General features: G+C 70.0%; 48 protein-coding genes, 2 tRNA genes and 2 pseudogenes (2 of these 52 running past the window's edge). 25 read left to right on the forward strand and 27 right to left on the reverse strand.

Going from position 1 to position 57032, the window contains the following annotated elements:
- A pseudogene (locus FHX80_RS04000) lies at positions 1–468 on the forward strand (carbohydrate kinase family protein); it begins 440 nt to the left of the window's first position.
- Positions 469–503: 35 nt separating this feature from the next.
- On the opposite strand, the gene FHX80_RS04005 reads toward FHX80_RS04000, so the two are convergent.
- On the reverse strand, positions 504–1151 hold the full coding sequence (locus FHX80_RS04005) for a nucleoside/nucleotide kinase family protein (protein ID WP_145762848.1): 648 nt from the start codon (positions 1149–1151) through the stop codon (positions 504–506).
- A 68-nt stretch (positions 1152–1219) separates the two neighbouring features.
- Here FHX80_RS04005 and FHX80_RS04010 point away from each other — a divergent pair, with 68 nt between their 5' ends.
- Entirely contained in the window at positions 1220–1489 is a 270-nt protein-coding gene (locus FHX80_RS04010) for a nuclear transport factor 2 family protein (protein WP_244318126.1), read from the forward strand.
- A gap of 61 nt (positions 1490–1550) precedes the next feature.
- Here the strand turns inward: FHX80_RS04010 and FHX80_RS04015 are convergent, their stop codons facing one another.
- The gene (locus FHX80_RS04015; RefSeq protein WP_145767058.1) at positions 1551–2036 is read right to left on the reverse strand and encodes a cupin domain-containing protein; all 486 of its coding nucleotides are present in this window, start codon (positions 2034–2036) and stop codon (positions 1551–1553) included.
- 137 nt (positions 2037–2173) lie between these two features.
- Positions 2174–2851 carry a winged helix-turn-helix transcriptional regulator gene (locus FHX80_RS04020; RefSeq protein ID WP_145762849.1) on the reverse strand — a complete coding sequence of 226 codons (678 nt, stop codon included), beginning with the start codon at positions 2849–2851 and terminating at the stop codon, positions 2174–2176.
- An 88-nt stretch (positions 2852–2939) separates the two neighbouring features.
- On the opposite strand from FHX80_RS04020, the gene FHX80_RS04025 reads away from it, so the two are divergent.
- Together FHX80_RS04025 and FHX80_RS04030 are read left to right on the forward strand one after the other, a co-directional pair.
- Positions 2940–4151: a pyridoxal phosphate-dependent aminotransferase gene (locus FHX80_RS04025; protein WP_145762850.1), complete on the forward strand. Its 1212-nt coding sequence runs from the start codon at positions 2940–2942 to the stop codon at positions 4149–4151.
- Between the two features lie 56 nt (positions 4152–4207).
- Complete coding sequence (locus FHX80_RS04030) at positions 4208–4852, forward strand: cysteine peptidase family C39 domain-containing protein (protein WP_145762851.1); 645 nt, start codon at positions 4208–4210, stop codon at positions 4850–4852.
- A 320-nt stretch (positions 4853–5172) separates the two neighbouring features.
- Here FHX80_RS04030 and FHX80_RS34590 read toward each other — a convergent pair.
- A tRNA-OTHER gene (locus FHX80_RS34590) sits at positions 5173–5259 on the reverse strand.
- A gap of 33 nt (positions 5260–5292) precedes the next feature.
- Positions 5293–6024 (reverse strand): DUF7873 family protein, encoded by a 732-nt coding sequence (locus FHX80_RS04040; RefSeq protein ID WP_145762853.1) that lies wholly within the window; start codon positions 6022–6024, stop codon positions 5293–5295.
- A gap of 231 nt (positions 6025–6255) precedes the next feature.
- Between FHX80_RS04040 and FHX80_RS04045 the strand changes: the two genes are divergently transcribed.
- From FHX80_RS04045 to FHX80_RS35445, 3 genes are all read left to right on the forward strand, one after another.
- On the forward strand, positions 6256–6825 hold the full coding sequence (locus FHX80_RS04045) for a DUF3574 domain-containing protein (RefSeq protein ID WP_145762854.1): 570 nt from the start codon (positions 6256–6258) through the stop codon (positions 6823–6825).
- 135 nt (positions 6826–6960) lie between these two features.
- Positions 6961–7110, forward strand: a complete 150-nt coding sequence (locus tag FHX80_RS35440) for a hypothetical protein (protein WP_244318127.1) — start codon at positions 6961–6963, stop codon at positions 7108–7110.
- 13 nt (positions 7111–7123) lie between these two features.
- Positions 7124–7270: a hypothetical protein gene (locus FHX80_RS35445; RefSeq protein WP_244318128.1), complete on the forward strand. Its 147-nt coding sequence runs from the start codon at positions 7124–7126 to the stop codon at positions 7268–7270.
- Between the two features lie 25 nt (positions 7271–7295).
- On the opposite strand, the gene FHX80_RS04055 is transcribed toward FHX80_RS35445, so the two are convergent.
- From FHX80_RS04055 to FHX80_RS04065, 3 genes are all read right to left on the reverse strand, one after another.
- Positions 7296–8609: an SWIM zinc finger family protein gene (locus FHX80_RS04055; RefSeq protein WP_145762855.1), complete on the reverse strand. Its 1314-nt coding sequence runs from the start codon at positions 8607–8609 to the stop codon at positions 7296–7298.
- Complete coding sequence (locus FHX80_RS04060) at positions 8606–11581, reverse strand: DEAD/DEAH box helicase (protein ID WP_145762856.1); 2976 nt, start codon at positions 11579–11581, stop codon at positions 8606–8608. The genes FHX80_RS04055 and FHX80_RS04060 overlap by 4 nt, the downstream gene beginning before the upstream one ends.
- Positions 11582–11765: 184 nt before the next feature.
- A complete protein-coding gene (locus FHX80_RS04065) occupies positions 11766–12842 on the reverse strand; it encodes a slipin family protein (protein WP_145762857.1) in 1077 nt (358 codons plus the stop codon).
- Between the two features lie 269 nt (positions 12843–13111).
- Here FHX80_RS04065 and FHX80_RS04070 point away from each other — a divergent pair, with 269 nt between their 5' ends.
- A complete protein-coding gene (locus FHX80_RS04070; protein ID WP_145767059.1) occupies positions 13112–13459 on the forward strand; it encodes a hypothetical protein in 348 nt (115 codons plus the stop codon).
- 149 nt (positions 13460–13608) lie between these two features.
- Here the strand turns inward: FHX80_RS04070 and FHX80_RS04075 are convergent.
- Positions 13609–14019, reverse strand: a pseudogene (locus tag FHX80_RS04075) (ADP-ribosylglycohydrolase family protein); the annotation flags it as partial.
- A gap of 124 nt (positions 14020–14143) precedes the next feature.
- Here FHX80_RS04075 and FHX80_RS04080 point away from each other — a divergent pair.
- Positions 14144–14377, forward strand: a complete 234-nt coding sequence (locus FHX80_RS04080; RefSeq protein ID WP_375884326.1) for a DUF6343 family protein — start codon at positions 14144–14146, stop codon at positions 14375–14377.
- A gap of 101 nt (positions 14378–14478) precedes the next feature.
- On the opposite strand, the gene FHX80_RS04085 is transcribed toward FHX80_RS04080, so the two are convergent.
- The 4 genes from FHX80_RS04085 to FHX80_RS04100 all read right to left on the reverse strand — a co-directional run bounded on the left by FHX80_RS04085 (position 14479) and on the right by FHX80_RS04100 (position 16932).
- The gene (locus FHX80_RS04085) at positions 14479–14847 is read right to left on the reverse strand and encodes a tetratricopeptide repeat protein (RefSeq protein ID WP_123469365.1); all 369 of its coding nucleotides are present in this window, start codon (positions 14845–14847) and stop codon (positions 14479–14481) included.
- A 78-nt stretch (positions 14848–14925) separates the two neighbouring features.
- A complete protein-coding gene (coaE, locus tag FHX80_RS04090; protein WP_145762859.1) occupies positions 14926–15528 on the reverse strand; it encodes a dephospho-CoA kinase in 603 nt (200 codons plus the stop codon).
- 96 nt (positions 15529–15624) lie between these two features.
- Entirely contained in the window at positions 15625–16563 is a 939-nt protein-coding gene (locus tag FHX80_RS04095) for a PAC2 family protein (RefSeq protein WP_208764576.1), read from the reverse strand.
- A 174-nt stretch (positions 16564–16737) separates the two neighbouring features.
- The gene (locus FHX80_RS04100) at positions 16738–16932 is read right to left on the reverse strand and encodes a hypothetical protein (protein WP_145762860.1); all 195 of its coding nucleotides are present in this window, start codon (positions 16930–16932) and stop codon (positions 16738–16740) included.
- 299 nt (positions 16933–17231) lie between these two features.
- Here FHX80_RS04100 and FHX80_RS04105 point away from each other — a divergent pair, with 299 nt between their 5' ends.
- Complete coding sequence (locus FHX80_RS04105) at positions 17232–18194, forward strand: right-handed parallel beta-helix repeat-containing protein (RefSeq protein ID WP_145762861.1); 963 nt, start codon at positions 17232–17234, stop codon at positions 18192–18194.
- 94 nt (positions 18195–18288) lie between these two features.
- Here FHX80_RS04105 and rpsA read toward each other — a convergent pair whose 3' ends face one another.
- On the reverse strand, positions 18289–19809 hold the full coding sequence (gene rpsA, locus FHX80_RS04110) for a 30S ribosomal protein S1 (protein WP_145762862.1): 1521 nt from the start codon (positions 19807–19809) through the stop codon (positions 18289–18291).
- 397 nt (positions 19810–20206) lie between these two features.
- On the opposite strand from rpsA, the gene FHX80_RS04115 reads away from it, so the two are divergent.
- Both FHX80_RS04115 and hrpB read left to right on the forward strand, forming a co-directional pair.
- Entirely contained in the window at positions 20207–21034 is an 828-nt protein-coding gene (locus tag FHX80_RS04115; protein ID WP_145762863.1) for a class I SAM-dependent methyltransferase, read from the forward strand.
- A gap of 84 nt (positions 21035–21118) precedes the next feature.
- Positions 21119–23620, forward strand: coding sequence for an ATP-dependent helicase HrpB (hrpB, locus tag FHX80_RS04120; protein ID WP_145762864.1), 2502 nt, complete (start codon positions 21119–21121; stop codon positions 23618–23620).
- Here the strand turns inward: hrpB and pgfA are convergent.
- From pgfA to FHX80_RS04135, 3 genes are all read right to left on the reverse strand, one after another.
- Positions 23607–24614, reverse strand: a complete 1008-nt coding sequence (gene pgfA / locus FHX80_RS04125) for a cell envelope lipid trafficking protein PgfA (RefSeq protein ID WP_145762865.1) — start codon at positions 24612–24614, stop codon at positions 23607–23609. The genes hrpB and pgfA overlap by 14 nt on opposite strands.
- 55 nt (positions 24615–24669) lie before the next feature.
- A complete protein-coding gene (locus FHX80_RS04130) occupies positions 24670–24807 on the reverse strand; it encodes an SPW_0924 family protein (RefSeq protein ID WP_123469382.1) in 138 nt (45 codons plus the stop codon).
- Positions 24808–24967: 160 nt separating this feature from the next.
- Positions 24968–26665, reverse strand: a complete 1698-nt coding sequence (locus FHX80_RS04135; RefSeq protein WP_145762867.1) for a lytic transglycosylase domain-containing protein — start codon at positions 26663–26665, stop codon at positions 24968–24970.
- 186 nt (positions 26666–26851) lie between these two features.
- Here FHX80_RS04135 and FHX80_RS04140 point away from each other — a divergent pair, with 186 nt between their 5' ends.
- Positions 26852–27739: a DUF4184 family protein gene (locus tag FHX80_RS04140; protein WP_145762869.1), complete on the forward strand. Its 888-nt coding sequence runs from the start codon at positions 26852–26854 to the stop codon at positions 27737–27739.
- Positions 27740–27766: 27 nt separating this feature from the next.
- On the opposite strand, the gene polA is transcribed toward FHX80_RS04140, so the two are convergent.
- Entirely contained in the window at positions 27767–30478 is a 2712-nt protein-coding gene (gene polA, locus FHX80_RS04145) for a DNA polymerase I (protein ID WP_145762871.1), read from the reverse strand.
- 154 nt (positions 30479–30632) lie between these two features.
- Between polA and FHX80_RS04150 the strand changes: the two genes are divergently transcribed.
- The 7 genes from FHX80_RS04150 (at position 30633) to FHX80_RS04180 (ending at position 39823) form a co-directional block, all read left to right on the forward strand.
- Positions 30633–32906 carry an FdhF/YdeP family oxidoreductase gene (locus FHX80_RS04150; RefSeq protein ID WP_145762873.1) on the forward strand — a complete coding sequence of 758 codons (2274 nt, stop codon included), beginning with the start codon at positions 30633–30635 and terminating at the stop codon, positions 32904–32906.
- Positions 32907–33022: 116 nt separating this feature from the next.
- Positions 33023–33493, forward strand: coding sequence for a PaaI family thioesterase (locus FHX80_RS04155; protein ID WP_145762875.1), 471 nt, complete (start codon positions 33023–33025; stop codon positions 33491–33493).
- A 647-nt stretch (positions 33494–34140) separates the two neighbouring features.
- Entirely contained in the window at positions 34141–35349 is a 1209-nt protein-coding gene (locus FHX80_RS04160) for a branched-chain amino acid ABC transporter substrate-binding protein (RefSeq protein WP_145767061.1), read from the forward strand.
- A 100-nt stretch (positions 35350–35449) separates the two neighbouring features.
- Entirely contained in the window at positions 35450–36379 is a 930-nt protein-coding gene (locus FHX80_RS04165) for a branched-chain amino acid ABC transporter permease (RefSeq protein WP_145762877.1), read from the forward strand.
- Positions 36380–36384: 5 nt separating this feature from the next.
- The gene (locus FHX80_RS04170; RefSeq protein WP_145762879.1) at positions 36385–38184 is read left to right on the forward strand and encodes a branched-chain amino acid ABC transporter permease; all 1800 of its coding nucleotides are present in this window, start codon (positions 36385–36387) and stop codon (positions 38182–38184) included.
- Between the two features lie 5 nt (positions 38185–38189).
- On the forward strand, positions 38190–39110 hold the full coding sequence (locus FHX80_RS04175; protein ID WP_145767062.1) for an ABC transporter ATP-binding protein: 921 nt from the start codon (positions 38190–38192) through the stop codon (positions 39108–39110).
- A complete protein-coding gene (locus FHX80_RS04180; protein WP_145762880.1) occupies positions 39107–39823 on the forward strand; it encodes an ABC transporter ATP-binding protein in 717 nt (238 codons plus the stop codon). Before FHX80_RS04175 ends, FHX80_RS04180 begins: the two co-directional genes overlap by 4 nt.
- Positions 39824–39891: 68 nt before the next feature.
- Here the strand turns inward: FHX80_RS04180 and FHX80_RS04185 are convergent, their stop codons facing one another.
- The gene (locus tag FHX80_RS04185) at positions 39892–40548 is read right to left on the reverse strand and encodes an ANTAR domain-containing response regulator (RefSeq protein ID WP_145762882.1); all 657 of its coding nucleotides are present in this window, start codon (positions 40546–40548) and stop codon (positions 39892–39894) included.
- A gap of 95 nt (positions 40549–40643) precedes the next feature.
- On the opposite strand from FHX80_RS04185, the gene FHX80_RS04190 reads away from it, so the two are divergent.
- Positions 40644–40718: transfer RNA gene (locus FHX80_RS04190), tRNA-Leu, on the forward strand.
- A gap of 109 nt (positions 40719–40827) precedes the next feature.
- A complete protein-coding gene (locus tag FHX80_RS04195; RefSeq protein ID WP_208764577.1) occupies positions 40828–41592 on the forward strand; it encodes a transcriptional regulator in 765 nt (254 codons plus the stop codon).
- Between the two features lie 6 nt (positions 41593–41598).
- On the opposite strand, the gene pyk is transcribed toward FHX80_RS04195, so the two are convergent.
- Both pyk and FHX80_RS04205 read right to left on the reverse strand, forming a co-directional pair.
- Positions 41599–43032, reverse strand: a complete 1434-nt coding sequence (gene pyk / locus FHX80_RS04200) for a pyruvate kinase (RefSeq protein ID WP_145762886.1) — start codon at positions 43030–43032, stop codon at positions 41599–41601.
- A 125-nt stretch (positions 43033–43157) separates the two neighbouring features.
- On the reverse strand, positions 43158–43856 hold the full coding sequence (locus FHX80_RS04205; protein ID WP_145762888.1) for an SIMPL domain-containing protein: 699 nt from the start codon (positions 43854–43856) through the stop codon (positions 43158–43160).
- Between the two features lie 165 nt (positions 43857–44021).
- Between FHX80_RS04205 and FHX80_RS04210 the strand changes: the two genes are divergently transcribed.
- On the forward strand, positions 44022–45833 hold the full coding sequence (locus FHX80_RS04210) for a bifunctional metallophosphatase/5'-nucleotidase (RefSeq protein WP_145767063.1): 1812 nt from the start codon (positions 44022–44024) through the stop codon (positions 45831–45833).
- Between the two features lie 79 nt (positions 45834–45912).
- On the opposite strand, the gene FHX80_RS04215 is transcribed toward FHX80_RS04210, so the two are convergent.
- From FHX80_RS04215 to FHX80_RS04225, 3 genes are all read right to left on the reverse strand, one after another.
- Positions 45913–47340, reverse strand: a complete 1428-nt coding sequence (locus FHX80_RS04215; protein ID WP_145762891.1) for a lysine N(6)-hydroxylase/L-ornithine N(5)-oxygenase family protein — start codon at positions 47338–47340, stop codon at positions 45913–45915.
- Positions 47337–48734 carry a pyridoxal phosphate-dependent decarboxylase family protein gene (locus FHX80_RS04220; protein WP_145762893.1) on the reverse strand — a complete coding sequence of 466 codons (1398 nt, stop codon included), beginning with the start codon at positions 48732–48734 and terminating at the stop codon, positions 47337–47339. The genes FHX80_RS04215 and FHX80_RS04220 overlap by 4 nt, the downstream gene beginning before the upstream one ends.
- 322 nt (positions 48735–49056) lie before the next feature.
- Positions 49057–50175, reverse strand: coding sequence for a serine hydrolase domain-containing protein (locus FHX80_RS04225; protein ID WP_145762895.1), 1119 nt, complete (start codon positions 50173–50175; stop codon positions 49057–49059).
- Between the two features lie 187 nt (positions 50176–50362).
- On the opposite strand from FHX80_RS04225, the gene FHX80_RS04230 reads away from it, so the two are divergent.
- On the forward strand, positions 50363–51022 hold the full coding sequence (locus tag FHX80_RS04230; RefSeq protein WP_145762897.1) for a TetR/AcrR family transcriptional regulator: 660 nt from the start codon (positions 50363–50365) through the stop codon (positions 51020–51022).
- A gap of 175 nt (positions 51023–51197) precedes the next feature.
- Here the strand turns inward: FHX80_RS04230 and pepN are convergent, their stop codons facing one another.
- From pepN to FHX80_RS04245, 3 genes are all read right to left on the reverse strand, one after another.
- Complete coding sequence (pepN, locus tag FHX80_RS04235; RefSeq protein ID WP_145762899.1) at positions 51198–53702, reverse strand: aminopeptidase N; 2505 nt, start codon at positions 53700–53702, stop codon at positions 51198–51200.
- Between the two features lie 289 nt (positions 53703–53991).
- On the reverse strand, positions 53992–54327 hold the full coding sequence (locus FHX80_RS04240; protein WP_145762901.1) for a chorismate mutase: 336 nt from the start codon (positions 54325–54327) through the stop codon (positions 53992–53994).
- A 25-nt stretch (positions 54328–54352) separates the two neighbouring features.
- Positions 54353–55231, reverse strand: coding sequence for a helix-turn-helix domain-containing protein (locus FHX80_RS04245; protein ID WP_145762903.1), 879 nt, complete (start codon positions 55229–55231; stop codon positions 54353–54355).
- Between the two features lie 221 nt (positions 55232–55452).
- Here FHX80_RS04245 and FHX80_RS04250 point away from each other — a divergent pair, with 221 nt between their 5' ends.
- On the forward strand, positions 55453–57032 hold the 5' portion of the coding sequence (locus tag FHX80_RS04250) for a glycoside hydrolase family 35 protein (protein ID WP_145762904.1). 235 nt of this gene lie beyond the right edge of the window; the window shows 1580 of its 1815 coding nt (coding positions 1–1580); its start codon is at positions 55453–55455; its stop codon lies beyond the right edge, outside the window.

Below are 57032 nucleotides of genomic sequence, written 5' to 3' on the forward strand. Positions count from 1 at the left end.
GCCCTGCTCGCGCTGCGGGAGGCCGAGCGGCGGAACATCCCGGTGAGCGTCGACCCGGCTTCGGTGGGGTTCCTGGCCGAGCTGGGCGTCGACCGGTTCCTGGCCCTGGTCGAGGGCGTGGATCTGCTGCTGCCCAATGCGGACGAGGCCCGTCTGCTGACCGGCCTCCCCGAACCCGCGGACGCCGCGGCCAAGTTGAGCCTGCTGGTCGGCCAGGTCGTCGTCACCCTGGGCCGGGACGGCGTCCTGCTGGCCACGGGGGGCGCGGTGACCGGCCGCGTTCCGGCCGAACCGGTGCGGGACCCGGTGGACTCCACGGGGGCGGGCGACGCGTTCACCGGCGGCTTCCTCGCGGCGCGACTGGCGGGCGGCGACGCCGCGACGGCCGCCGCGGCGGGGTGCCGTTCGGGGGCGCAAGCCGTCATGGCCGTGGGCGGGCGGCCGCCCCTGACCGAGGGCGGACGGTGAGCGCGGCCCACGGGAGCCGAGAACCCCCGCCGCCCCTACCCGTCCCGCCGCAGCCCCGTCCAGGCGGGATGGCGCGGGTCGTCGGCCCGGACGACCGCGTCCGCGCTCCCGGCGGGCGCCACCTCGTCCTCGTACCGCGTGAAGGCGGGCAGCGTCCACTGCTCGTCCTCCTCCGTGCGCCGCCGCAGCGCCCCCGGCGACAGCCGCAGATGAACACTCAGGTCGAACGGGAACCAGTGCCCCAGCAGCAACGGCCCGTGCACCACCAGCACCCCGCCCTCCGGCAGGAGCCGGTAGGGGCTCCGCGTGGCCCGGTCCGTCGCCGGATCCCAGAGATCGGGCAGCACCCGCCCGCTGCCGCCCGGCTCCAGCGGCCCGAACACCTCGCGCCACAGCGCTCCGGTGTCGAACCAGCTGCCGTAGTACGAGTCGGGGTCCCGTTTGCCGTACTCGTACCGCAGGCTGGCCGGCCGCAGGAATCCCGCGGTGGACACCGGGAGCACGGCCCGGCCGCGCAGCCGCAGCGACTGTGCGACCGACTCGGCGAGCGCGCCGGTGCGGGCGGCCGGGGCACCGTCGACGGCGACCTTGAGCCAGGGCCCGCCGTCGGACGGTTTCAGCGCGTCGATGTGTGCGGCGAGCGCGTCCGCCAGCCGTTCCCAGGTGATCGCTTCGAATCGCACGTGTCCATCATCGCCCCGTCGCGGTGAGGGTGTCCGCAGAACGCGTTCTGACGCGCTATCACGACGACGTGACGTTCAGCTCCCCCATGATCGCGCGGTTCACCTGCAACCCCTCCGGCACCGTGCGCGGCAAGAACGAGCTGCGCGCGTACCGCACGCGCGGGCTCGAACTCATCCACGACCTCGAGTTCGAGGTGATGGACGTCCGGGTGAGCGTCGACACGCTGGTGATCGACTACCGCAACCAGATCGGCGGGCGGGTGTCCGAGCTGCTGACCTTCCGGGACGGACTGGTGATCGGCGGCCTCGGCGCGTACGGGGAGACACTCGCCCACTGACGGCCGGCACCCGGCGGCACGGTGGCCGGCCGGGACGGCATGGGCGGGCCTCAGCCCCGCTTCACTTCTTCTTGCCGCAGTCCACGGCGTCGGCGTCGTCGGAGAGTTCGCTGCCCTCGGGCAACAGATAGGTCACCCAGAGGACGACGGGCTCGGTCCCCAGATTGCGCCCGATGTGGCGGTGCTTCGCCCCGGACGGCTCGATGAAGGACGTCCCGGCGGGCGTCACCTCGACCGAGCAGTCGTCCAGCGTGCGCGTCAGCGTCCCCTGCTTGACGACCGCGATCAGCTGACCGCGATGGGTGTGCCAGCCGGTGGAGCCGCCCGGCTCGACGGTGATCGTACGGAAGGTGACATCGGTACGGCCCTTCGGCGTCTTCACCTTCAGCTTGCCCGGCGATGTGCCCTCCGCGACGACGGTGCCGCTCACACCACTGCCGGGGGTGGCGATGGCCGCCGACGGTACGAAGCCGAGCGCTGCCACGCCGCCCCCGATGACAAACGCCTTGCCCAGCCGCCCCCGCAACCCGCGCGCCCCCTGCGACATCTGTCGGCGCCCCGGCTCTTGCCGCCCCTGTTGTCCGCCAAGCCTCATGGGCAACTCCTCTGCATCGGTGTCCCGGACATCCCAAATACCCCGACGCTACCCAGAAGTTGACCGGGCGAACCATCCCGTCCCCGTCGTCATTCGCCACGCAACTCCGCGACCAGCAGCCCCTCGCCGGACACCTCGATCCGCCCGTCCTTCACCGCCTCGGCGAACGTCGTCTCACCGCGTCCCAGCGCGAGGCAGAGCTCGGCGTCGAGCACGATGCGCGCATCGGCGTGAGCGGCGGGACCGTCACCGTAGACCGCGCCCCCGGCCGCCCGCGTCCCCGTACGGACATGGAACACGCCCTCGTCGAGGTGTACGTCGAGCACTCCGTCACCGACCGGCGCCCCGGGTCGGTTCAGCGCGCGCAGCAGCGGGAGCGCGAACCAGTGCGCCCGGACCGCGTCCGTGGGCCGCCGCTCCGCGAGGGCGGGCGCCCCCCATTCGGCGAGTGCGGCGAGGACGGGGAGCAGCCCGTGACCGCGCTCGGTGAGTTCGTAGACCGAGGCGGCGGCGGGCGGCGGCAGTTTGCGGCGGGTGGCCAGTCCGCCCTGCTCCATGTCCTTCAGCCGGGAGGCGAGGACATCGGTACTGACGCCGGGCAGGTCGGCATGCAGATCGGTGTACCGGCGGGGACCGGCCAGCAGTTCACGGACGATCAGCAGGGTCCACCGGTCTCCGACGGCGTCCAGCGCACGGGCGCCGGCACAGAACTGATCGTAACTCCGGCGGCGGGCCGGGCGGGTTGCGGGCTGTTGCTGACGTGGCATGAGACGCAGTCTAGACATGTTGTTGGACTTTCCAAGCTCAAGCTTGGTAAAACCAAGTATCGCAATCGGGTCGGGGAGGCAGCACCGCATGGAATTCCGCCAGTCCAGCAAGCTCAACGAGGTCTGTTACGAGATCCGGGGCCCGGTCATCGAGCACGCCAACGCCCTTGAGGAGGCGGGCCACAGCGTGCTCCGCCTCAACACGGGCAACCCGGCGCTGTTCGGTTTCGAGGCGCCCGAGGAGATCGTCCAGGACATGATCCGGATGCTCCCGCAGGCGCACGGCTACACCGACTCACGTGGCATCCTGTCCGCCCGCCGGGCCGTGGCGCAGCGCTACCAGGCGATGGGGCTCACCGAGGTCGGCGTGGACGACATCTTCCTCGGCAACGGTGTGTCCGAGCTGATCTCCATGGCGGTGCAGGGGCTGCTGGAGGACGGTGACGAGGTGCTGATCCCGTCGCCGGACTACCCGCTGTGGACCGCGGTGACGACACTGGCCGGCGGGAAGGCCGTGCACTACATGTGCGACGAGGCCTCGGACTGGAACCCCGACCTGGCCGACATGGCGTCGAAGATCACCGACCGGACCAGGGCCGTCGTGATCATCAACCCGAACAATCCGACCGGTGCCGTCTACCCGCGCGAGGTCCTCGAGTCCATCCTCGATCTGGCTCGCAGGCACGGTCTGATGGTGTTCGCCGACGAGATCTACGACCAGATCCTCTACGACGACGCCGAGCACCACAGCGTGGCGGTGCTCGCCCCCGACCTGGTCTGTCTCACCTTCAGTGGTCTCTCCAAGACGTACCGCGTGGCCGGCTTCCGTTCGGGCTGGATGGTGGTGTCCGGTCCGAAGCAGCACGCGCGCAGCTATCTGGAGGGGCTGACCATGCTCGCCTCCATGCGGCTGTGTCCCAATGCCCCCGCGCAGTACGCGATCCAGGCCGCGCTCGGCGGCCGGCAGTCGATCCGGGAACTGGTGGTGCCCGGGGGCAGGCTGTACGAGCAGCGCAACCGCGCCTGGGAGAAGCTGAACGAGATCCCCGGGGTGTCGTGCGTGAAGCCCAGGGGCGCGCTGTACGCCTTCCCGCGCATCGACCCGAAGGTGCATCCCCTCGTCGACGACGAGAAGTTCGTCCTGGACCTGCTGTTGCGCGAGAAGATCCAGGTCGTTCAGGGAACCGGTTTCAACTGGCCGCGGCCCGACCACTTCCGGATCCTGACCCTCCCGTACGCTGACGATCTCGACGCGGCGATCAGCCGGATCGGCCGCTTCCTGACCGGGTACCGGCAGTGACCGGATACCGGGTATGAACCAATACCGGGGGATGAACGGATGCCGGGGATGAACGGATGCCGATCGTGAACGGCCCCAGCCGACCCGCCTGCCCCACCTGCCCGGTCCCGGTACACACCCAGTTCGCATCGTTCGAGCTCGTCGGGCCGATCGTCGAGAACGGGCTCGACCCGGCCACCGACCCCGCGTGGGCGGACTCGGGCGCGAAGTCACCCGCGGAGTACGCGCGCTGGGCGGGCCATCTGTGCGGGATGACCTGTCTGCGCATGGCGCTCGGCGCCGACGCCCCGTCCCTCTTCGCGCTGCGCGACGGAGCACTCGGGTACGGCGCGTACACCGAGGACACCGACGGCTCGATCCGGGGCCTGGTCTACGCCCCGTTCGTCGCGTACGTACGCGAGAGGCACGGCCTCGACGCGACCGTCCACCGGCACCTCGCACCGCAGGAGATCCCGGCCCTGCTGGACGAGGGCCGCTCGGTCATGGCGTCCGTGCACTACGCGATCCGTCACCCGCGACGGCCCGCACCGGGAAGGGGCGGGCACCTGGTGCTCCTGACGTCCCGTACGGCCGACGGCACGGGCGTCCACTTCCACAACCCGTCCGGAACGACGGCTGCGACCAGGTCGGCGGAGCTTCCCCTGGCCGAGTTCGAGCGTTTCTTCGCCGGGCGCGGGGTGTCGATGCGCGTGCGGGGATGACACACCTGCCGCCCCGAAACGGGAGCGGGCCCGGGGGCGTAGCCGGCCCCCGAGCCCTGTGATTGCCACCTGTACGGCACGCCGACACTTTTAAGGTCCCGTGTCAGTTTTATGTCGTCGCGTCCTGCCTTTAGACGACCGCAGACCGAAGCTCCGCGGGCCGGAGTCGAACCGGCATCTCGACGCACACGGGCACGGGCCCGGTCGATTCGGCGATAGGTGGCGCATGCTGAGTCTGGAGCAAGAGTCTGAGATTGATCGCGGCCTGCCTCTGCCAGTTGGGCCACCCCGGCCCGCATCCGTACGAAGAAGTACGGAAGTGCCGGGGGGAGGACTCGAACCTCCACCGGAACCGCGTCGTCACGACAAACTTCAGTTTCAGCTTTGCGCTCCTCGCGCACCCCGACGGCTTCGACCGCCGCCGGGGATTCCATGGTCGGTCACCCGAAGAGGTAACCGAAGACCGCATCACCCACCCGCTGGTCCGTGACGTCCACGCCGTTGGCCTCCTCGCGGGCGAACTTGACGGCCTGCTGGAGCTTCTCGACCCGGTCGGCGAGTTCATTGATCCGTCGCGCGGGCAGCGCCCCGGAGAACTTCACGGTCGTCCAGTAACCGATCGGAAGGTCCTCGTAGTACACCTCGACCTGCGCCGGGTGCTTCTCGGTTGCCTCCGCCTTCACATGGTTGCGGGGCACCTTCTTGGTACGCAGGGTCCGCACCGGCTCGGTCTTCCAGGAGTCGGTGGACGGGTCCTGTGCCCAGGCCTCCGAGGCGTCGAGCACCGGCAGCTTCCGGATGAAGGCGGTGATGTCGGTGAGCTGCTTCTCCAGGAAGAGCAGATACGAGACCGGTACGCCGGGCACCAGGACCCGGCCGTCGACCGAGATGTCGGCGCGGGCCGCACAGTTCGCCCAGTCCTTGGTGGCGGTCACGTCGAAGAGCCGGGTGAGGGTCGCCGCCGTGTCGCGCAGCACGTCCTCGGCCTTGATCTGCACCGGTGTCGACTCGGGCGGCAACTGCTCGCCCTCCTCGTCCTTCGGCTGATAGGTCCGGGAGATCCCGGCCAGCAGGCCGGCCTTCTGGAGGCCGTGATGCGCCGCCGTCAGGTCCTGGTGAGCCTTGGACTTGACGCCCTTCTCCACTGCGATGATCTGATTGAGTTTCGCCACGTCGAGGAAGCTAGCAACATCAACACAGCGCGCACCAGCGGTTTTTGCCGCGCCGGATGCACTGGACGCGCCGGGGCGCGCCGGACGCGCTACCTGATGCACCTGTGCGCGGTGGCCCGTTCGGGTGGATCGCCGGCGACGCCCGTGCTCTGCCCCCTTACGGCGAGGGCCAGTTGCCACTGTGAGGCCCGCGCGTCCGCGCCCCCTCCCCCGGAACGAAGGGTCTCCCCCATGCCTTTCCCCACGCCTCGCCGCTCCCGCCTCTCCCGCCTCCACGGCGCGAGGAACCCGGCCGCCCCCAGCGGTACCGGCTCCCCGGAGGTCCGTCAGCGCCCGCGACGGAGTGCCGCGCTCGCCGCCGCGGGCGCCGGGCTTGCCGTCCTGGCCGTGGGCGCGCCCGTCGCGTACGCAACGCTGGGCGCCGGTTCCTCGCCCCAACCGGGTCCGGCGACGTCGACCGCCTCACGGGGCGAGGCCTACATCGAGAGCCGGCTGTTCTTCGGGACCGAACGGCCGGACGGCGGAGCCAATGTGACCGACCGACAGTTTCTCGCCTTCGTCGACAAGGAAGTCACACCGCGCTTCCCGAACGGTCTGACCATCCAGGACGGCCGAGGGCAGTGGCGGGACTCCAACGGGGTGATCGAGCGGGAGCGGAGTTACGAACTGACCCTGCTCTACCCGGCGTCCGAGGCGCGGGTGCGCGATCCGCAGATCGAGCGGATCCGCGACGCCTACGAGAAGGCGTACGCGCAGGATTCGGTGGCGCGGCTGGAGGAGCGTACGACAGCCGACTTCTGAGCCCGAGGCCGACGCGGTGGCAGCCGGAGGGCGAGCGCCCGCACAAGCCCGCCCCGCACCGGCCCTGAACGATTGGGTACTGTGCCGCAGCCTGGTGCCGGAGCACCGGACGTCGATCAGCAGGGGGCACACCGCGTGGGCGCCGCGATACGTCATTTCACTTCCACGACCGAGCAGGGGCAGGTCTTCACGGTCAACGTCGAGCGGGACTTCCGGTACGACCCGTACCGCGACTTCCTGGTCTGCGCACACTGCGGATGGCGTCCGTCGCTCCTGACCACGTGAGCGGATCATCGACATGGCCGGGGAGCACCTGGCCTCCGCGCACGGGGCCGACCGCGGGCCGGAGCAGCGGGAGAACGAGTCGTTCCGCAAGGGCCGGCCGATCGTGCCGCCGATCGTCGCCGTCGTGCTGATCGGTCTGCTGTTCCTCCTGAAGAGCTGAGCGCTCTTCCTGAAGGGCTGAGCGGTCAGCCGCCGCTGAGCTCCAGGAGTGCGCCCACCGGGTCGGAGTCCGGTAGGGCACGCGGCCACCACTCGTCCTGGCCCGGGTCGGACTCGTAGCCGTACCAGCGGCCGTCGTGGCCGAAGCGGAGCTGGAGCGTGCCGCCGGGGTGGGTGAGGTGGTTGTGCCAGGGCTGGAAGCGGGGGAAGCCGGCGGCTGCGAGGGCCGGTCGGGCCCGGTCGAACGGGCCCGCCGGGGGGTCCCACTGCGTTTCCAGGACATCCAGTCCCTCGGCCCCGCCCTGGCGCCAGGCGGCGACGGCGCGGGCCAGGTCGGTGGTGTTGCGGCCGGTGGCGGACGCCAGTTCGCGGTACAGGGCGCGGGTGGTGGCGGTGAGCCCCGCGGTGGGGCGGGCGGCTGCCAGCCGGACCGCGTCCTGCCAGGGGGTGAGCCCGGCGAGCGGGTCGAGGCCGGTGGTGAGCAGGGCGTGGGCGCGGGCGGCGGCGTCCGTGGCGAGCTGGTCGAGAGCGAGCGGATCCCGGCTGCCGGGCAGGCTCGGGTACGAGGGCGGCTGCCCGGGGTGCGGCTCCACCGGGAACGGGGCGGGCAGCGGAGGCAGGAAACGGCCGGCGAGCGCTTCCTCCGCCGTTATGGAGGGGGCTGCGGGGGCCGCGGGCCGCTCCCGTGCGGAGTGCGCGGCGTTGCGGCGGCCCAGGTCCTCCAGGAGTTCGCGCTCGCCCCGGCCGCGCAGCAGCAGCAGGACGAACGGGTCGGCGTCCAGGAGCCGGCCCATCTGGTAGCAGAGCGCCGACACGTGCTTGCAGGGCCAGCCGTGGTCGGGGCAGGAGCAGCTGGGGTCCAGGTCGTTCGCCGCGGGGAGCAGCACGACCCCGGAGGCGGCCGCCGTGTCGACCAGGGAGTGCGGCATCTCCTTGCTGAGCAGCGCGGCAAGGTGGCCGGGGCGGGCGGCGACCGCGTCGAGGAAGGTGTCCCAGTCGGCGTCGGTGAGGGTGCGCAGCCGCAGTTCGGCGCGGTAGGGCCGGGGGCGGCTGCCGTGCACATAGGCGACGACGCGGCCCGGGGTGACGGTGACCGCGGCGACATGCCCGCTGTCCGCGTACGCACGGCCACGGGCGAGTCTCGCCTCGTCCATCGAGAGTGCTTCCAGCGCCGCCACCCAGGCCCGGCCCCACCAGCTGTCCGCGAACGGCTCGTCGTCGCCGGACGTCCGCGCGGGTACCGCCTCGAAGGTCCGGCGGAGGTCGTCGGGGCCGGGCCTGGACCGGGCGACGGGCCGCGGGCCGCGGGTGGACGGGACGGGCTGGGAGCGGGGGCTCATGACGGCCTCCGGAGAGAGACGAGATCGGCCAGGTCGCGGTCGCTGAGCTCGGTCAGCGCGGTCTCCCCGGCGCCGAGCACCGCGTCTGCCAGGGCCCGCTTGGCCAGCAGCATCTCGCCGATCCGGTCCTCGACCGTGCCCTCGGCGATCAGCCGGTGCACCTGGACCGGCTGGGTCTGCCCGATGCGGTAGGCGCGGTCCGTGGCCTGTTCCTCGACGGCCGGGTTCCACCAGCGGTCGTAGTGGATGACATGGGCGGCCCTGGTGAGATTCAGTCCGGTGCCCGCCGCCTTCAGGGAGAGCAGGAACACCGGCACCTCGCCGGACTGGAAACGGTCCACCATGCGTTCCCGCTCGGCCACCGGCGTTCCGCCGTGCAGGAGTTGGGAGGGGATCGCCCGCGAGGTGAGATGCGCGGAGAGCAGCCGGGCCATCGTCACGTACTGGGTGAAGACGAGGACGGAGCCGTCCTCGGCGAGGATCGTGTCGAGGAGTTCGTCGAGCAGGTCGAGCTTCCCGGAGCGGCCGGCGAGCCGGGTCGGCTCCTCCTTCAGATACTGCGCGGGGTGGTTGCAGATCTGCTTGAGCGAGGCCAGCAGCTTCATGATGAGGCCGCGCCGGGCGATGCCCTCCGACGCCTCGATGTACGCCATGGTCTCGCGCACCGTGGCCTCGTAGAGCGTGGCCTGTTCGCGGGTGAGGAAGACGGGGTGGTCGGTCTCCGTCTTGGGCGGCAGCTCGGGGGCGATGCCCGGGTCCGACTTCTTGCGGCGCAGCAGGAAGGGGCGGACCAGCCGGGAGAGCCGCTCGACCGCTTCGTCGTTGCCGATCCCGGCCGCCGTGCCGGTGTTCTCCACGATCCGGGCGTGCCTGGCCCGGAACGCCTTGAGGGGGCCGAGCAGTCCGGGTGTGGTCCAGTCGAGCAGCGCCCAGAGCTCGGAGAGGTTGTTCTCGACCGGGGTGCCGGTCAGGGCGACCCGGGCCGGGGACGCAATGGTGCGCAGTGCCTTCGCCGTCGAGGAGTGCGGGTTCTTCACGTGCTGTGCCTCGTCGGCGACGACCAGTCCCCAGCTGTGCGCGGCCAGTTCGGCCGCGCTGGAGCGCATCGTGCCGTACGTGGTGAGGACGAAGCCGCCGTCGGGTTCGGCGAGGGTGCGGTCGGTGCCGTGGAACCGGCGCACGGGTACGCCGGGGGCGAAGCGGTTGATCTCCCGGTGCCAGTTGCCCAGCAGCGAGGCGGGGCAGATCACCAGGGTGGGCGCGGGATGGGCGCGGTGCAGGTGCAGGGCGATGAGGGTGATCGTCTTGCCGAGTCCCATGTCGTCGGCGAGGCAGCCGCCGAGGCCCAGCGAGGTCATCCGGTCCAGCCAGGCCAGACCGCGCAACTGGTAGTCGCGGAGCGTCGCGTCGAGGCCGGGCGGCGGTGCGATCGTGGTGGTGTCGTCGACGATGCGGGAGCGGAGCGCGGCCAGCGCACCGACCGGCACGGCGTCGACCTGTTCGCCGTCCACCTCGGCGCTTCCGGTCAGGGCGACGGCGAGGGCGTCCACCGGGTCGAGCAGGCCCAGCTCCCGCTTGCGCGCCTTGCGTACGAGCGCGGGGTCGACGACGACCCACTGGTCCCGCAGCCGCACCACGGGCCGGTGGGCCTCGGCGAGCACGTCCATCTCGGCCTCGGTGAGCTGCTGGTCCCCCAGCGAGAGCTGCCAGTTGAAGGCGAAGAGCTGTTCGGCGTCGAAGAAAGCCGTGCCGTCGGTGGCCGTCCCCGGCGCCGGCCGCACCACGGCGGCCGCGGTCAGGGAACGGGCCAGCTCCCGGGGCCAGTGCACGCTCACCCCGGCGGCCGACAGCCGGGCCCCGGCAACGCCCAGCAGCTCGTACAACTCGTCCTCGCTGAGGGCCAGTACGTCGGGGACGGGCTGGTCCAGCAGCCGTTCCAGAGGGGCCCAGACGCGGGCGGCGCGGCGCAGCGCGAGCACGGCGTCGATCCGGGCCCGCGGCCCGAAGGGCTCGCCCGCCCCGCCGTTCCACAGTGCGGCGGCGTCGACGACATAGGTCGGGTCGGCGAGGCTGTGCACCTGGGTGATGGCCGCGGCGGCATGCCGCGAGGCGGCCGGACGGCCGCCGCCACGGATCTCCGCCGTGCCGTCGGACCCGGCCGCCGTGTCGCCGGGCCCGGTCATGTCATCGGACCCGGCCCGCGTGTCGCCGGACCCGGTCGTGTCGAAGAGTTCGTACGCCGAGAGGTCCAGGCGCAGTGACACCCGTACGCCCGCGTCCAGTCCGGCCGCGACCTCCACGGCCCACTCCCGGGCGCCGGGCAGGTGCTGGGCCTCCCGGGCGGCGAAAGGCGCCCCCATGGCGAACGCCGCCGCGGGTGTACGGGGCAGGGTGTCGGCCACCGCGTCGAGGAAGGAGCCGATGAGCGGCTCGGGGTCGGGGACCTGCAGGGGTGTGCGGTCGGGGAACGGCACCGCGTACCCCTCGGGAGGCATGGCCGCGGCGACCGCACGCAGATGGGCGATGTCCTCGGCGGCGCGGGGCCCGGCCCGCCAGGCGTCGTGGTCGTCGGGCGTCAGCCCGGGGAGCATCCGGCCGCGGGCCACCAGATGGAGCGCGTGCAGCGCGGCGGCGCCCCAGCAGCGGGTGGCGGGGTGGGCGGACTGCTGGTGCCGGGCACGGGCCAGCAGGGGTACGGCGTCGGCCACGGGAAGCACGAGGGCCGGCACGGTGTGCGGGTGGACGTCACCCTGACCGCCGGACCGGCGGACGATCGTGATCTCGGAGATCCGCCCGCCGGAGCCGGTCCCTTCGGTGAGGCCGGGGCCGAGGACGGGGTCGGGGAGCGGGGCCCCTTCCGGGTCCCAGAACGCGATGCGGCCCTCCCTCGGCAGCGCCGCGGGAAGGAAGACGGCCGCGCAGCGCAGCAGACGGCCGACGGCCGCGTCCTGCGGCGGCGATGCGATGGCCACCGGCCCCTCCCCTCACGTCCAACGCCCTGGTCACGGGCTCCGAGTCTGCGGTCCCCGGCGCCTGAGCGGCACCGGATCGCTCTGACTCGCGAGTCTAGGCGGGGGGTCTGACATTGGACGACGGGCCCGCCACCGCCCCCTCGGTTCGGACGGGGTACGACGGCGGACCCGTGGGCCGGTCACCTCAGTGCCGGGCGAGCGGCTTCGACCCTTTGGAACGGGGCCGGGGCCTCGCGGCGGACGGGCCGGGCTTGGGTACGGAGGCCGTCCGCCCCCCGGACGGGGACGCGGACGGGGACGCGGACGGGGACGCGGACGGGGCTACCCGCGAAGGCGCGGCCTCCACGGGCTGCGCTCCGGCCGACGAGGACGAGGACGCGTGCGCCGGCTCGGGCGCAGGCTCCGGATCGGGCTCCACCGGCGGCAGCGTTCCGGCCGGGGCCGACGGCGCCTGCGCCCCGGGCTGCGGTGCGGCCTGCACGGGCTGCTGCTGCGGTACCGGCTGCTGTGCCCGCTCCAGGAAGCGGAGCAGCTCCACCGGGAACGGCAGCACCAGTGTGGAGTTCTTCTCCGCGGCCACCGCCACCACGGTCTGGAGCAGCCTCAGCTGCAGTGCCGCAGGCTGGGCGGACATCTCCCCTGCCGCCTGGGCCAGCTTCTTCGACGCCTGGAGCTCCGCGTCCGCGTTGATGACCCGGGCACGCCGCTCACGGTCCGCCTCGGCCTGACGCGCCATGGAGCGCTTCATCGTCTCCGGCAGCGAGACGTCCTTGATCTCCACCCGGTCGATCTGTACGCCCCAGCCGACCGCGGGGCTGTCGATCATCAGCTCCAGGCCCTGGTTCAGCTTCTCCCGGTTGGAGAGCAGATCGTCCAGATCGCTCTTGCCGATGATCGAACGCAACGACGTCTGGGCCATCTGGGAGACGGCGAACCGGTAGTCCTCCACCTGGACGACCGCGCTCGCCGCGTCGACCACCTTGAAGTAGATGACCGCGTCCACCCGCACCGTGACGTTGTCCCGGGTGATCCCGTCCTGGGCGGGCACCGGCATCGTCACGATCTGCATGTTGACCTTGCGGAGCCGTTCCGCACCAGGGATCACCATGGTGAACCCTGGTCCTCGCACGTCGTTCCGGAGCCGGCCGAACCTGAGCACCACTCCCCGCTCGTACTGCTTGATGACCCGGGCGGCGGCAACCGTGTACGTGAGACCCGCCAGGATCACCACAACCAACGCGATCAAGAGCTCTTGGACCATGACGGCCCCCTGCCTGCCGGAAACATCGGAACACTCACTTCACTTCACGCCACATAAGACGCTATTACCACGATATGCCCCCTTTGGGTGACGGTCGAACCTGTGTCCGGGCATTCCACCCGCCCGTCGCCCGCCCGGCCGCCTCCCGGATGCCGGGCCGACCCTGAGCGGGCAAGGTGACCAGCGTCAGCACGTACCTCTGTGGCGTACGAGGACGACGTGACGAAGTGCGTACGGATGAGCCGGACGAGACAGACGAGGACCTGCCCATGCCCGTGATCGACAACCGGCGCCGCCGTCTCGGCATCGCAGCCGGGACCGCGCTCCTGACCCTCACCGTCGCGGGCTGTTCGGGCCTCGGCCGGACCGCGGTCGGCCCGGTCACCTACAAGACCGAGCGGAATGCCGTGATCATGGTGAACAGTCCCTTGGTGCGGGGCTGCCACCGGCTCGCCCCCGCGGGCGCCAAGGAAGTGGCCAACAGCACCCTGATCGACATCATCCTGTACCGCACGCGGGACTGCACCGGACCCGGTACGACCTACCTCGCCACCACGCTCACCGACGTGAGGGCGCCCAGTTCCCTGCCCTGGCGCAGCTTCAGCACGGTCCACTGATCCGGCCGGACCGGCTGACCCGCGCCTCGGTCCGCGTCAGTACCCCGGGTAGCGGCCGGGGGGCCACTCGACCGCGTGCTCGAACTCCAGGGACAGGTCGTCGGCCACCTCCGCGATCACCGCCCGGCCTTCCGTGCGCACCAGCCAGGACGGCGGAAGGCGGGTGGCTGCTGCCTGAGCCGGCCGGTACGGACGGGGTCCTCCCCTCCGCGGGCCGGCGGCGCGGGATGGTTCTGGATGTCCAGCCAGCGCAGATAGGCGCGTCTGATCACCGCGGTCTCGGCGCCGCCGATGCCTTTGGACATGGCCCGGGAGTGTGCCCTGATCAGCCCCTCGGCCGTGAAGAGCGTCATCTGGGTGTCGTCCGTGACGCGCCCGACCACCCCGTCCTCGTCGGCCGTGAGGCCGCGTACGCCCTGTTCTCCGTGTGCCCTCCGGATGCCCGCGAGCGACAGGAAGTCCACCGGATTGCCCAGCGCGTCCCCGATCGCCCCGCCCAGCAGACACCCGCGGACCTGGGTCCTTCGAACGAAATCGTTGCCCCATGCCGCGCCGCTCATCGCCGGCACCCCACCATCTCTCGTCGGTCCGCCGCATTCCGCCGCCGCGGGTCCATGCTGGATAGGAGAGGCGATCGCCATGCGTACCGGTAGTGAACCGACGACTGCGCGGAGTGCTCTGCGCATGCGGCTCTGGCTGAGTCTATGGGGCCTGGCCTGGGCCGTGTTCGGCCTGACCGCATTCACCCTGACCGGCCGCCCGGGGTGGGCGGCCGCCTGCGGTGTGCTGGTCGTCCTGGTCCTGGTGGATCTGGCCGTGATCGTCCACCGCATCCACCAGGGCCCGCACTTCCAGCCGGGCCGCTCCGTCCCACCGTACGAACCGGACCACGGGGGACGACGGCCCTACGGGCACTGACGGGCCTGCGCGGCAGCAGGAACGGGGCGGGACGGGACGGGGTGCGGCTCGGCGCAGTCCTCGCCGCGGCACGGGCGGGCGCTCGCGCGCGGCAGCGGGCCTCAGCCCTCCGCGTCGAAGCGGGCCGCCCTCAGGTACTCCGGGTTGGGGTCGAGCGCCGCCGCCAGCCTGAAGTGGCGGGTCGCCCGCTCCGGATGGCCGGCCCGCTCGAAGGTCCGGGCCAGCGCGAAGTGTGCGAAGGCGTTGTCCGGTTCCCGTTCCAGGACGAGCTCGAACTCGAGCTCGGCGGGGCGCAGTTGGGCGGCCGCGAAGAACGCGCGGGCGCGCAGCAGCCGCGCGGCGGTGTTCTCAGGGTGAGAGGCGATCACCGAGTCGAGCAGCTTGACGGCACCCCGGGGATCGCGCGCGGCCAGCAGCTGCTCGGCCGCGCGGAAGTCTATGACGTGGGTTTCCGGGTTCCTCTCGGGCACAGTCGCATCCTTCCCTCGGCCACCACGGTGTGAACGTCGTTCCGGGGCCCGGTATTCCGGTCCGGTTCTGCCCGCCGCTCAGCCCGCCGCGGCCCGCCGCACCAGCTCCGACCAGACCTCGCAGACCTGCGGTTCCAGGGCCTCGACCGGCCCGTCGTTGTCGATGACCAGGTCCGCGACGGCGATCCGCTGCTCCCGGGTGGCCTGCGCGGCCATCCGGGCGCGGGCGTCCGCCTCCGTCATCCCGCGCAGCCGCACGAGGCGGTCGAGCTGGGTCGCGGGGGACGCGTCGACGACGACCACCAGGTCGTACAGGGGGGCGAGACCGTTCTCGACGAGGAGGGGGACGTCGTGAACGACCACGGAATCGGGGCCCGCGGCCCGTTCCAGCTCGGCCGAACGGGCACCGACCAGCGGGTGGACGATCGCGTTGAGGGTGGCGAGCCGTTCGGCGTCGGAGAAGACGATCGAGCCGAGCTTCGGCCGGTCCACGGTTCCGTCCGGGGTCAGGATCCCGGTGCCGAACGCCTCTACGAGAGCGGTGTGCCCGGGAGTCCCGGGCTCGACGACCTCGCGCGCGATCCGGTCGGCGTCGATGAGGACGGCTCCGTGGCCGACGAGCAGCCGTGACACTTCGCTCTTGCCGGCGCCGATACCACCGGTCAGGCCCACTTTCAGCATGGGCGGCAGCCTAGTGCCCGATGCGTGGGGCGGACCCGCCGCCCCGCGTCGCCGTACCGGAGCGGCCGGGGGACGCGGGGCGGTGGTGCCGGCCGGTCAGCTGTCGCCTTCCCGTTCGGCCAGGAACCGCTCGAATTCGAGGCCGATCTCATCCGCGGACGGCAGGTCCACCGGTTCGGCGACCAGGCTGCCCCGGGTCTCGGAACCCGCCAGTGCGTCGTACTGGTGCTCAAGGCCCTCGACCAGCGAGACGAGTTCCTCGTCGCCCTGACCGATCTGGCGGTCGATCTCCGTCTGGGTGCGGTGCGCCTCGGTGCGCAGCGCATGGGCGATGGCCGGCAGGACCAGCCCGGTCGCGGCCGTGATCGACTCCAGCGCGGTGAGCGCGGCGTCGGGGTATGCGGAACGGGCAACGTAGTGCGGTACGTGGGCGGCGACGCCGAGCACGTCGTGTCCGGCCTCCATCAGCCGGTACTCGACGAGGGCCTCGGCCGAGCCGGGCACCTGCGCCTCGTCGAACGGGCTGCGGTGGCCGGGCATGAGGTCGGTGCGGTTGCCGTGCGGGGTGACGCCGACGGGGCGGGTGTGCGGGACGCCCATCGGGATGCCGTGGAAGTTGACCGCGAGGCGCACGCCGAGCCGCTCGACGATCTGCTCGACGGCGGCGGCGAACCGCTCCCACTCCACGTCGGGCTCGGGCCCCGACAGCAGCAGGAACGGGGCCCCGGTCGCGTCCTGGACCACCCGGACGTCCAGCGTCGGGGTCTCGTACGCCGTCCAGCGGTCGCGCCGGAAGGTCAACAGGGGGCGCCGTGCGCGGTAGTCGACGAGGCGGTCGTGGTCGAAGCGGGCCACCACCTGGTGCGGCAGCGATTCGAGCAGGCCGTCGACGATCTGCTCTCCGGTCTCACCCGCGTCGATGTATCCCTCGAAGTGGTACAGCATGACCAGGCCGGCCGACTCCTGGGCAAGCGCCATGTCGACGACAGCCAGGCCCTTCGGGTCCCAGTCGTACAAACTCTGCGGATCAGCCACGGTTACCGCTCCTCCTTGTGTTCCTGAAGAAGAACGCCCCGAGGTGCACGGGCATTCCCGCCCGCGCCCCTTCACCGGGGTGTGTACCCACGTACCCGCGAGTGCAGTGCGGTGACCGCCTTCCGTACCGAAGTGAACGCCCCGCGCCGCCGGGCGTCGGCGTGGCTCAGGCAGTCACCCTTGAAGCAGACCCGCGCCCCGGACCGACGGGCCGAGGTCGTGGCCGGTTGCGGCGAGGACGCGCCTGGCGCCCGGGGAGCGCCACGGGCGTCCGGTCCGTGGGCCGACCGGCCAGGCGTTGGCGTCCATGTTGGCGAACACCTCGACGGGGAAGCTGAGTTCGTGACAGCGCTCGAGGGTGCCGCCCACTGCGGAAGCCGACCGGGTCCGCAGTGGATGGTGAAGTTACGGGCGCCCGCACGGGGCTCCCGTTCGGATCCTTCAGGTTGCCGGGGTCCCGGCACGGCCGGGTCACGAGTCGTCAGTTGCTCGCGCATCCCGCGCGGTTCCCTCCGTTCACCCCGTCCACCACGCCCACCACACCCAACCGCAATGGTCCAGACCTTGACACGGCATCACTCCGTCCCTACGTTCACTGGGCAGAACGTTCAGACACTCGCCCCACGTTCACGTACGAGAACCCTGAACTCTTTGACGGGAAGGCCCCCATGCGCACCCGCACACTGCTCCCCGCCCTGCTGGCCACCGCCCTCGCCACCGGCGGCCTGGTCCTCGTCTCGGCCGCCGCCGCCGACGCCGCGACGGTCATCGAGGTGAGCACCGCGGCCCAGCTCAAGTCGGCCCTCACCGCGGTCGGCCCCGGCAGCACGATCCACCTCGCGGACGGCACGTACACCGGCAACTTCAAGGCGACCATCCCCGGCACCGCCTCCGCGCGCATCACCCTGACCGGCTCCGCCGGGGCGGTCCTCACGGCCGGCGGCGGCTACGGACTGCACCTCAACGGCGCCTCGTACTGGACGGTGAAGGGCATCACCGTCTCCGGCGGCCAGAAGGGCATCATGGCCGACAGCGCCAACGGCGTCGTCATCGACTCGGTGACCGTGCACGATCTCGACATGGAGGGCGTCCACTTCCGCAAGTCCAGCAGCGACGGCGTCATCAAGAACTCGCGGATCTACGACACCGGGCACGACGGCCGCGGCATGGGCGAGGGTGTCTACGTCGGCACGGCGGGCGATCTCTCCGACAAGAGCGACCGGGTCCAGATCCTGAACAACACCATCGGCCCGGGCGTCGGCGGCGAGAACGTCGACATCAAGGAGGGCACCACGGGTGCGCAGATCGTCGGCAACACCTTCGACGGCAGCGGGCTGACCGGGGCCAACTACGACGACTCCTGGGTCGACGTGAAGGGCAACAACGTCCTGGTCGCGGACAACCGCGGCTCCCGTACGACCAACAACGGCTACGAGACACACACCCAGCAGAGCGGCTGGGGCTGCGGGACCGTCTTCCGCGGCAACACCTCGGACCTGTCCGGCTCGACGGGCGACAAGCAGCTCGCGTTCAACATCACCAACTACAGCACGAGCTGCCCCACTACGGTCCGCGGCAGCAACACCGTGACGGGCGGCAAGGGCCTGACCAACATCACCGTCACCCCGTAGGCCGCGTCGCGGACATGAGTGAGGCCCGCCCCCCGAAGGGAGCGGGCCTCACTTTCATCTACTGCGACCGATGACCGGCCGGAGGGTCAGAGCGTCAGCTCTGGCCGCCCGCCAGCTTCTCGCGCAGGGCAGCCAGGGCCTCGTCCGACGCCAGGGCGCCGGCGTTGTCCGCGGACTCCGAGGAGTACGAACCGCCACCGCCGCCACCGCTGCCGCCCGAGGCAGCCGGGGCGCCGCCGGCCGGGGCAGCAGCGCCCTCGGCAGCAGCGGCCTCGTCGGCCTCGCGGGACTTGATGACCTGGGCCTGGTGCTGCTCGAAGCGCGTCTGCGCCTCGGCGTACTGGGTCTCCCAGACCTCGCGCTGAGCCTCGAAGCCCTCGAGCCAGTCGTTGGTCTCGGGGTCGAAGCCCTCGGGGTAGATGTAGTTGCCCTGGTCGTCGTACGACGCGGCCATGCCGTACAGCGTCGGGTCGAACTCGACCGAGGCCGGGTCGCCACCGAAGGACTCGTTGGCCTGCTTCAGCGAGAGGCTGATGCGACGACGCTCGAGGTCGATGTCGATGACCTTGACGAAGATCTCGTCGTTGACCTGGACGACCTGCTCCGGGATCTCCACGTGGCGCTCGGCCAGCTCGGAGATGTGGACCAGGCCCTCGATGCCCTCGTCGACGCGCACGAACGCACCGAACGGAACGAGCTTGGTGACCTTACCGGGCACGACCTGCCCGATCTGGTGCGTCCGGGCGAACTGCTGCCACGGGTCTTCCTGCGTCGCCTTGAGCGACAGGGAGACGCGCTCGCGGTCCATGTCCACGTCGAGAACCTCGACGGTGACTTCCTGGCCGACCTCGACAACCTCGGAGGGGTGGTCGATGTGCTTCCAGGACAGCTCGGAGACGTGCACGAGACCGTCGACGCCACCCAGGTCCACGAAGGCACCGAAGTTGACGATCGAGGAGACGACGCCGGAGCGGACCTGACCCTTCTGGAGGGTCGTGAGGAACGTCTGGCGGACCTCGGACTGGGTCTGCTCGAGCCAGGCACGGCGGGACAGGACCACGTTGTTGCGGTTCTTGTCCAGCTCGATGATCTTGGCCTCGAGCTCCTTGCCCACGTACGGCTGGAGGTCGCGGACGCGGCGCATCTCGACGAGCGACGCCGGCAGGAAGCCCCGGAGGCCGATGTCGAGGATGAGACCACCCTTGACGACCTCGATGACGGTACCGGTGACGATGCCGTCTTCTTCCTTGATCTTCTCGATGGTGCCCCAGGCACGCTCGTACTGAGCGCGCTTCTTCGAGAGGATCAGGCGGCCTTCCTTGTCCTCCTTCTGGAGAACCAGGGCCTCGATCTCGTCGCCGACCTTGACGACCTCGTTCGGGTCGACGTCGTGCTTGATCGAGAGCTCGCGGCTCGGGATGACACCTTCGGTCTTGTAACCGATGTCGAGGAGAACCTCGTCGCGGTCAACCTTGACGATGACACCATCAACGATGTCGCCGTCGTTGAAGTACTTGATCGTCTCGTCGATCGCCGCGAGGAACGCGTCCGCGTCGCCGATGTCGTTGACCGCAACCTGCGGAGTGGTGGCGGTGGTCTCGGTGCTGCTCGTCATGTGGGAAAGGGCTCCGGTACGGACAGTGAGTCGTAGGTACTGCTACGCCGTGAGCCCGTATCGCCTCTGCAGAAGCCGGACAGCCTGGGAAGCGCCGAATCCCGCGGACGGGAGGCGCCTCGTGAACCGAGGGGACATACAACAGATGCGAGCGCGGCCTGCTAGGTCTGAGGCGCGCAGGCTCGCAGCGCAACTTGTAGCATACGGGGGCAGCAGGGCATGGTCAATGCGCGAAGGCGCACACCAGGGGCGGAACGCCCCATACCCGGCACAACTCGTGTTCACCGAGGCCACATCGACCCCGGTGGTGTCCGGACACGCGAGTTCCGAACTCACGGATCCCCCTTGGTACGTACCGCGTACGACGGGGTGAAGGCAAACTACAGCGACGGGCACGATGAGCCAAGAGATCCACCCGGCCGAACCCGAGGCGACACGCCGCAGCGCGGGCGAGGCGGAGAGCAGCCGGGCCAGTCGCGGCTGGTGGGACCGGAACGCCGACGAGTACCAGAGCGACCACGGCGGCTTCCTCGGCGACGACCGGTTCGTCTGGGGCCCGGAGGGGCTCGACGAGGCCGAGGCCGGGCTGCTGGGCCCCGCAAAGGCACTGAAGGGCCTGGACGTCCTGGAGATCGGTGCGGGCGCGGCGCAGTGCTCCCGCTGGCTGGCCGCCCAGGGCGCCCGCCCGGTCGCCCTGGACCTCTCGCACCGCCAGCTCCAGCACGCGCTGCGGATCGGCGACGGCATTCCCCTGGTCGAGGCGGACGCCGGGGTGCTGCCCTTCCGTGACGGCAGCTTCGACCTGGCCTGCTCCGCCTACGGTGCGGTGCCGTTCGTCGCGGACCCGGTCCAGGTGTTCCGCGAGGTGCACCGGGTGCTGCGCCCCGGCGGCCGCTGGGTCTTCTCCGTCACGCACCCGGTCCGCTGGGCGTTCCCCGACGAGCCGGGCCCCGAGGGCCTGTCCGTCGCCGCCTCCTACTTCGACCGCACTCCCTACGTCGAACAGGACGACCGCGGCGACGCGGTGTACGTCGAGCATCACCGGACGCTCGGTGACCGGGTGCGGGACGTGGTGGCGGGCGGTTTCCGCCTGGTCGACCTGGTGGAGCCGGAGTGGCCCGCCTGGAACAGCCAGGAGTGGGGCGGCTGGTCGCCGCTGCGCGGCCATCTGATCCCGGGCACCGCGATCTTCGTCTGCGTACGGGACCGAGTCGTACCGGACTGAGTACGGGACTGCGAACGGGACTGAGTACGGGGCCGGACACCGTCCGGTGGAGGGGCCGGTCCCCGGGGGTACGAGACTGGGTGCGTGATCCGCACCGACGCCCTGGACCAGCTGCCCGTCCGCACCGCCGTGCCCGCACTGCGGCGGGCCCTCGACGACCGCGGGGTCGCGGTGCTGTGCGCGCCGCCCGGCACCGGCAAGACCACCCTCGTGCCCCTGGTCCTGGCCGGGCTGACCGGCGAAGGGCCGCCGCGCCGGGTCGTGGTCGCCGAACCCCGGCGGATCGCGGCCCGTGCGGCGGCGCGGCGGATGGCCTGGCTGCTGGGCGAGCGGACCGGCGAACGGGTCGGGTTCACCGTGCGCGGGGAGCGGGTGGTGGGGCCGGACACCGTGGTGGAGGTGGTCACCACCGGGGTGCTGCTCCAGCGGCTCCAGCGTGACCAGGAGCTCTCCGGGATCGATGTGGTGATCATCGACGAGTGCCATGAGCGTCATCTGGACGCGGACACGGTGGCCGCGTTCCTCTTGGACGTACGGGCGGCGATCCGGCCCGATCTGCGGCTGGTCGCCGCGTCGGCGACGACGGACGCGCAGGGCTGGGCGCGGCTGCTCGGCGACGCGCCGGTGGTCGAGGCGCAGGGCGTCTCGTACCCGGTGGAGGTGGTGTGGGCGCCGCCGGTCCGGCCGGTGAAACCGCCGCACGGGATGAGGGTCGATCCGGCGTTGCTGACCCATGTCGCCTCGGTGGTGCGGCGGGCGCTGGCCGAGCGGGACGGCGACGTGCTGTGCTTCCTGCCCGGGGTCGGCGAGATCGGCCGGGTGGCGGGGCAGCTGTCGGGGGTCGCGGCCCAGGTGCTCCAGGTGCACGGGCGGGCCCCGGCGGCGGTGCAGGACGCGGTGCTGGCCGGTTCGTCCGAGGAGCGGCGGGTGGTGCTGGCGACCTCGGTGGCGGAGTCGTCGCTGACCGTGCCGGGGGTGCGGACCGTCGTCGACTCGGGGCTGGCCAGGGAACCGCGCACCGATCACGCCCGCGGCCTGAGCGCGCTGACGACGGTACGGGCCTCGCAGGCGGCGGGCCGCCAGCGGGCGGGCCGGGCCGGCCGCGAGGCGCCCGGGGCGGTCTACCGCTGCTGGGAGCAGGCCGAGGACGGGCGGCTCGCCCGGTTCCCCTCCCCGGAGATCAAGGTGGCCGACCTGGCCGCGTTCGCCCTCCAGGCGGCGTGCTGGGGCGATCCGGAAGCGTCGGGGCTGGCGCTGCTGGACGCGCCCCCGGCCGGTGCGATGGCCGCGGCCCACGAGGTGCTGGCGGCGGTCGGCGCCGTCGGCCCGGACGGGCGGGTGACCGAGCGGGGCGTACGGATGTCCCGGCTGGGACTGCATCCGCGGCTGGCCAGGGCGCTGCTGGACGGGGCGGCCGCGGTCGGCGGGCGCCGGGCCGCGGAGGTGGTGGCGCTGCTGAGCGAGGAACCGCCCCGGGAGTACGGGGACGACCTGGCGGCCGCGTTGCGCACCGCGCGCCAGGGCAAGGACTCCTACGCGGCCCGCTGGCGCCAGGAGGTGCGGCGGCTGTCCTCCTCGTCCAAGGGCGCCGGGGGCGGCGCATCCGGCCCGGACGACGCCGCCGTCGGCCTGGTGGCGGCCCTGGCCTTCCCGGAGCGGGTGGCGCGGGCCCGGGGCGAGGGCGCGTTCCTGATGGCGTCCGGCACGGGCGCGGAGCTGCGGGACGGCTCACGGCTGCGCAGTGCGGCATGGCTCGCGGTCGCGGTCGCGGACCGTCCGGCGCACGCCGCGTCGGCGCGGGTCCGGCTCGCCGCGGTGATCGACGAGGACACGGCGCGGCTGGCCGCCGGGCATCTGCGCTTCGCGGGCGAGGAGGTCCGCTGGGACGGCCAGGACGTGGTGGCCCGCCGGGTGGAACGCCTCGGCGCCATCGAGCTGTCGGCGCGTCCGCTGAAGCAGCCGGAGCCCGCCCTCGTCCGCGAGGCCCTGGTGGAGGGCCTGCGACGGGAGGGGCTTGGCCTGCTGCGCTGGACCCGGGACACCGGACAGCTGCGGGAGCGGCTGGCCTTCCTGCACCGGGAGCTGGGCGCGCCCTGGCCGGATGTGTCGGACGAGGCGCTGCTGGACCGTACCGAACAGTGGCTGGAGCCCGAGCTGTCGCGGGCCCGGCGCCGCTCCGCGCTCGCCGGGATCGACGCCGGGCAGGCGCTGCGCCGGCTCCTGCCGTGGGCGACCGGCGAGGCGGCCCGGCTGGACGAGCTGGCCCCGGAGCGGATCGAGGTACCGAGCGGTTCACGGATCAGGGTGGAGTACGGCGGGGCGCAGCCCGTGCTCGCGGTGAAGCTCCAGGAGCTGTTCGGTCTCCAGGAGACCCCGCGGGTGGCCGGGGTGCCGGTCCTGGTCCATCTGCTGTCCCCCGCCGGCCGCCCGGCGGCGGTGACGGCGGATCTGGCGTCGTTCTGGCGGGAGGGCTACCGGGCGGTGCGCGCGGAGCTGCGCGGCCGCTATCCGAAGCATCCGTGGCCCGAGGACCCGACGACGGTGGAGGCCACCCGGTTCACGAAGGCCCGGCTCAGGCGGGAGTAGGTTCCGGGTCGGGCGCGGGTTCCGGTGCGGTGTGCGGCCTCGGGGTGCCCGGTCGCCGGGAGCGGGCCTCCAGCCACAGCGAGAGGGCCACGAGCACGGCGCCCAGGACGAGGAAGCCCCAGGGCAGGTACGAGGTCAGCAGCAGGACCAGCACCCGCTGCGACGTGACCTGGTCGACGATCGAGGTGATGTAGTCCTCGCGCATCCTCACGTCCCCGGCGAACACGGTGACGGTGTCCTGGGGCATGCCCATGGCCTTCGCGTTCCGCATCTCCTCCTTGTGGATCTCCTCGCCGTTGACCGGCGCCCCGGTGACGGGGTCGACCCAGAACATCCGCTTCGTGGTGTACCAGCGGGTCATGCCGGTCTTGGCGATCGCCTCCGGGGTGATGCCCTTGATGGGCATCGTCTTCGGCATGGGGACCTTGGTCCACGGGATGGTCTGCTCGAAGTAGTAGACCTTCAGGCCGCGGAAGGTCTGGGTGCCCTTGTAGTGGATGGGCGAGCTGGTGCGGGTCTGGGCGTCGAAGTACTCGTAGTCGCGCTTCTCGGTGAGAAAGGGCCACTTGTACTCGATGCCCTCGCGGCTGACCGGGTCGCCGTCGACCATTTCACCGGTGGCGTGGACGGGGGCCTGGCTGTGCGCGTCGAATATGTAGCGCTCGGGGATCTTGGAGACCATCTTGCCGTCGGGGCCCTGGACGTAGGAGAGCGTGTTCCAGACGACGACGTCGCGGCCGGCGCTGCGTTCGATCCTCTCCGACTCCTCCACATCGCCCTTGAGGGTCTGCACGATGGTGACCTTGTCGACCTTCTTGGCCGTGAGGGTGCTGTAGTCGAGCAGGGTCGCGGGCTTCGCCTCCAGCACCGTCTCCTGGTACTGGTTCGGCGGGATCTTCGCCAGCCGCGGGAAGGCGTACCAGCGCAGCAGCGGTGACAGCGCGGCGAAGAAGACGGCGAGGGCCAGGAGTACGAGGCTGGCTCGGCGGCGCATGGGGTGTCCTTCCTCTGCATTGCGTGGTGCGGACGGCTTCGCGTGGTGCGGACGGCTAGTTCTTGGGGCCCGGGACGGTGGTCAGCAGGGGTTTGGGCGAGGTCTCGCCGGGTGGTGCGCCCACCGCACTGATAGTGAGCACGAGGGCAAGGGCGGCGGCCAGTCCGATGGCGGCGGCGACCAGGGCACGCATACTCGGCCTCCCGGGAGCACGTAACTGATGGGTCGTCAGGACTGGGGCACCGTAGCAACCGGGGCGCGAGATGAGAACACGTAGAGCAGGGGGATGAGGAGACGCGGAACAGCCCCTCCGCCTGGTCCCGGCGAAGGGGCTGTTCCGGGTGGCCGTTCGGTCAGGCGGCTGCCTCGACCGTGAGCTCGATGACGACGGTGGCGCCACCCTCGGTGGTGAGGCGCAGCTTGTACGTGCCCGCGGTGTCGCCGGCGTGGATCTCCGGCAGGACGAGCTTGCCGTCGGCGTCGGTGCTCAGGTCCGTGAGGGTGCGGACCGGGTGGCCGTCCCCGTCCTCGAAGTACGGGCCCTTGTCGTTCTCAACCGGCTTCTCGTCGTCGGTGATCATGGTCGCGGTGACGGCGACGCCGTGGGCGACCGCGCCCTTGTACGTGGCCTTGACCTCGACGTCGGCGAAGGTGGCGCCGGGCGCGGCGGTCGGCTTCGTGGTGCCGGTCCTGTCGATCGCGTCGGCCTGGCGGGCGGTGACCGTGGCGGTGTAGCCGACGGCGGGCAGCGAGGTGCCGGTGGCCGTCGCGCGCACGGTGAACTCGCCCGTCTTCTCGCCCGCGTTCAGCACCGGTGCGGTGACCGTGCCGTCGGCGCCGGTGGCGAGGGTGACGGTGCGCTTCCCGCCGTCGAACGCGGCGTCCGTGTCACCGGTGACGGTGAACGTCACGGACACCTTGGCAAGCGGGCCGCCGAAGCCGTTCCGCGCCCGCACCTTGATCCGCTCGGTGAAGGCGTCGCCCGCCGTGGCGGTCAGCTCGCCGGTGCCCGCGTCCTTCACCCCGGCGAGGGTCTGGGACGGCGTGGGCTCAGGAGTGGGCGGCGGGTAGGACGGCTTGCCGGCCGGGCCGTCCGGGTTCGTCGGGGAAGGGCTCGGCTTCGAAGGAGGCTTCGGGGTCGTCGAACCGTGCGGCGAGGGCGAGGGTGACGGCGAGGCCGACGGTGACGTCGTGGTGGCGGGGCGGCCGGAGCCCGTGCCCCGGTCCCTGCCGGCGCCGAGGTCGACCGGGAGGATGCCCGTACCGTCCGGGACCTCGTGGGTACCGCGCTTGTAGTACTCGAACCAGGAACGGACGGTACGCAGATACTCGTTCGAGTGGTTGTAGCTCAGGACCGCCCGGTCCCGGTCACCGGCGAGCGACAGGTCGCGGGAGCCGGCGCAGAGGTAGCGTCCGGCGGCCAGCGCCGCGTCGTAGATGTTGTTGGGGTCCTTGCGGCCGTCGCCGTTGCCGTCCTGGCCCCAGGTCTCCCAGGTGGACGGGATGAACTGCATCGGGCCGACCGCGCGGTCGTGCGTCGAGTCCCCGTCGTAGGCGCCGTTGTCGGTGTCCTTGATCAGGGCGAAACCCTGACCGTTCAGGGCCGGGCCGAGGATCGGGGAGAGCGTGGTGCCCTGCGCGTCGACGCGGCCTCCGCGGGCCTGGCCGGACTCGACCTTGCCGATCGCGGCGAGGAGCTGCCACGGCAGCCGGCAGGCGGGGTCCGTACCCGCGACGGTCTGCTGGGTCTTCTTGTACGCCGCCAGGATCGACGCCGGTATGCCGGATTCCGCACTGCCCGTCACCGGCAGATTGACGGAGGCGCCGGGCTTGTTGGGCGTGTTCAGCGGCGGCAGGTCCGTGAAGTAGGGCGAGTTGCCGGAGGCCGCGTTGTCGTCGGACGGTGTCGCACCCGCGGCCGGCTGGTCGTCCTCGGACGCGACCAGGGGCGAACCGGGGGCCTGCGAGGCGGAGAGTGCCGCCACAGCGGCGGCGGCCACAGCAGTGGTGGTCGCCCCTCTGCGCAGTCGGCGACCGAATTGCGCTGCCATAACGTGTGGGCCCTCCCCGTCGTCGGCTGTCCGCGCTCCCCTGCGCCTGGACTCAGGCGACCCTACGGCAACTTGTGCTGCCCGAACACAGCGGTCCGACCGCTTCTCACCGGTTTCTCACGTTCCGGATCACCAGCGGTCCGGGGGCCGGCACGTCCGTGACGGCGACTCACCCATACTTCCACCATGCCGTTCACGCTCAGTCATGCCGCAGCCGTGCTCCCTGGACTCCACCGCGACGGAACGGGGCGCGGGCCACTGGTCGCCTCGGCGCTCGTGGCCGGTTCGTTCGCCCCCGACATCACGTACTACGCGGACACGGCCATTCCGGGTGCCATGGAGTTCGGGCAGGTCACGCACTCCGTGTGGGGCGTGTTCACGGTGGATGTACTCATCACCGCGGCGACGGTCGCGCTGTGGCTGCTGCTGCGCGAACCACTGGTGGCGCTGCTGCCGCGCAACCGCCAGGGCCGGGTGTACGCATATGTGCGGGGAGCCCGGCGGGCACCGGGGCGGGGACGGTGGGGCGTCCGGGACGGTGCGTGGTTCATGGCGTCGGCGGTCATCGGGGCCGGTACACATGTTGTCTGGGACGCGTTCACCCACCACGACCGGTGGGGGGTGCGGCTGGTGCCGGTGCTCGACCGGACCATTGACGGATTCCCGGTGTTCCAGCTGGTGCAGTACGGCAGTTCGGCACTCGCGCTGACGGTGCTCGCCTGGTTCACCGTGTCCGGGCTGCGGCGCACCGGGCAGCAGCCCGCACCGGTTTCCGTTCCGGTGCTGGACCGCCGGGCGCGGTGGTACGCGGGCGGCGCCATCGGCCTGTGCGTACTGCTGGGCACCGTTCACCGGTGCGCGCGCTGGTACGCGTACTTCGGACACATCGACACACCGCTCGACATCATCCCGACCGCCTGCTTCGGCGCGGGCGCCGGACTGGCGGTGGGACTGGTGCTGTACGGGGTGTGGATGCGGCTCCCGCGGAACAACACCGGTGCCGGCACCGGCACCGGCACACCATCGCTCCTCGCCGCCGGACGGGCCCGGGACGCGGGCCCGTCCGGCGACTGAGGGCGATGCGCCCCCAGGCCGCCCCGGTCAGTGCGCGGCGGACTCCCAGTCCCTGCCCACACCGACCGACACATCCAGCGGGGCCCGCAGCCGCACCGCCGTCGACATCTCGTGCCGCAGGATCTGCTCCACCTGCTCGCGCTCACCCGCGGCGATCTCCAGCACGATTTCGTCATGCACCTGGAGCAGCATCCGCGACTCCAGCTTCGCCTCGGTGAGCGCACGGTCGACCTGGAGCATCGCGACCTTGACGATGTCCGCCGCCGTGCCCTGGATCGGTGCGTTGAGCGCCATCCGCTCGGCCGTCTCCCGGCGCTGGCGGTTGTCGCTGTTCAGGTCCGGCAGGTAGCGGCGGCGGCCGAAGACCGTCTCCGTGTAGCCGGTGGCACGGGCCTCCTCCACCACCCGGTGCAGATAGTCACGGACTCCGCCGAACCGCTCGAAGTAGGTGTCCATCAGGCCGCGGGCCTCGCCCGCCTCGATGTTCAGCTGCTGGGAGAGACCGAAGGCGGACAGACCGTAGGCCAGCCCGTAGCTCATGGCCTTGATCTTGCGCCGCATCTCCGGGTCGACCGCCGACTTCTCGACGCCGAAGACCTGTGAGGCGACCGTGGTGTGCAGGTCCTCGCCGGAGGTGAACGCCTCGATCAGGCCCGCGTCCTCGGAGAGGTGGGCCATCACACGCAGCTCGATCTGGCTGTAGTCCGCCGTCATCAGCGACTCGAAGCCGTCGCCGACGACGAAGCCGCGGCGGATCGCCCGGCCCTCGTCCGTACGGACGGGGATGTTCTGCAGATTGGGGTCGGTGGAGGAGAGCCGGCCGGTCGCGGCCACCGTCTGGTTGAACGTGGTGTGGATACGGCCGTCCGCCGCGATCGTCTTGACCAGGCCCTCGACCGTCACCCGGAGCTTCGCCTGCTCGCGGTGGCGCAGCATGATGACGGGCAGCTCGTGCTCGGTCTGTCCGGCCAGCCAGGCCAGCGCGTCGGCATCCGTGGTGAAACCGGTCTTCGTCTTCTTCGTCTTGGGCAGGCCCAGCTCACCGAACAGCACTTCCTGGAGCTGCTTGGGCGAACCGAGGTTGAACTCCCGGCCCACCGACGCGTGCGCCTCCTTGACCGCCTGCTGCACGGCGCCCGCGAACTGCTGCTCCATACCGTCCAGATGGGCCCGGTCCGCCGCGATGCCGTGCCGCTCCAGGCGGGCCAGCAGGATGGACGTCGGCAGCTCCATGTCGTGCAGCAGCGCGACGGCGCCGACCTCCCCCAGCCGCGTCGTGAACGCGTCACCGAGATCCAGGACCGCGCGGGCCTGGGTCATCAGCGCGTCGGCCTCCGCCTGATCGTCCGCACCGAAGGCCAGCTGCCCGTCGGAAGCGGCCGCCGGGGCCAGTTCCCGCCCCAGGTACTCCACGGCCAGCGCGTCCAGCGCGAAGGAACGCCGGCCGGGCTTGACCAGGTAGGCGGCGAGCGCGGTGTCCATCGAGACGCCCTCGATGCGCCAGCCGTGCTCCGGGAAGACCCGCATGGCGCTCTTCGCGTTGTGCATGACCTTCGGCCGCCCGGCATCCGCGATCCAGGCCGCGAACGCCTGCTCGTCGGCCTCGTCGAGCTGCACGGGGTCGAACCAGGCCGCGGCCCCACCGGCCGCGGCGAGCGCGATCTCGGTGACCGTGCCGCTGCCGAGCGCCCATGTGTCGACCGTGGCGACGCCCAGCGGCTGCCCGCCGTGCTCGGCCAGCCACGGGGCGACCTCGCCCGCGCCCAGCACCGAACCGTCCAGCTCGATACCCGCGGCGGGCGCCGGCGCCTCCTCCTCGGCCGCGCCCGGGTCCACGGCCAGCAGCCGCTCGCGCAGGCTCGGGTTACGGATCTCCAGGACATCCAGCACACCGGTGACCGCGGTGCGGTCGTAGGGGGCACGCTCCAGATCAACGGGGGTCTTCGGCAGCGCGACGTCGCGGACCATCTCGGTCAGCCGCCGGTTCAGCCGCACCGCGTCCAGATGGTCGCGGAAATTCTGCCCGGCCTTGCCCTTGACCTCCTCGGCCCGCGCCACCAGCTCGTCGAACGAACCGAACTGGTTGATCCACTTCGCGGCCGTCTTCTCCCCCACCCCGGGAATGCCCGGAAGGTTGTCCGACGGGTCACCGCGCAGCGCCGCGAAGTCCGGGTACTGCTGCGGGGTGAGCCCGTACTTCTCCTCGACCTTCGCCGGGGTGAAGCGCGTCAGCTCCGAAACCCCCTTGGTCGGGTACAGCACCGTGACGTTGTCCGTGATCAGCTGGAACGAGTCACGGTCACCGGTGACGATCAGCACCTCGAAACCGGCCGCCTCGGCCTGCGTGGCCAGCGTGGCGATGACATCGTCCGCCTCGAAACCGTCGACCGCGAAACGGTCGGCGTGCATCGCGTCGAGCAGCTCCCCGATCAGCTCGACCTGCCCCTTGAACTCGTCCGGGGTCTTCGACCGGTTCGCCTTGTACTCCGGGAACTCCTCCGAGCGCCACGTCTTGCGGGACACGTCGAACGCCACCGCGAAATGCGTCGGCGCCTCATCACGCAGCGTGTTCGCCAGCATCGACGCGAAGCCGTACACCGCGTTCGTCGGCTGCCCCGCGCCGGTCGTGAAATTCTCCGCAGGCAGCGCAAAGAACGCCCGGTACGCCAGGGAGTGCCCGTCCATCAGGAGCAGGCGCGGTCGGTTGTCTGCCGTCTTCTTCGATGCCGTCTCAGCCACGCCCCCGATCCTGCCACGTACCACTGACAATCCGGACCGGGGAACGTCGCCCCCGCTCCCCGGGCCACCCCCGCGCCCCGCATGCCAGGATCGAGGACAAGGAAACACGCACAGCGGACCCGCCCGGTCCGCCGCCGGCACAAAGGGGAACACGATGGCCACCAAGCCGCCCACAGGTGACCCGGTCCAGGACGCACCACAGGTCGAACCGGCCCCGCACGCCGCCGCCGGGCTGCCAGCCGTCGCCCACACCCTGCGCATCGCCCAGCAGCAGATGGGGGTGCGCCGCACCGCGCAGACCCTCCTCAAGGTCAACCAGAAGAACGGCTTCGACTGCCCCGGCTGCGCCTGGCCCGAGGGCGACAAACGGCACACGGCGGAATTCTGCGAGAACGGCGCCAAGGCAGTCGCCGAGGAGGCGACGCTGCGCCGCGTCACCCCGGACTTCTTCGCCGCCCACCCCGTCGCCGATCTGGCCACCCGCAGCGGCTACTGGCTCGGCCAGCAGGGACGCATCACGCAACCTGTGTATCTGCCCGAGGGGGCCGACCGGTACCAGGCCGTGACCTGGAAACGCGCCTTCGCGATCATCGCCGAGGAACTCGGTGCCCTCGACTCCCCCGACGAGGCCCTCTTCTACACCTCAGGGCGCACCAGCAACGAGGCCGCGTTCCTGCTCCAGCTGTTCGCCCGCGAATTCGGCACCAACAACCTGCCCGACTGCTCCAACATGTGCCACGAGTCCTCCGGCTCGGCACTCACGGAGACCATCGGCATCGGCAAGGGCTCCGTCTCCCTTGAGGACCTGCACCACGCCGACCTGATCATCGTCGCCGGACAGAACCCCGGCACCAACCACCCCCGGATGCTCTCCGCCCTGGAGAAGGCCAAGTCCGCCGGCGCGAAGATCATTTCGGTGAACCCGCTGCCCGAGGCCGGTCTCGAACGGTTCAAGAACCCGCAGACCCCCCGCGGCATGCTCAGGGGCGCAGCCCTCAACGACCTCTTCCTCCAGATCCGCATCGGCGGCGACCAGGCCCTCTTCCGGCTCCTCAACAAGCTGATCCTGCAGACCGAGGGCGCGGTCGACGAAACCTTCGTCGCCGAACACACCCACGGCTACCAGGAGTTCGCCGCCGCGGCCGCCGAAGCCGACTGGACGCAAACCCTCGACGCCACCGGCCTGGAGCGCGCCGACATCGAAGCGGCCCTGTCCATGGTCCTCGCCTCGAAACGCACCATCGTGTGCTGGGCCATGGGACTCACCCAGCACAAACACTCCGTGCCGACCATCCGCGAAGTCGTCAACTTCCTCCTCCTGCGCGGCAACATCGGCCGCACCGGCGCCGGCGTCTGCCCCGTCCGCGGCCACTCCAACGTCCAGGGCGACCGCACCATGGGCATCTTCGAGCGGCCCGCCCCCGCGTTCCTGGACGCCCTCGACAAGGAATTCGGCATCACCTCACCCCGCCACCACGGCTACGACGTGGTCCGCTCCATCCAGGCACTGCGCGACGGCGACGCCAAGGTCTTCTTCGCCATGGGCGGCAACTTCGTCGCCGCCACCCCCGACACCGACGTCACCGAGGCCGCCATGCGCAGCGCCCGCCTCACCGTGCACGTCTCCACCAAGGTCAACCGCTCCCACGCCGTCACCGGCACCCGGGCCCTGATCCTGCCCACCCTCGGCCGCACCGACAAGGACGTCCAGGCGAGCGGCAAGCAGTTCGTCACCGTCGAGGACTCCATGAGCATGGTGCACGCCTCCCGCGGCAACCTCACCCCCGCAAGCCCCCACCTGCTCTCCGAACCCGCCATCGTCGCCCGCCTCGCCCGCGCCGTACTCGGACCCGCCTCCACCACCCCCTGGGAAGAATTCGAGAAGGACTACGCGACGATCCGCGACCGCATCTCCCGCGTCGTCCCCGGCTTCGAGGACTTCAACGCACGCGTCGCCCACCCCGGCGGATTCACCCTCCCCCACGGCCCCCGCGACTCCCGACGCTTCCCCACCGCCACCGGCAAGGCCAACTTCACCGCAGCACCCGTCGAGTTCCCCGAACTCCCCGCAGGACGACTCCTGTTGCAGACACTGCGCTCCCACGACCAGTACAACACCACCATCTACGGCCTCGACGACCGCTACCGCGGCATCAAGGGCGGCCGCCGCGTCGTCCTCGTCAACCCCGACGACGCCACCGCCCTCGGCCTCACCGACGGCGCCTACGCCGACCTCGTCAGCGAATGGAAGGACGGCGTCCAACGACGCGCCCCCGGCTTCCGCGTCGTCCACTACCCCACCGCCCGGGGCTGCGCCGCCGCCTACTACCCCGAGACCAACGTCCTGGTCCCCCTCGGCTCCACCGCCGACACCAGCAACACCCCCGCCAGCAAGTCCGTCGTGATCCGCTTCGAGAACGTGCGCTGACTCCGCGGGACGGGGCAGCCCCTCACCACGAGCGCGCACTAAGCGTCCGCTCAGCCGTCTGATAAGAACAACGCACACAGCAAACGAACCACCGCAGAGAGACGGAGCCGGACCCCATGGGCGAGCACACCGCACCCAAGTTCCCCCAGGAGATCATCGACGAGTACGCCGCACTCGGCGTCGACCTGCCCGCCCTCTTCTCCGCCGGCCACCTCGGCGAACGCATGGGCGTCCGGATCACCGAGGCCTCCGCGGACCGCGTCGTCGGCACCATGCCCGTCGAAGGCAACACCCAGCCCTACGGACTCCTGCACGGCGGCGCCTCCGCCGTCCTCGCCGAAACCCTCGGCTCCGTCGGCACCATGCTCCACGGCGGCGCCACCAAACTCGCCGTCGGCGTCGACCTGAACTGCACCCATCACCGAGGGGTACGAAGCGGCCTCGTCACCGGCGTCGCCACCCCCGTACACCGCGGCCGCACCACCGCCACGTACGAGATCGTCATCACCGACGAACACGACAAGCGCGTCTGCACCGCCCGGCTCACCTGCCTGCTCCGCGACACCCCCGGAACCGACACCCCCTGACCCTCCACCACCCCGCTCCCACCCACTGCCCGGCCGGACCGCAAACCGGCCGGGCATCGCCATTTCCACCCACAACTACGGCCTCCCACACGGAACTTGCACATCCTCACCAGGCAACAGCCTTGACCGCAAACCCCGCTCCGTGGCCCACTCAGCTACCACGCCCCGCCTGCCCACCCGCCACGCCGCGTCGATCACATCACACCTGATGTAACACTGCGTAACCTCCGCGCAATGTGCACCCACCCCGACGCCACCCGAAGAACCCGGCCCCGCAGGCGCCGGGCACCTCCGCCCGCGCCCGCACACCTCCCGCGCCCCCACCACGCGACAGCAGCAAGATCAGTTCAAGCCCCTTAGCAGAGCTGCGCGTTCTCAGAATGCGGTCACTTCACCGTCCAGCAAAAAACCGTACATGTCCAGACAGCCACCTCAAGCCTTCCTCAAAGGCATAACAAGACAGTCACATCATTCGGCTGACCCATCCCCGACCCCCGCCCCTGCCCTTAGAGTCACCGCCAGTCACCGCGCCGCCGGGCGCGTCTGCAGCACGGCCCTGTACCAACCAGTACGGCCCGGCGAACGACACGGCACCTCAAGCAGAGGAGGCCGCGCCAGGGAAAGGACCTTTCGTGCGACACCGTTCTTTGCTCATCCTCACCACAGTGCTCACCACAGGAGCACTGACACTCACCGCCTGCGGGTCGCGCGACGACGGCAAGAAGAGCAGCGCCAGCGACACCCAGACCGTCGTCATCGGCGTCGACGCCCCCATCACCGGCGACCTGTCCGCCCTCGGCCTCGGCATCAAGAACTCCGCCGACCTCGCCGCCAAGACGGCGAACAAGAACAAGACCGTCCCCGGCATCAAATTCGTCGTCAAGCCCCTCGACGACCAGGCACAGCCCTCCGTCGGCCAGCAGAACGCCCAGAAGTTCATCGACGACGACACCGTCCTCGGCGTCGTCGGCCCCCTGAACTCCGGCGTCTCCCAGTCGATGCAGAAGCCGCTCAACGACGCCAGCCTCACCCAGGTCTCCCCCGCCAACACGGGCACCGAACTGACCCAGGGCGAGAACTGGAAGACCGGCGACAAGAAGCGCCCCTTCAAGACCTACTTCCGCACCGCCACCACGGACCAGATCCAGGGCGCCTTCGCAGCGAAGTACCTCTACAACGACGCGAAGATCAAGCAGGTCTACCTCATCGACGACCAGAAGCCCTACGGCGCCGGTCTCGCAGCCTCCTTCAAGGCGACCTTCACCGGACTCGGCGGCAAGATCACCGGAACCGACCACGTCAACCCCGACGACCGCGACTTCAACGCCGTCGTCACCAAGGTCAAGAAGTCCGGCGCCAAGGCCGTCTACTACGGCGGCGAGTACCCCGCCGGCGCACCCCTGAGCCAGCAGCTCAAGGACAGCGTCCAGATCCCCCTCATGGGCGGCGACGGCATGTACAGCGCCGACTTCATCAAGCTGAACAAGAAGGCCCAGGGCGACATCGCCACCTCCGTCGGCAAGCCCGTCGAGGAGCTCGACTCCGCCAAGTCGTTCATCGCGAACTACAAGACGGCCGGATACAAGGACGCCTACGAGGCCTACGGCGGCGGCACCTACGACGCCACCTGGTCCATCATCGAGGCCGTCAAGATCGCCGTCGCCGCCAACAACGGCAAGCTCCCCGACGACGCCCGCGCCAAGGTCCTCGACGCCATGAGCAAGGTCAAGTTCGACGGCGTCACCGGCCCGGTCTCCTTCGACGAGTTCGGCGACACCACCAACACCATGATGACCGCCTACCAGGTCGACGGCGGAAAGTGGGCCTCCAAGCTCAGCGAGGCCTACAAGCCGTAACAAGCTCCCGGTCACGCACTGACTGACACCAGACCGCGCGGGAGCGCTACGAGCGCTCCCGCGCGGTGCCATATCCGAACCACTCCACGGAGGCCCTGCGGTGCACGAACTGCCGCAACAGCTGGCCAATGGACTCATCCTCGGCGCGATGTACGGACTCATCGCGATCGGTTACACGATGGTCTACGGAATCATCCAGCTCATCAACTTCGCCCACGGCGAGATCTTCATGATCGGAGGCTTCGGAGCTCTCACCGTGTACCTCTGGATGCCGGCCGGCGCCAACCTCCTCGCAATCATCCCCCTCATGATCATCGGCGGCGTCATCTGCTCCGTCGCCATCAGCACAGCCGCCGAACGCTTCGCCTACCGGCCCCTGCGGGGCGCCCCCCGACTGGCCCCCCTCATCACCGCCATCGGACTCTCCCTCGCCCTCCAGCAAGCCATCTGGAAGTGGTACCCCGACGCCAAGAAGGACCGCTCCTTCCCCCAGTTCAAGGGCGAAGCGATCGACATCTTCGGCGCCCACATCCAACGCGGCGACCTCTTCGTCCTCATCACCGCACCCATCTGCATGATCGCCCTCGGCCTCTTCGTCTCCAAGACCCGCGCCGGCCGCGGCATGCAGGCCACCAGCCAAGACCCCGACACCGCAAAACTCATGGGCATCAACACCGACCGCATCATCGTCATGGCCTTCGCCATCGGTGCCGCGTTCGCAGCCGTGGCCGCCGTCGCCTACGGGCTCAAAAACGGCCAGATCGGCTTCAAAATGGGCTTCATCATGGGCCTCAAAGCCTTCACCGCAGCCGTACTCGGCGGAATCGGCAACATCTACGGCGCCATGCTCGGCGGCGTCGTCCTCGGCATCGCCGAATCACTCGCCACCGGCTACATGAGCGACGTCCCCGGCATGGAACTCTTCGGCGGCGGCGCCTGGAAGGACGTATGGGCCTTCGTCCTCCTCATCATCGTCCTGCTGCTCCGCCCCCAAGGCCTGCTCGGCGAACGCGTCGCGGATCGGGCGTGATACGGATGACCACCAACCACACCACCACGCCCCCCGCCACCGCCCTGATCCCGATGCCCGCCCCCGCGGCCCGCATCGCCACCACGGCAGGCGCAGCCGTCGCACTCGCAGGCACCTTCCTCGCCTGGACCTGGACCGACCAATTCCCCGGCAACCTCACCGTCACCGGCTACCCCGGCGGCCTCCAGGTCCTCACCCTCATCAGCGCCGCACTCACCCTCGTCCTCACCCTCTCCGGGTACGGCATCCGCGGCCTCCGCTGGCTCACCCCCGGCGGCACCAACAGCCCCGTCCGCCTCCTGGCACTGGGCACCTTCGGCACCACCGCCTACGCCATCGGCGCCATCACCTACGACCTCGGCGGCGTCGTCAACCTCGAACCCGGCGCCTGGGTCAGCGGCATCGGCTCACTCATCGCCGTCATCGCCGCACACGGACTCCCCACCGACCAGCCCCTCCACGACACCGGAACCACCACCACCGGCTGGCAACGCTTCCGCAACGGCCTCACCGCCCCACCGGCCCGCCGCGCCGCGCCCCTCCCCGCCTGGGCCGAAATCCTCACCATCGCCGTAGCCTTCGGCATCGGCCTCTACATCTTCGCCTACGGCGTGGACACCGACTACACCGAACTCTTCATCGGCTTCCTCATCACCGCAGCCTTCGCCTTCACCGCACTGAACCGCGCCGGACTCATCTCCCGCCTCACCGCGCTGACCACGAAGCACCGCAACATCACCCTCACCGCCGCCCTCGTCGCAGCCGTCTGCTTCCCCTTCACACAGCAGAAAGAGGAATACGCGCTCATCGGCGCCAACATCCTCATCTTCGCGACCGTCGCACTCGGCCTCAACGTCGTCGTCGGCCTCGCCGGCCTCCTCGACCTCGGATACGTCGCCTTCCTCGGCGTCGGCGCCTACGCCGCCGCCCTGGTCTCCGGCTCCACCATGTCCGCCATCGGCGTCGAATTCCCCTTCTGGGCCGCCGTCCTCACCGGCGCAGGAGCCTCACTCGTCTTCGGCGTCCTCATCGGCGCCCCCACCCTGCGCCTACGCGGCGACTACCTCGCCATCGTCACCCTCGGCTTCGGTGAAATCTTCCGCCTCACCGTGAACAACCTCAACGGCAACAGCGGACCCGACCTCACCAACGGCTCCCAGGGCATCCCGAGCATCCCCGACCTCAACCTCTTCGGAATCGACTTCGGGCTCAAGCACGACATCGGCGGCTTCACCCTCGGCAGGTCGGCCAACTACTACCTGCTCATGCTCGTCTTCACCGCCGTCGTCGTCCTCGTCTTCCGCCGCTCCGGCGAATCCCGCATCGGACGCGCCTGGGTCGCCATCCGCGAGGACGAAACCGCGGCCACCGCCATGGGCATCAACGCCTTCCGGCTCAAACTGCTCGCCTTCGCCCTCGGCGCCACCCTCGCCGGACTCGCCGGAACCGTACAGTCACACGTCAACTACACCGTGACACCCGAGCAGTACCAGTTCGCCGGCTCCGTACCCCCGAACTCCGCCTTCCTCCTCGCCGCCGTCATCCTCGGCGGCATGGGAACCCTCAGCGGGCCCCTCGTCGGCGCGGCACTGCTCTACCTCATCCCGGCCAAGCTCCAGTTCATGCAGGACTACCAGCTCTTCCTCTTCGGCGTCGCACTCATCCTCCTGATGCGCCTGCGTCCCGAAGGACTGGTCGCCGACCGCCGGAAGCAGCTCGAATTCCACGAGACCGACCAGCTCGACGTACCGGAACCCCGCAAGTCCGACGACGTCGACGCGGGCATCGCCAAGGCGGGGGCGTGACCACCATGACCACCACCACCGAAACCGGCACCCCCGTGCTCGACGCCAGCGGCGTCACCATGCGGTTCGGCGGCCTCACCGCCGTCCACGACGTCAACCTCACCGTCAACGCAGGCGAAATCGTCGGCCTCATCGGCCCCAACGGCGCCGGCAAGACCACCTTCTTCAACTGCCTCACCGGCCTCTACGTCCCCACCGAGGGCAAGGTCAGCTACAAGGGCACCGTCCTGCCACCCAAGCCCCACCTCGTCACCCAGGCAGGCATCGCCCGCACCTTCCAGAACATCCGGCTCTTCGCCAACATGACCGTCCTGGAAAACGTCCTCGTCGGACGCCACACCAGGACCAAGGAAGGCCTCTGGTCCGCCCTCCTGCGCCTCCCCGCCTTCACCAGGGCCGAACGCGCCAGCCGCGAACGCGCCATGGAACTCCTGGAGTTCATCGGGCTCCAGGACAAGGCGGACCACCTCGCGCGCAACCTCCCCTACGGAGACCAGCGCAAGCTGGAAATCGCCCGCGCACTCGCCAGCGACCCCGGACTCCTCCTCCTGGACGAGCCCACCGCCGGCATGAACCCGCAGGAAACCCGCGTCACCGAAGAACTCATCTTCGCCATCCGGGACCAAGGCATCGCCGTACTCGTCATCGAGCACGACATGCGCTTCATCTTCAACCTCTGCGACCGCGTCGCCGTACTCGTCCAGGGCGAGAAGCTCGTCGAAGGCACCTCCGACATCGTCCAGAGCGACGAACGCGTCGTCGCCGCCTACCTCGGCACCCCCTTCGAAGGCGCCCCGGGCGCCGAAGAACTCGCCGAGGTCGAAGCCGCCGAGGCCATCGCCACCAAAACCGCCGCGCGCACCACCGACGCGGCCGACACCGACACCCCTGCCGCCACCGCCACCGAGGAGGAGGACACCCGATGACCGCACTGCTAGAGGTCGAGGACCTCCGCGTCGCCTACGGCAAGATCGAAGCCGTCAAAGGCATCTCCTTCAGCGTCGAAGCCGGCCAGGTCGTCACCCTGATCGGCACCAACGGTGCGGGCAAGACCACCACCCTGCGCACCCTCTCCGGACTGCTCAAGCCGCTCGCCGGCCGCATCCTCTTCGAGGGCAAGCCACTGACGGGCATCCCCGCCCACAAGATCGTCGCCCTGGGGCTCGCCCACTCCCCCGAGGGCCGCCACATCTTCCCCCGGCTGACGATCACCGAGAACCTCCAGCTCGGCGCCTACCTCCGCAGCGACAAGGCCGGCATCGAGAAGGACATCCAGCGCGCCTACGACCTCTTCCCCATCCTCGGGGAACGCCGGAAGCAAGCCGCCGGCACCCTCTCGGGCGGCGAGCAGCAAATGCTCGCCATGGGCAGGGCCCTGATGTGCCAGCCCAAGCTCCTGATGCTCGACGAACCCTCCATGGGCCTCTCCCCGATCATGATGCAGAAGATCATGGAGACCATCGTCGAACTCAAGGCCCAGGGCACCACGATCCTGCTCGTCGAGCAGAACGCCCAGGCCGCGCTCTCCCTGGCCGACCGCGGCCACGTCATGGAGGTCGGCAAGATCGTCCTCTCCGGCACCGGCGCGGACCTCCTCCACGACGAATCGGTCCGCAAGGCCTACCTCGGCGAGGACTGAGCCCGTACGGAGAAGGCCCGCGCCCCGGACATCCGGGACGCGGGCCTTCTCCGTACACGCACAAGCGGTTACGCCCGCTCCGCCGCCTGCTTCTTCTCCTCGGCGTCCTCGATCAACGCCTCGGCGAGCTGCTGCATCGACAGCCGACGGTCCATCGACGTCTTCTGGATCCAGCGGAACGCGGCCGGCTCGGACAGCCCGTAGTCCGTCTGCAGAATGCTCTTCGCCCGGTCCACCAGCTTCCGCGTCTCCAGCCGCTGCGACAGGTCCGCGACCTCGCCCTCCAGCGCCTTCAGCTCCGCGAACCGCGACACCGCCATCTCGATGGCCGGCACCACGTCGCTCTTGCTGAACGGCTTCACCAGGTACGCCATCGCCCCGGCGTCCCGGGCCCGCTCCACGAGGTCGCGCTGCGAGAACGCGGTGAGCATCAGGACGGGCGCGATGGACTCCTCGGCGATCTTCTCGGCGGCGGAGATCCCGTCGAGGACCGGCATCTTCACATCGAGAATGACCAGGTCCGGCTTGTGCTCCCGGGCCAGCTCGACCGCCTGCTGCCCGTCCCCGGCCTCACCGACGACCGAGTACCCCTCTTCCTCCAGCATCTCTTTGAGGTCGAGGCGAATGAGCGCCTCGTCCTCGGCGATGACGACGCGGGTCGTCAGCGGCGGGACGTGCGACTTGTCGTCGTCGGCGACGGGCTGGGGCGACTCGGGGGTGGTCACGGGGCTCCTCGTTCAGGGCATACGGCTCTCCATGAGCCTACCTACCTACGGTATGGTGTCACTACGCAGGGCGCTCGTAGCCCTTCCTTTCTAAGGCCCCAGTACTCCAACTGGTTAGAGAGGCGGCTCTCAAACAGCCGACAGTGTGGGTTCGAATCCCACTTGGGGCACTTTTCCTTCGGTTCCAAGGTCGCAGGGGAATGACGCAGATTCACATGATCGTGTGACTGCGATGCCGTTTTCATCTCCCTGAGCGACGATTCACGCAAGCTCGGTCACGTGTACGACCTCGACACGCGTAAACGCGCGCTGGCCCTGCTCGGTCAAGGCTTCAGCCAGAACTCCGTCAGTAAGCAGACCGGCATCTCCCGAGCCGCCATCCGCTCCTGGCTCAAGCGGATAGAGCCCCTCGCGTACAACCGCGGCGCCGAATGCCCTCGATGCGGTGATACGCCAAGGCCCCCGGACGACCCCGCCGCATACGCCTACCTGCTCGGCCTCTACCTCGGCGACGGCTGCATCAGTTCGAACAGGCGAGGCGTGTACTCCCTGCGCATCGCATGTGCCGACGCGTGGCCGGGCCTCATCGAAGCTTGCGTCAATGCCGTTCAGACCGTGCGGCCGGCCAACAAGGTATGCAGGGTGACGAGTCCGGGCTGCCAGTACGTCACATGCTTCAGCAAACACTGGCCCTGTCTCTTCCCTCAGCACGGGCCCGGCAAGAAGCACCACCGCAGCATCGCGCTCGAACCCTGGCAGCAGAAGATCGTCGACGCCCACCCGTGGGAGCTGATCCGCGGCCTCAACCACTCAGACGGCTGCCGGATCATCAACTGGACCACGCGTCTCGTCGGTGGCGAGCGCGGACGGTACGAGTACCCTCGCTACTTCTTCACCAACCTGTCGGCCGACATCCTGGGGCTCTTCACCAGCACTCTCGACCAGCTGTGTGTCGAGTGGAAGCGCACGAACGGGAAGAACATCTCCGTAGCCCGACGGGCGTCCGTCGCCCTCATGGACGCTCACGTCGGGCCGAAGTACTGACGACCGCTACTTCGGGCTGTCGTCCTCGCCGATGTGGTGCACCCGCACCAGGTTCGTCGAGCCGGCGAGGCCGGGCGGGGAGCCGGCGGTGATGACCACGACGTCGCCCTTCCGGCAGCGGCCGATCTTCAGCAGTTCCTCGTCGACCTGCGCCACCATCGCGTCCGTCGACTCCACGTGCGGGCCCAGGAACGTCTCGACACCCCAGGTGAGGTTCAGCTGGGAGCGGGTGGCCGGGTCCGGGGTGAAGGCCAGGAGCGGGATGGGTGAGCGGTAGCGGGAGAGGCGCTTGGCCGTGTCGCCGCTCTGCGTGAAGGCCACCAGGAACTTCGCGCCGAGGAAGTCGCCCATCTCGGCTGCGGCGCGGGCGACCGCGCCGCCCTGGGTGCGGGGCTTGTTGCGGTCGGTGAGCGGCGGGAGGCCCTTGGCGAGGATGTCCTCCTCGGCGGCTTCGACGATGCGGGACATCGTGCGGACCGTCTCGATGGGGTGCTTCCCGACGCTGGTCTCACCGGAGAGCATGACCGCGTCCGTGCCGTCGATGACGGCGTTGGCGACGTCGGAGGCCTCGGCGCGGGTGGGGCGGGAGTTGTCGATCATCGAGTCGAGCATCTGGGTGGCGACGATGACCGGCTTGGCGTTGCGCCTGGCGAGATTGATGGCGCGCTTCTGGACGATCGGTACTTGTTCCAGGGGCATTTCGACGCCGAGGTCGCCCCGGGCGACCATGATGCCGTCGAAGGCGGCGACGATGTCGTCGATGTTCTCGACGGCCTGGGGTTTCTCGATCTTGGCGATGACGGGGAGTTGGCGGCCTTCCTCGTTCATGATGCGGCGGACGGGTTCGATGTCGCGTCCGCTGCGCACGAAGGAGAGGGCGATGACGTCGGCGCCGGTGCGCAGGGCCCAGCGGAGGTCGTCGATGTCTTTTTCGGAGAGGGCGGGGACGGAGACTGCGACGCCGGGGAGGTTGAGTCCCTTGTGGTCGGAGACCATGCCGCCTTCGATGACGGTGGCGTGGACGCGGGGACCGTCGATGTGGGTGACTTCGAGGGTGACGCGGCCGTCGTCGATGAGGATGTGTTCGCCGGGGGTGACGTCGGTGTTGAGGCCTTGGTAGGTGGTGCCGCAGGTGTGGCGGTCGCCTTCCATGGGTTCGACGGTGATGGTGAAGGGGTCGCCGCGTTCAAGGAGTACGGGTCCTTCACGGAAGCGTCCGAGGCGAATCTTCGGGCCTTGAAGGTCGGCGAGGATTCCGACGCTGCGTCCGGATTCGTCGGACGCCTTGCGTACTCGGTGGTAGCGCTCTTCGTGTTCGGCGTAGGTGCCGTGGCTGAGGTTGAGGCGGGCCATGTCCATACCCGCTTCGACCAGGGCCTTGATCTGGTCATATGTGTCGGTGGCGGGTCCTAGGGTGCAAACGATTTTTGCTCGGCGCATGGTTTGAGCCTAGACCTTACCTACGGGTAGTTAATTGGCTCTGGATGTCCGCTCAACAACCTTTGGGTGAAGGGTTTTTGACAAGTGTTGAATTGTGCGGCGGGGTGCTCTGATGAGCATTTCGGTTAGAGGGTTGGCGGGGTCATGGTGAAGCGGGCGTTCACCTGGGCGTGGACGGTCTGGCGTTGTGGTTCGAGGTCGAGTGCGAGAGCGGGTTCGGCTGCCGGGCCGCCGAATCCGCGGGCGTGGGCGTGGCCGCCGGCGGCGGTGGGCATGGCGGGGGTTGCGTTTTCGGCGCCGAGGTCGGCGAGTTCGACGAGGGCGGCGAGTCGGGCGCCGACGGCGTCGGCGTATTCGCGGGCGCGTTGGACGGCTTCGCGTACGGCTTGGCGGCGGGCTTCGCCGTGGGCGGGTGAGTCGGGGCGCAGGGCCCACCAGGGGCCGTCGATGCGGGTCATGTCGAGGTCGGCGACGCGGGTGGTGAATTCGCCGAGTGCGGTGAAGTCGTTGAGTACGGCGGTGATGTGGACGTGGCCGTGGTAGGCGCGGATTTTTTCGTCGCGGCCGCTTCGGGTGAGTTCGGGAGTGACGGAGAGGGTGCCGGTTTCGAGTTTTTCGATGGCTTGTCCGTAGGTGTGTGCGAGTTCGAGGACGGTGGTGTTGCGTCGGGTGAGGTCGTTGAGGGTGGTGCGGCGGTCTTTTCCGCGGGCACTGACGGTGATGCCGACGCGGGCGGTTTCGGGGTCGAATTCGAGGTGGGCCTCGCCGCGGACGGCGAGGCGGGGGTGGTCGGGGGTGCCGTAGGGGTACGGGGTCTGGGTCATGGGTTCACTGTGGCACTCGGGTGCGTCAGCTGGTGGTCATCGAAACGAAACCTGCGAGGGGTGTTGCCGGGTGCCGTGCGTGGGTGATTATCTACGCGCGTTGTCCACGCGTGCACGGGGTCTACGCGCGTTGTGTACGGAGAGAACTGAGATGTGGGAGACAAGATGCCGCTGAACCGAAGGACGTTCCTGGGCACATCGGCCGCGGCCGGTGCGGGTGTCGCGATCGCGGGCGGTGCCGCGGTTCCGGCCGAGGCGCATGGGCGCGGGCATGAGCACGGCCATGGGCGTCCGCAGAAGCGGTACTCGTTCACCGTGATGGGTACGACCGATTTGCACGGAAATGTCTTTAACTGGGACTACTTCACGGACAAGGAGTTCGACGACAAGGATCACAACGACATCGGTCTGGCGAAGATCTCGACGCTGGTGGAGAAGGTGCGTCGGGAGAAGGGCCGTCAGAACACCCTGATGATCGATGCGGGTGACACGATCCAGGGCACGCAGTTGTCGTACTACTACGCGAAGATCGATCCGATCACGGCGAAGCGTGGTCCGGTGCACCCGATGGCGCAGGCGATGAACACGATCGGCTATGACGCCGCCGCGCTGGGCAACCACGAGTTCAACTACGGCATTCCGGTGCTGCGCAAGTTCGAGGAGCAGTGCGACTTCCCGCTGCTGGGTGCGAACGCGCTGGACGCGAAGACGCTGAAGCCGGCGTTCGCACCGTATGTGATCAAGAAGCTGCGTACGCCGCACGGCCGGGATGTGAGGGTGGCGATCCTGGGGCTGACGAATCCGGGTATCGCGATCTGGGACAAGGCGAATGTCGCCGGGAAGATGGTGTTCCCGGGGCTGGAGGAGCAGGCGGCGAAGTTCGTGCCGCGGCTGCGTTCGATGGGCGCGGATGTGGTGATCGTGTCGGCGCACTCGGGGAACAGTGGGACGTCGTCGTACGGTGACCAGATTCCGTACGTGGAGAATGCCGCGGGTCTGGTGGCGGAGCAGGTGCCGGGTATCGATGCGATTCTGGTGGGTCATGCGCATCTGGAGATCCCCGAGTATTTCGTGGAGAACAAGAAGACCGGTAAGAAGGTGGTGCTCTCCGAGCCGCTGAAGTGGGGGCAGCGGCTGACGCTGTTCGACTTCGACCTGGTGTGGGAGAAGGGCCGCTGGGTGGTCGAGAAGGCGGGTTCGCAGGTGTTGAACTCCAACACGGTGGCGGAGGACCCGAGGATCACGCGGATGCTGGCGGACGAGCACAAGAAGGTTGTGGCGTACGTCAATCAGGTGATCGGCACGTCGACGGCGGCGATGACGACGGCCGAGGCGGCTTGGAAGGACGAGCCGATCATCGATCTGATCAACGTCGTCCAGGCGGAGACGGTGGCGGCGGCGTTGGCGGGTGGCGAGTATGCGGCGCTGCCGGTGCTGTCGCAGGCGTCGTGCTTCTCGCGTACGGCGCAGATTCCGGCCGGGAATGTGACGATCAAGGATGCGGCGGGTCTTTATCCGTTCGAGAACACGCTTGAGGCGCGGTTGTTGACGGGTGCGCAGATCAAGGACTATCTGGAGTTCTCGGCGCGGTACTACGTGCAGACGGCGCCGGGCGCTCCGGTGGATCCGGCGAAGCTGACGAACGCGAACAACACTCCGGATTACAACTATGACGCGGTGTCGGGTCTGACGTATGACATCGATATTGCGAAGCCGAATGGTTCGCGGATCGTTGGTCTTTCGTTCGAGGGCAAGGCGATTGATCCGGCTGCGCAGTTCGTGCTGGCGGTGAACAATTACCGGGCGAGCGGTGGGGGCAACTTCCCGCATGTTCCGGGTGCGAAGCAGTTGTGGGCGAATTCGGAGGAGATCCGGAACACGATCATTTCCTGGGTGCAGGCGAAGGGTTCCGTGGATGGTGCGCAGTTCGCTTCGGTGGACTGGCGGCTGACGCGGGACGGTACGCCGGTGTTCTAGGTCTGTGGTGGGGCGGCCGTCTCCTTTCCTTTTGGGTGGGGCGGCCGCTTTTCTGTGTGCCGGTGTGGGGGCGGGGGTGTCAGTTGCTCTGGACGAGGGGGGTGAGGGTGGGGGCTTGGGCGGGGACGTTCGGGGTGTGGGGGGTGAGGCCGAAGGTGGTGAAGGCGGTGCGTTGTGGGAGGTGGTAGGGGGTGGTGCCGGTGAGGTTGTTGAGGATGGTGGCGCTGCGCCAGGCGGCGAGTCCGAGGTCGGGGGCGCCGACGCCGTGGGTATGGCGTTCGGCGTTCTGTACGTAGATGTTGCCGGTGATGGTGGGGTCGAGGTCGAGGCGGAATTGGTCGTCGATGCGGGGGCGGCCGGAGTTGTCGCGGCGCAGGTGGGTGTGGAGGCCGTCGAGCATGTGGTCGAGGGGGCGTTCGCGGTAGCCGGTGGCGAGGACCACGGCGTCGGTGGTGAGGCGGGAGCGGGTGGCTTGTTGGGTGTGTTCGAGGTGGAGTTCGACGCGGGTGGTGGCGACGCGGCCTGCGGTGCGTACGCAGACGCCGGGGGTGAGGGTGGCGTCGGGCCAGCCGCCGTGGAGGGTGCGGCGGTAGAGCTCTTCGTGGATGGCGGTGATGGTGTCGTGGTCGATGCCTTTGTGGAGTTGCCATTGGTGGGGGACGAGTTCGTCGCGTACGGGTTCGGGGAGTGCGTGGAAGTAGCGGGTGTAGTCGGGGGTGAAGTGTTCGAGGCCGAGTTTTGAGTACTCCATGGGTGCGAAGGCGGGGGTGCGGGCGAGCCAGTGGAGCTTTTCGTGGCCGGCTGGGCGGGCGCGGAGGAGGTCGAGGAAGATTTCGGCGCCGGATTGTCCTGATCCGATGACGGTGATGTGTGGGGCGTTGAGGAGTTGTTCGCGGTGTTGGAGGTAGTCGGCGGAGTGGATGACGGGGACTGATCCGGCTTCGGCGAGGGGTTTGAGGGGTTCGGGGATGTGGGGTTCGGTGCCGACGCCGAGGGCGATGTGGCGGGCGTGGGTGCGGCCAAGTGCTTCGGCTTCGCCGTGGGTGTCGAGTTGGGTGAAGTCGACTTCGAAGAGGGCTTGTTCGGCGTTCCAGCGGATGGCGTCGACCTGGTGGCTGAAGTGGAGGCCGGGGAGTTGTTGGGTGACCCAGCGGCAGTAGGCGTCGTATTCGGCGCGTTGGATGTGGAAGCGTTCGGCGAAGTAGAAGGGGAAGAGCCGGTCGCGGGTGCGTAGGTAGTTGAGGAAGGTCCAGGGGCTGGTGGGGTCGGCGAGGGTGACGAGGTCGGCGAGGAAGGGGACTTGGAGGCTGGCGCCGTCGATGAGGAGGCCTGGGTGCCAGTGGAAGGCGGGGCGTTGTTCGTAAAAGGTGGCGGCGATTGGGTGGGGGGTTCCGGGGATGCCGTGCGCGAGGGCGGCGAGGGAGAGGTTGAAGGGGCCGATGCCGATGCCGACGAGGTCGTGGGGCTGGTCGGTTTCGGGGGTGGGCCGGGTTGGCCGGGCTGTCATCGGGGGGTGCTGCCTTCCGCGAGTTCTGTGGCGAGGTGGGTGACGAGGTCGAGGAGTTGTTGGAGGTCGTGGGGGGTGGTGTGGGGGTTGAGGAGGGTGGCTTTGAGCCAGAGGCGGCCGTTGGTGTGGGTGCGGCCGAGTACGGCGTGGCCTCGGGTGAGGAGGGTGCGGCGGATGGTGGCGACGGTGTGGTCGACGGTGTGGGTGGGGCGGAAGAGGACCGTGGTGATGGTGGGGCGGTCGTAGAGGTCGAGGGTGGGGGTTTTGGCGATGAGGTCGGCGAGTTGGTGGGCGGCGGTGCAGGTGCGGTCGATGAGGTCGGCCAGTCCGGTGCGGCCGAGTGCTTGGAGGGTGACGGCGATTTTGAGTGCGTCGGGGCGGCGGGTGGTGCGCAGGGAGCGGCCGAGGAGGTCGGGGAGGCCGGCTTCGGTGTCGTCGTCGGCGTTGAGGTAGGGGGCGTGGTGGTGGAGTGGGTCGAGGTGGTGGTGGTCGGGGACGGCGAGGATGCCTGCCGATGCGGGTTGCCAGCCGAGTTTGTGGAGGTCGAGGGTGACGCTGTGGGCGCGGTCGAGGCCGTGGACCTTGTTGCGGTGGGTGGGGCTGAAGAGGAGGGGTCCGCCGTAGGCGGCGTCGATGTGGAGTTCGGCGCCGTGGATGGTGCAGAGGTCGGCGATGTCGGTGAGGGGGTCGATCTGGCCGGTGTCGGTGGTGCCTGCGGTGGCGGTGACGAGGAGGGGTCCGTGGAGGCGGGCGAGGGTGTCGTCGAGGGCGGTGAGGTCGATGACGCCGGTGGGGGCGGGGACGGTGATGGGTTCGGGGAGGCCGAGGAGCCAGGTGGCGCGGGTGATGCTGTGGTGGGCGTTGGTGCCGCTGATGGTCTGGATGGTGCCGTGGCGTTCGCGGGCGAGGAGGAGTGCGAGTTGGTTGGCTTCGGTGCCGCCGGTGGTGACGAGGGCGTCGGGTGCGGTGTGGTGGGGGTAGATCTCGGCGGCGAGTGCGGCGGTGAGGTCGGCTTCGAGGGCGGAGGCGGAGGGTGCCTGGTCCCAGGAGTCCATGGAGGGGTTGAGGGCGGAGGCGGCGAGGTCTGCTGCTGCGGCAAGGGCGAGGGGTGGGGTGTGGAGGTGGGCTGCGCAGAGGGGGTCGGCGGGGTCTGCGGCGCCTTGGGTGAGGGCGTTGATGAGGGTGGTGAGGGCGTGGTGGGCGCCGGTGCCGTGGTCGGGGATGACGGGGTGGAGGGCGGTGCGCAGGTGGGGGGTGACGGTGTCGGGGCCGCCGGCGGGGAGGGGGCCGTCGCGTCGGTGGGCGCCGTCGTGGAGTGCGGTGAGGACGGTGTCGATGAGGGGGCGCAGGGCGGCGGGGCCGGTGGTGCCTCCGGCGAGGGGCGGGGTGGGCATGGCGGTGGTGGCCCTTCGGAGCGCATGGGTGGACATCCCAGCTTGTCCGGGTTTCGGGTGGCGCGGCCGGTGAGCCCGGTGATCTGAACTCGAACGGGGGACGGGTGTGCGAGGAGGGCGGGGTGGTGGGGGTTCGGGTGGTATAGGTGCGGCTGTTCGTGGGCTGTTGAGGAGGTTCCGCAGGCTGCGGTGGCGCACGAACGCCGGGGTCTGGGCCACCGGGTGCCCGGGGGACGTGCTCCGGGAGCGACCGGTGGTCCCGGCCCCGGCGGCGTGCTCCGGGCGCGCGGTGGCGCCTTGGGGGGACGTTCTCCGGTTCGGGTCAGCCGTACATCGCCACGCGGCAGAGGGCCGCGAGGGCGGCGTCGATGGGGTGGGGCTGCGGATTGCCGGAGGGGTCGAGGGTGTTCCACCTCTGCAGGTTCAGCGCGACGGACATCTGCCGGTTGCCGTCGGCGCGGGTCATGGTCAGCGCTCCCGCGCCCCAGGCCGTGCCGCCGTGGCCCCAGAAGGTGGCCTGGCCGGGAGCCTCGGTCGGGTACAGGCCGAGGCCGTATTCGATCGTCTTTCCCTCCTGGGAGACGACCGGGACGGTGCGTTGCATCTGGGCCAGCGATGACATGCTGACGATCTCGCCGGCCAGCAGCATGCCGTAGAAGCGGTTGAGGTCCGTGACGGTCGATATCAGCGAGGCCGCCGGTCCCACGAACGACATGTCGTAGACGCTGTAGTCGCGCGGCGGGTCGATCATGCCGAGCCACGACTCGTAGATCTGTGAGTGCGGTCCGTCGACGTACGGCCCGGTGGGGAGTTCGGTGTTCCGGAGTCCGGCGCGCTCGATGACGTTTCGGGTGATGCACTGCTGGGCCGTGGTGCCGGTGACGTGTTCCAGGAGTTCGCCGAGGAGCAGGTAGTTGGTGTTGGAGTAGATGCCCGGTGTGCTGCCCGGGGCGCCGGTGGCAGGTGCGCCGACTCCCCTCTCGATGAGGTCGGTGGAGTGGAACCGGGTGAACCGGTTGTCGTCCAGGCTCTGGGGTCCGGTGTCGGCGAGCCTGGGGAACGCCTTGAGGGAGGGGTAGGCGTAGGGGAGGTACTCGGCGAGACCGCTGGTGTGGTTGATCAGCATCCGGACGGTGATCGCGTCACCGCGCTCTCCGGGTACCAGCCCCGAAAGGTAGTGGCCGATCGGTGTGTCGAGGCCGATCAGGCCGCTCTCGACCTGTTGCAGCACCGCGGCGGCGGTGAAGGTCTTGGTGATGCTGCCGACGCGGTGCCGCATGTCTGCGGTGACGGGGCGGCCGGTGGCGGTATCGGCGACACCGGCGGCGCCGCGCCAGATCTGGTCGCCGTCACGTACTTCGGCGAACAGGCCCGGCATTCCCGCGCGGTGGACGTTCTCGATGGCGGCGTCCAGCTCCGCGGGATCCAGTGGGTTCCTCATGGCATGCGTCCTTTCGTGGTTCCCGGGATGGGCTCCGCACAGGTCGCCCGACCCGGGTGACGGGGCACGGGTGGCATGCCGGCAAGCCCTGCTGCCGGCTGCTCGGCACACCCTTGTCCTCATTATGCACGCGGTGCGTGCAACACCAAGTGCATCAGTTAGAATGGGACCCGACGAGAGGAGCGGGATGACTGGGCGAAGGCGCTGGTCGACCGAGGAGATCCTGGATTCGGCGGCGGATCTGCTGCGCACGGGCGACGCCGAGTCGTTCAGCGTGCGCAAGCTCGCCGCGGCCCTCGGGACCGATTCCTCCAGCCTCTACCGGCACTTCCGCAGCAAGACCGAACTGCTGCGCGCGGTCGCCGACCGGATTCTTCTGGCCGCCATGGACGGCTACCGCCCCGAGGGCGACTGGAAGCAGCGCATCACCGCCCTGGGCCTGCGGGTGAGGGAGGCCTTCGGTCAGCAGCCCCAGCTCGCCGCGGTCTGGGGGCGCCATGCGTCGAGCGGCACCGGTTCCCGGCTGGTCATGGAAGAGGTGCTGCAGGCACTGCGGGCGTCAGGGCTGCCCGACGAGAAGATCCCGGCGCACTATCACCGGATCGCGGTTCTCCTCTCCGCGTTGATCGCCTCCGAGGCCGGGGTCAGCACCATCACCCCCCAGGAGTACGAACAGGGCATGGAGCTGTTCCGCGTCGCGGTCCTCGGCGCCGACCCCGAACGCTTCCCCGCCCTGTCCCACTTCGCCCGCGACATCCGCCCCCTCGGGGTGGACCGCCGCGAAGCATTCGTGGAGCTCCTCGCCGCCCAGCTCGCCCACGTCGAGGCCGCGGTCCACTCGGGCTAGGGTCCCTCGTCCGGATCATGCCGACCGGCCCGGCAGTACCGGCGACCGGCCGACTGCCGGCACTCCCCCTCGGCGCCGCTCCTCGGTGCCCCGTCCCCGCGCACGGGTGTGCCCGGCCTGCCCTCGGTGGTGAGGGCGGGCCAGGCACGGGTGGTGCGGGTGTTTCGGGTGTGGGTCAGTGGGCGTTGCGGACGGCGAGGGCGCGGCGCAGGTCGTCGATCTGGTCGGCGAGTTTGCGGCGCAGGGCAGGGATGAGTGCCTGGTCGGTGAGTGCTTGTTCGCCGAGGTGGAGGCTGTTGGCGTCGATGGCGTACGTGGGGAAGGCGCAGCGTCCGGTGGCTTCGGCGATGGCGGGGCCGCGGCGGACGGCGAGTGCGGTTGCTTCCGGGTAGAAGCGGGGGACGTAGTCGCTGACGAGGTCGGTCTGTTCGGGTTGCCAGAAGCCCTGTGCGGTGGCGATGAAGAGGTAGTTGGAGAGGCTGTCGTCGGTGAACATGGCCTGCCAGGCCGCGGCCTTGGCCTCGGGGGTGGGCAGGGCGGCGCGGCAGCGGGCGGCGCCTTCCTGGCCGGTGGCGCTGGGGTCCTGGTCGAGTTCGGCGGCAATGGTGGATTCGTCGACGGCGCCGAGGGCGGCGAGGCGGGTGAGGATGCGCCAGCGCAGTTCGGGGTCGAGTTCGGGTCCGCCGGGGACGGTGCCCTCGGTGAGCCAGCCGTGGATGGTGTCGGGCTGGGTGGCGGCGTGGATGAGGTGGCGGACGGCGACGAGGCGGAGGCCGGGGTTGCTGCCGTCCTCGGTGCGGCGGATGAGGTCGCGGCACAGGGCGGTGAGGGTGCCGAGGGCGGCCGGGCGGTCTTCGGGGCGGAGGTAGCGTCCGGCGGCCTGGGTGTCGGCGAAGGTGAGGATGCTGTGGTGGACTGCGAGGTCGGTTTCGTGCGGGAGGTGGGTGCGGGCGGTGTCGATGTAGGTGGTGGGGGCGAGTTCGCCGTCGCGGACCATGTCGCGGGCGGTGTTCCAGATGACGGCTCGGGTGAGTGCGTCGGGGATGCCGGAGAGGTTGCGCAGGGCGGTGTTCAAGGAGTCCGGGTCGAGGCGGACCTTGGCGTAGGTGAGGTCGTTGTCGTTGAGGACGACGAGGGCGGGGCGGCGGCCGGGGTGAGTGGTGGGGGTGTCGTCCTGGGGGATGCCGATTTCGAAGCGGTCGCGCAGGACGAGCCGGTCGGGGCCGGACTGGGTGTCGGGTGCGTGGTCGTAGGTGCCGACGGCGATGCGGTGGGGGCGGCTGCCCTGGTGGTCGACGGTGAGGGACCAGGTGGTGTCTGTTTCGGTGATGTGTGAGGTGAGGGTGTCGACTCCGGTGGTGCGCAGCCACTGGTCGGCCCAGGCGTGGACGTCGCGGTCGGTGGCGGATGCGAGGTTGTCGATGAAGTCGGCGAGGGTGGCGTTGCCGAATTTGTGGCGGGCGAAGTGGGTGTTGATGCCGGCCAGGAAGTCCTTTTCGCCGAGCCAGGTGACGAGTTGGCGGAGGGCGGATGCGCCCTTGGCGTAGGAGATGCCGTCGAAGTTGAGCATCGCGGAGGCGGTGTCGGGGACGGCGGCCGGGTCGGGTGCGACGGGGTGGGTGGAGGGGCGTTGGTCGGCGTCGTAGCCCCAGCCCTTGCGGGCGAGGCCGAAGTCGACCCAGGTGTCGGTGAATCGGGTGGCTTCGGCGAGGGTCTGGTAGCCCATGTACTCGGCGAAGGACTCGTTGAGCCAGATGTCGTCCCACCAGGCGAGGGTGACGAGGTCGCCGAACCACATGTGGGCCATTTCGTGGGCGATGACCATGCCGCGGACCTGGCGCTCGGTGTCGGTGACGGCGGAGCGGTAGACGAATTCGTCGCGGAAGGTGACGAGGCCGGGGTTCTCCATGGCGCCCGCGTTGAATTCGGGGACGAAGGCCTGGTCGTAGGAGTCGAAGGGGTAGGGCTCGTCGAATTTTTCCTGGAACCGGTCGAAGCAGGCGCGGGTGATGTCGAAGATCTCGTCGGCGTCGGTGTCGAGGTGGGCGGCGAGGGATCGGCGGCAGTGGATGCCGAAGGGCAGTCCGGCGTGTTCGGTGGTCACGGAGTGCCAGGGGCCGGCGGCGACGGCGACGAGGTAGGTGGAGATCGGTGGTGTGGGAGCGATGGTCCAGCGGCCGTTCCCGGTGTGCTGGGCGGTGCCGTTGCCGAGGACGGTCCAGCCTTCGGGGGCGGTGACGGTGAGGGCGAAGACGGATTTGAGGTCGGGCTGGTCGAATGCGGCGAAGACGCGCTGGACGTCTTCCATGAAGAGCTGGGTGTAGACGTAGGTCTCGTTGTCCGTGGGGTCGGTGAAGCGGTGCATGCCTTCGCCGGTGCGGGAGTAGTGCATGGCGGCGTCGACGCGGAGTTCGTGTTCACCGCTGGTCAGGGCGGTGAGTGGGAACCGGTTGCCGTCGAGGTCCGCGGGGTCGAGAGGGTGCCCGTCGAGGCTGATCGAGCGCAGGGTGGCGGGCTTGATCTCGACGAAGGTGTCACCGTCCGTGAGAGCGGTGAACCGGATGAGGGTGTGGGAGTCGAAGGTCTCCTCCCCCGCGGTCAGATCGAGATCGACCGTGTACCGCTGTACGTCGAGGAACTGGGCTCGGGTCTGCGCTTCGTCGCGCATCAGTACGGACATGCGCCCATGCTGCCGTATGCGGTGTGCGGGGTGCAGTCGGGTTTCGCGCTGGGCTGAGTGGTTCGGCGAGGAGCGTGGGATGGTGCGCTCACCTGCGCGGTCCGGGTTGGCGGCGGAGGCCGGTGCCGCTCACGCCGCCGCTCACGCCGCAGCTCTCGCCACCGCTCTCACCGCCGCTTGAGCGGTGGGGCAGCGCTCATGCCCCGTACCGGTGCGGGGGCAGGGATCATGCCCCGTACCGGTCGCAGGGGCAGCGCTCACGCCCCCGTACCAGTCGCGGGAACAGCGCTCACGCCCCCGCGACGCCCGTCCCGTTCGCCGATTCGTCAGCGATGCGTTCGTGGTGGCGGATGACCTCGGCCACGATGAAGTTCAGCAGCTTCTCGGCGAACGCCGGGTCCAGGTGGGCGCTCTCCGCAAGTTGGCGCAGCCGGGCGATCTGGCGGCTCTCGCGGTCCGGGTCGGCCGGGGGGAGGTGGTGGGCGGCCTTGAGGTGGCCCACCTGCTGGGTGCACTTGAAGCGCTCGGCGAGCATGTGGACAACAGCCGCGTCGATGTTGTCGATGCTCTGGCGCAGCTGGTTCAGTTCGGCGCGTACGGACTCGTCGATGTCGCTCGTGGTCATGGTCAGCGAGCTTAGACCGAGCGGGCTACGGAATGATGGTCGGCGGGTGGTCCTGGTCGGGCACGCGGTCGCTCCAGCCGCCGGGCACGCTGCGTCCCTGCTGTTCGCGGAAGCGGACCGGGGCCGTGCCGACGCGGCGGGCGAACAGTCGGGAGAAGTACGCCGGATCGTCGTACCCGACGCGGCGGGCGACGGCCGCGACCGGCAGATCGCTGGTGGCGAGGAGTTCCTTGGCGCGGCCGAGTCTGATGCCGAGGAGGTAGTCCTTGGGGCTGCAGCCCGCGCCGCGGCGGACGGCCGTGCGCAGTTCGGCGGGTGTCATGCCGTGCCGGGCGGCGTGTTCGGCGACGGAGAGTGGCTGGAACGCGTCCCGGGTCAGAGCCTGGAGTACCGGGTCGCCGTCGGGGCTGACGTCGGCGCGGGCCCGGCGCAGTGCGACTAGCAGTTCGTGGACGGCCGCGCCGGTCTCGACCTCCAGCAGGGGGTTTCCGCGCCGCGCCGCTCGTACGATGCGGCCGATGGCGGCCCGGGGTGCCGCCGTGTCGGAGAGCGGGACGAGGGGGCGGTCCGGCTCGATGTAGCCGAGTTCGGTGTAGGTGGTGGTGGCGGGGCCGGCGAAGTCGACGAAGCTCTCGTCCCAGCCGGTGGCCGGGTCGGCGCCGTAGTGGTGGGGGGTGCCGGGGGTCAGCCAGATCAGGCTGGGCCCGGTGACCGGTATCCGTCGCCCGTCGGGTCCGGCGAACCATCCGCTGCCCGAGTTGATGACCACGGCGACGTGGTGGTCCAGGGTGCGGGGGCCGACGGTGGGCAGTGCGCCGTGCTGGAGGCCCACGCCGAGGCAGACGAGGCCGAGGCGGTGGTGGAGCGGACTCGGGGTGAAGAAGCGCATCCAGGTGTGGTACATCGGTCTTCGCTCCCCCGGTCCCCGTGTCGTTGCTCCGACAGCGGTGTGTTGCGTCCAAACAGCAATGATCTTTGTCCATGGACCGGCCGCACGCCAGGGGGTGAGGCTGGGTCGCGACATTCCTCCCGGGTTCGCCCGCTCCGTCACCGGTGCCGCTTTCGGCCGGTACCGGTTCGCGGTGCGTGCTGCCCGGACCGCCCGCACAGGAGAGAACGAGCACGATGGCTGACTTCACGGTGGGCGATGACGACCACTTCCGGCTCGACGGGCGGCCCGTACGGCTGCTGTCGGGCGCCCTGCACTACTTCCGGGTGCACGAGGCGCAGTGGGATCACCGGTTGTCGATGCTGAGGGCGATGGGCCTGAACTGTGTCGAGACGTATGTGCCGTGGAATCTTCATGAGCCGCAGCCGGGCCGGTTCCGGGACGTGGCGGCGCTCGGCCGTTTCCTGGACGCGGCGCAGCGGGCCGGTCTGTGGGCGATCGTCCGTCCGGGACCGTACATCTGCGCGGAGTGGGAGAACGGTGGTCTGCCGGTCTGGGTGACCGGGCGGTTCGGCCGGCGGGTGCGGACGCGTGATGCGGGTTATCTGGACGCGGTGCGGGGGTGGTTCGCCGAGTTGCTGCCTCAGGTCGTGGAGCGGCAGGCCGACCGCGGTGGCCCGGTGATCATGGTGCAGGCGGAGAACGAGTACGGGAGTTACGGCACCGATCAGGTGTACCTGGGCCGGGTGGCCGCGATGCTCGGTGAGTGCGGTGTGAGTGTTCCGCTGTTCACTTCCGACGGGCCGGAGGATCACATGCTCACGGGTGGTTCGGTGCCCGGTCTGCTCGCCACGGCGAACTTCGGGTCGGGGGCGCGCGAGGCGTTCCGGGTGCTCCGGCGTCATCAGGGCGCGGGTCCGCTGATGTGCATGGAGTTCTGGTGCGGTTGGTTCGAGCACTGGGGCACGCCGCCGGTCGTGAGTGATCCGGTGCGGGCCGCCAGGGCTTTGCGGGAGATCCTGGAGTGCGGCGCGTCGGTCAACATCTATATGGCGCACGGTGGGACGAACTTCGGTGGCTGGGCGGGTGCCAACCGTGCGGGTCCGCTTCATGACCAGGGTCTTCAGCCGACGGTGACGTCGTACGACTACGACGCGCCGATCGACGAGTACGGGCGGCCCACGGAGAAGTTCTGGTTGTTCCGGGAGGTTCTCGCCGAGTACGCGGACGGGCCGCTGCCGGAGTTGCCGGCCGAGCCCGCCGGACTCGCGGCTCCGCTGCGGGCCGCGCTGAGCGAATGGGCACCGCTCCCGGACGTCATGGAGGTGCTCGGCGAGGAGGAGCAGCCGGAGTCGGGCATGCCGCCCACGTTCGAGGAGCTGGGCGTGGACCGGGGTCTGGTGCGCTACCGGGTCGATGTCCCGGGTCCCCGTCGGCCGTACACGTTGGGGGTGTCGGGTCTGAGGGACCGGGCGGTGGTGTACGTGGACGGGGGCCGCAGGGGTGTTCTGTGCGAGGAGGACGGTGCTCTCGAGGAGCCGGTGTCCGGGCCCGCCGAGGTCGAGTTGTGGGTGGAGTCGCTGGGGCGGGTCAACTACGGGCCGCGGCTGGGTGAGGCGAAGGGGATCACCGGGGGGGTGCTGCACGAGCGCCAGTATCTGCACGGTGTACGGGCGCGGGCGCTGCGGCTCGACGCGTTCGAGGGTCCGGCGGGGGTGGCCGGTGTCCCGTTCGTGCCGGTCGACGGGTCCGGGCGCGGCGGCTTGTACCGGGGGTTCTTCGAGGTCGCGGATGCGGGCGGTACCGGGCACGCGGG

Origin of the sequence: Streptomyces brevispora, from assembly GCF_007829885.1 — a bacterium.
Lineage (GTDB): Bacteria > Actinomycetota > Actinomycetes > Streptomycetales > Streptomycetaceae > Streptomyces > Streptomyces brevispora.

Coding starts and splice junctions, on each gene's coding strand:
- FHX80_RS04015 (WP_145767058.1), bottom strand. CDS start 2,036: ATGTCGCAGGGGGCGCGCGGGTTGCGGGGGCGGCTGGGCAAGGCGTTT.
- FHX80_RS04020 (WP_145762849.1), bottom strand. CDS start 2,851: ATGCCACGTCAGCAACAGCCCGCAACCCGCCCGGCCCGCCGCCGGAGT.
- FHX80_RS04025 (WP_145762850.1), top strand. CDS start 2,940: ATGGAATTCCGCCAGTCCAGCAAGCTCAACGAGGTCTGTTACGAGATC.
- FHX80_RS04030 (WP_145762851.1), top strand. CDS start 4,208: ATGCCGATCGTGAACGGCCCCAGCCGACCCGCCTGCCCCACCTGCCCG.
- FHX80_RS04045 (WP_145762854.1), top strand. CDS start 6,256: ATGCCTTTCCCCACGCCTCGCCGCTCCCGCCTCTCCCGCCTCCACGGC.
- FHX80_RS35445 (WP_244318128.1), top strand. CDS start 7,124: ATGGCCGGGGAGCACCTGGCCTCCGCGCACGGGGCCGACCGCGGGCCG.
- FHX80_RS04055 (WP_145762855.1), bottom strand. CDS start 8,609: ATGAGCCCCCGCTCCCAGCCCGTCCCGTCCACCCGCGGCCCGCGGCCC.
- FHX80_RS04065 (WP_145762857.1), bottom strand. CDS start 12,842: ATGGTCCAAGAGCTCTTGATCGCGTTGGTTGTGGTGATCCTGGCGGGT.
- FHX80_RS04070 (WP_145767059.1), top strand. CDS start 13,112: ATGCCCGTGATCGACAACCGGCGCCGCCGTCTCGGCATCGCAGCCGGG.
- FHX80_RS04080 (WP_375884326.1), top strand. CDS start 14,144: ATGCGGCTCTGGCTGAGTCTATGGGGCCTGGCCTGGGCCGTGTTCGGC.
- coaE (WP_145762859.1), bottom strand. CDS start 15,528: ATGCTGAAAGTGGGCCTGACCGGTGGTATCGGCGCCGGCAAGAGCGAA.
- FHX80_RS04105 (WP_145762861.1), top strand. CDS start 17,232: ATGCGCACCCGCACACTGCTCCCCGCCCTGCTGGCCACCGCCCTCGCC.
- rpsA (WP_145762862.1), bottom strand. CDS start 19,809: ATGACGAGCAGCACCGAGACCACCGCCACCACTCCGCAGGTTGCGGTC.
- FHX80_RS04115 (WP_145762863.1), top strand. CDS start 20,207: ATGAGCCAAGAGATCCACCCGGCCGAACCCGAGGCGACACGCCGCAGC.
- pgfA (WP_145762865.1), bottom strand. CDS start 24,614: ATGCGCCGCCGAGCCAGCCTCGTACTCCTGGCCCTCGCCGTCTTCTTC.
- FHX80_RS04130 (WP_123469382.1), bottom strand. CDS start 24,807: ATGCGTGCCCTGGTCGCCGCCGCCATCGGACTGGCCGCCGCCCTTGCC.
- FHX80_RS04135 (WP_145762867.1), bottom strand. CDS start 26,665: ATGGCAGCGCAATTCGGTCGCCGACTGCGCAGAGGGGCGACCACCACT.
- FHX80_RS04140 (WP_145762869.1), top strand. CDS start 26,852: ATGCCGTTCACGCTCAGTCATGCCGCAGCCGTGCTCCCTGGACTCCAC.
- FHX80_RS04150 (WP_145762873.1), top strand. CDS start 30,633: ATGGCCACCAAGCCGCCCACAGGTGACCCGGTCCAGGACGCACCACAG.
- FHX80_RS04155 (WP_145762875.1), top strand. CDS start 33,023: ATGGGCGAGCACACCGCACCCAAGTTCCCCCAGGAGATCATCGACGAG.
- FHX80_RS04170 (WP_145762879.1), top strand. CDS start 36,385: ATGACCACCAACCACACCACCACGCCCCCCGCCACCGCCCTGATCCCG.
- FHX80_RS04175 (WP_145767062.1), top strand. CDS start 38,190: ATGACCACCACCACCGAAACCGGCACCCCCGTGCTCGACGCCAGCGGC.
- FHX80_RS04180 (WP_145762880.1), top strand. CDS start 39,107: ATGACCGCACTGCTAGAGGTCGAGGACCTCCGCGTCGCCTACGGCAAG.
- pyk (WP_145762886.1), bottom strand. CDS start 43,032: ATGCGCCGAGCAAAAATCGTTTGCACCCTAGGACCCGCCACCGACACA.
- FHX80_RS04205 (WP_145762888.1), bottom strand. CDS start 43,856: ATGACCCAGACCCCGTACCCCTACGGCACCCCCGACCACCCCCGCCTC.
- FHX80_RS04210 (WP_145767063.1), top strand. CDS start 44,022: ATGCCGCTGAACCGAAGGACGTTCCTGGGCACATCGGCCGCGGCCGGT.
- FHX80_RS04215 (WP_145762891.1), bottom strand. CDS start 47,340: ATGACAGCCCGGCCAACCCGGCCCACCCCCGAAACCGACCAGCCCCAC.
- FHX80_RS04220 (WP_145762893.1), bottom strand. CDS start 48,734: ATGCCCACCCCGCCCCTCGCCGGAGGCACCACCGGCCCCGCCGCCCTG.
- FHX80_RS04225 (WP_145762895.1), bottom strand. CDS start 50,175: ATGAGGAACCCACTGGATCCCGCGGAGCTGGACGCCGCCATCGAGAAC.
- FHX80_RS04230 (WP_145762897.1), top strand. CDS start 50,363: ATGACTGGGCGAAGGCGCTGGTCGACCGAGGAGATCCTGGATTCGGCG.
- pepN (WP_145762899.1), bottom strand. CDS start 53,702: ATGTCCGTACTGATGCGCGACGAAGCGCAGACCCGAGCCCAGTTCCTC.
- FHX80_RS04240 (WP_145762901.1), bottom strand. CDS start 54,327: ATGACCACGAGCGACATCGACGAGTCCGTACGCGCCGAACTGAACCAG.
- FHX80_RS04245 (WP_145762903.1), bottom strand. CDS start 55,231: ATGTACCACACCTGGATGCGCTTCTTCACCCCGAGTCCGCTCCACCAC.